The sequence below is a fragment of the Pseudomonas sp. 22490 genome (assembly GCF_052044465.1).
Taxonomy (GTDB): Bacteria; Pseudomonadota; Gammaproteobacteria; order Pseudomonadales; family Pseudomonadaceae; genus Pseudomonas; species Pseudomonas aeruginosa.
In genome coordinates this window covers 284,192-340,513 of sequence record NZ_JBQENS010000001.1, presented here as the reverse complement: position 1 = coordinate 340,513, position 56,322 = coordinate 284,192, and the positions used below count along the sequence as shown (strand labels likewise).

Here is a 56,322-nt window from a genome sequence, read left to right as displayed (position 1 = left end):
GCCAAACGTAGCGCAGCCGCTAATCGCCTCTTCCCGGAAATGCTGCCTTCGGCTCTACTGGCGAATTTGTGCCATCCATACCCGAGACAGCCCCATGACGCTGATCGCCGCCGCCCAGAGCTGCGCCCACCCCGCCGACCTGCCACGCAACCTCGACGACCACCTGCGCCTGATGCGTATCGCCCAGGCACGGGGCGTGCGCCTGCTGGTGTTTCCCGAACTGTCGCTCACCGGCTACGAACCCACCGCTGCCGCCGCCCTCGCCCAGCCGGCGGACACGCCCCTGCTGCAACCGCTGCGCCAGCTCGCCGAGCAGGCACGGATGACCACGGTGGTCGGCCTGCCGCTGCGCTCGCCGAAGCATGCCAAGCCGCTGATCGCCGCCCTGATCCTCGGCGCCGACGGCAGCCTCGGCGTCTATGCCAAGCAGCACCTGCACGCGGGCGAGGAACGCCACTTCTCAGCCGGCGACGGCGGCCCCCTGCTGGAGATCGACGGCCTGCCGATGGCGTTGGCGGTCTGCGCCGACTTCAGCCAACCCAGCCACCCGGCCCACGCCGCCCGTGCCGGCGCTCGCCTCTACATCGCCAGCGCGCTGATCGGAGAAAACGGCTACCCGGCCGACTCGGCCCTACTGGCCGGTTATGCCCGCGAGCACGGAATGGGCGTGCTGCTGGCCAACCATGGCGGGCCGACGGGTGGCTGGAAGGCGGCGGGCAGGAGTGCGTTTTGGAATGAGCGGGGAGCGCTGGTCAGGGAGACGACGGGGACGGGTGAGACGCTGCTTCTGCTGGAACGGACCGAGATAGACGCTTGATCCTGTGAGACACGATGGCCGCCGAAAGCGAGCGGAGAATTGGCGGAAGGCAGTGGGAGTCGAACCCACCCAGGAACGGCTGCCGTCCCCCACCGGATTTGAAGTCCGGCCACGCCACCGGGCGTGATTGCCTTCCTCTTTGATTTGCAAGAGGTTTTCCTCGAGACGGGAGCTTATCAGGCCGGGGTCCGAAGAAGAAATGCCGGATGTCATGGAAAGTCGTTCGCATGGCCGGGCGAGCAGAGCGTAGCCCAGCCTCGGAGCACTTCACAGGCGTTTCAGGCAATGGCAGTAGACGAAGTGCTGGACCCGGCCGGCGGGAGTGACGTGGTGTTCGTCGCGGTGCTCGGTGAGCTGGAAGGCGGAGCCGAACTCGGCGTGCAGTTCGTCGGCGTCGTAGCGCATGACTGGCAGGCCGCTGCATTCGGTCGGGCCGTCGGCGGCGAAGGTGGCGACGATCACGTGGCCGCCGTGGCGGACCGCCTTCATCACCTGGCGCACGTAGGCGCGGCGGGCTTCGGCAGTGGTAAGGAAGTGGAACACGGCGCGGTCATGCCAGACATCGTAGGTGGCTTCCGGCAGGTCGACGCCGGTGATGTCGCCGGCGATCCAGCGCACCTCTTCGCCGCGCGCGCCGAGGCGGTTGCGGGCGACGCGCAGGGCGGCGTCGGAAAGGTCGAGCACCGTCAGGTCGCCGAAGCCTTCGGCGAGCAGGCCGTCGACCAGGGTCGAGGCGCCGCCGCCGACATCGATGATCGCCGCCTCGCGGGGCGCGCCGATGCGTCGGATCAGGTCGAGGGACAGCGTGGCCTCGGCCTGGAACCAGCTCACCGCGTCGGACGGCTTGCTCTCGTATACCCGTTGCCAGTGCTCTCGTTCGGACATGACGACCTTCTCCGTGTTGCGCTGCGACCCATTACCCACCAAGGGCGTTAACGGCACATTAACGCCATAGGCGGTGTTGCGACAGGGCCGCTCCTCAACCGTAGGCACCGCGCAGTGACATCACGCCGCGCCTTCGCGCCGCCTGGCGGATCAGCAGTTCGCCCACGGCCAGGGCCAGCGCCACGCCGCCGACGATCTTGCCGGCGTAGGCCCAGTCCATCGGCGCGCCGGGGGTGACGACGAACAGGCAGATGCCGGCCAGCACATGCAGCGCGACGAACAGCGCCCAGAGACTGGCCAGGCGGTCGCCCAGCGGCATCCGGTAGGGCCGTGGACGCGGGTCGGCGCGGCGCAGGCGGACGAAGGCCAGGCACATCAGCACATAGGGCATCATGAAAACCATGGCGAAGATCGACAGCAGGGTCCAGAACAGTTCCTCGGCAGTGTGCGCCACCAGGCCGTAGAGCAGCAGCAGGACGATGCTCACCGCCGAGGCCAGCACCGCCGAGCCGATCGGCGTGCCGTGGCGCGAATGGACCACGCCGAACAGCGCCGGCAGCTCGCCGGCCTTGGCCGCTTCCACCGCGGCACGGTTGGTGCCCATGCTCCAGGTGACCATGTTGGTGAAGAGGGTGAACAGGACGAAGGCGCCGACCAGGTCGGCGAGCATCCCGCCGGCGCCGTCGTGGCCGTAGATGTTGTAGAGGGTATGGGCGAAGATCCGGGTGACGTCGGTTTCCTCGGCCGGTACCGCGGCCAGCACGCCGAGGGTGCCGAAGATGTTGAAGGCGCCGACGATCAGCCCGGAGATCAGCACCGCGCGCGGGATGTCGCGGCGCGCGTTGCGCATCTCCGCGGCGCTGCAACAGGCCAGCTCGGTCCCCATGATGCCATAGACCATCACTCCCAGCGCGGCCATCTGGCCCGGCGAGGACGGGACGATGGAGTCCAGGCTGAAGTCGTTGGCGAAGCCATGGTTCCAGCCGAAGTGCAGGCCGCCGACGCCCAGGGCGAGCACCGCGAGCAGCTTGAGCAGCGCGCCGAGGTTCGGCAGCCACTTGCCCAGGCGCAGCGCGACCACGTTGAACGCCGCGGTGAGCAGCGCCAGGGCTATGCCGATGGCGATCTTGCCCCAGAGGCTCAGCTCGGGGAAATAGAAGGCGCCGAGCATGCTGCCGAACAGGGTGTAGACCGAAGGCATCCACAGTGCGTTGTTGACCCAGTACATCCATGACACCCGGGCCCCCCAGCGGAAGCCGAAGGCGCTGCGCACCCAGTGGTAGACGCCGCCGTTGGCGGGGAAGGCGGTGCCCAGCTCGGAGGTCATCATGGCCATCGGCAGGAACAGCAGGACCAGCACGTAGAGCCACCAGAACAGGCTCGACGGACCGAGGGAGGAAGCCAGGGCGATCTGGTCCATGAAGAGCATCGCCGAGACCGTGTAGAGCACCACATCGCGCAACCGCAGGACCTTGTTCTTGTTGTCGTCCATTGGGGTTCTCCTGAATGTTCGGGTGGGGCGCCGGCGGCGCCCCGGCGCTTACCGGTGACCGGCGCGGACAAGATCCTCCACGGTTTCCTCGATGCTCTCGCGCAGCACCCGGACCACGGTATCGACCTGTTCGCGGGTGAGGATCAGCGGCGGCGACATCACGTTCAGGTGGACGATCGGACGAACCAGCAGGCCGCGCTTCTGCGCCCGCAGGTGGACCCACTCGCCGATGTTCAGGCTTTCCGGAAACAGCGCCTTGCTCGCCTTGTCGGCGACGAACTCGACACAGGCCATGAAGCGCATCCCGCGCACGTCGCCGACGATGGGCAGGTCGCGGAGACTTTGCAGGCGCTCCTCGAAGTAGCGGCCGACCTCGTCGGCGTGGGCGAGCAAGCCCTCGCGCTCGATGATCTCGATGTTCTTCAGCGCCGCCGCGCAGGCCACCGGGTGGCCGGAGTAGGTGAAACCATGGCTGAAGCAGCGGCCCTTGTCCGGCTCGGCGATCACCTCCCAGATGCGCCGGGAGAAGATGCACGCGCCCAGCGGCTGGTAGCCGGAGGTGAGGCCCTTGGCGGTGAGGATGATGTCCGGCTGTACGCCGAACACCGCCTGGCTGGCGAAGAAGTGGCCGAGGCGGCCGAAGGAGGTCACCACTTCGTCGGAGATGTACAGCACGTCGTAGCGCTGGCACAGATCCCACATCCGCCGGTGGTAGCCCGCGGGCGGGACGATCACGCCGCCGGAGCCGAACACCGGCTCGGAGATGAACGCCCCCACCCGGTCGGCGCCCAGTTCGAGGATCTTGCGTTCGAACTCCGCCACCAGGCCATCGAGGAACTCGGCCTCGCCCACTCCTTCCGGAGCGCGGTAGTAGTAGGGACAGGCAAGGTGGTGGATGCGCTCGTCGAGGAAGTCGAACTCGGCCGGCCGGTCGGCGCTCTTGCCGCCCAGCGACATGCCGAGGAAGGTCGAGCCGTGGTAGGCGTTGATCCGCGTGATGACGTGCTTCTTGGCGCGCTTGCCGCGGCAGTTCTGGTAGTAGTGCATGAGGCGGATCGCGGTGTCCACGGCGGTGGAACCGCCGGTGGTGAGGAACACGTGGTCGAGGTCGCCGGGGGCCAGCTCGGCGAGCTTGCGGCAGAGTTCGATGGCGCGCGGGTTGGCCATGTCGCAGAAGGGATTGGAATAGGCCAGCAGGCGGGTCTGCTCGGCCACGGTGCGAGCCATTTCCTCGCGCCCCAGGCCGATGTTGGTGCACCACATGCCGCCCACCGCGTCGAGGTAGCGGTTGCCGGCGGTGTCGTAGATATAGGCGCCGTCGCCGGCGGCGATGTTCAGCGAGCCGTTGACGCGGTGGTCGTCGAACACGTGGTAGCCGTGCATGTAGTGGGCCTGGTCGGCACGGACCAGGTCGGCGTCGCCGAGGGGGGACGTGGCGTGCAGTCTTGCGTTCATCGGGCTGTCGCTCTTCTCGGATGGATGCTCCGAGGGTGCAAGAGCACCGCGCGGCGGGCCATACCCCATTTTGGGGTAAGCGCTGGGTGCGGCCGACGCGGCTTGCTATCCTGCGGCGACAACGACAAGAACGAGCCATACCGTCCATGCAGGCCATCGCCCCGAACGCGCTCGACCGCTGGCACGAACACCTGGCGCTGGCGATCCGGCGCCTGCGCCAACCCGACTTCCTCGCCGCGCTGGTCGACGCCATCCACCAACTGGTGCCGATCGAGTCGAGCATGATCAGCCTGGAACGCAAGGGCCACGCGCCCACCCTGCTCTACGAGCGCGGCATCGCCGAGCGCTTCCGCGAGGCGATCATCCGCCGCTACTTCTCCCGCGGCTACCTGCTCGACCCTTTCTGCCTGGCGGTGGAGGAAGGCCTTCCGGAAGGCTTCTACACCCTCGGCGAGATCGCCCCCGACGACTTCTTCCAGAGCGCCTACTACCAGACCTACTACCTCGGCGCCGGAGCGGTGGAGGACGTCTACTACATCCTCGACCTCGGCCCTACCGAGAAGCTCTCGATCTGTCTCTACAACGGCCTTTCGGCGAGCCGCTACAGCGACGCCCAGGTCGCCGCCCTCGCCGGCCTGGCGCCGCCGGTGCTGGAGCTGGCCCGGCAGTTCTGCGCCGGGCGCGCCGACCTCTCGCCGAACCCGCAGGCCGACCTCGCCCCGCGCCTTCAGGAAGTGCTGCGCGGCTTCGGTCGCGACGTGCTCACCGACCGCGAACGCGAGGCCTGCCACCTGCTGCTCAGCGGCCACTCGGCGAAATCCAGCGCGCGGCTGATGGACATCTCCCCGGAGACCGTGCGCATGCACCGGAAGAATCTCTACACCAAGCTGGAAGTCGGCTCGCAGTCGGAACTGTTCGCGCTGTTCATCGAGTGCCTGAGCCAGGGGCAGCGCGTCGGCCCCTGAGACTCAGGGCGAGACGCCGCCGAGCAACTGTTCGGCCAGCGCCGAACCCTCGCGCAGGCGACGGTCGTTGCCGATGCGGCGGGTCAGGCCGATGCGGTCGAAGTGCTCGAGGATCTGGATGCTGCGCTTGCGGCCGATGCCCAGGCGGTCGCGGAATTCCGCCGGGCGGATCAGCCCGGCGGGATCGCGCACCTGCACGGCGATCTCGGCCAATTGACGCAGGGTGGCTTCCGGGTAGAACAGGTCGCGCACCACCTGCTGCAACTGGCCCAGGCGTGCCAGCTTGCGCAGCAGGTTGCGCATGACGGCTTCATCCTGGCGCAGCTCGCGGGCCAGGTCGCGGACCCAGGGCGGGTCGTAACGGCCGGCTTCGAGCAGCGGCCAGAGGCGCGCGCGCAGTTGCTCCTCGCTATCGCTCAGGCGCACTTCGTGGCCGGGCAGGTGCAGCCAGGGCCCGCTGCTGTGCACATCGCCGCCGGCCAGGGCGGCGTCGAGCAGGGCGATGAACACCGGCCGCTCCAGCTGCGGCAGGGCGTAGCGACGCAGGCGGTCGCGGTCGGGACCGAGTTCGTCCGGTAGCTCTTCGTGGAAGCGCCGCAGGCCGGCGAGCAGTTGCTCGACCAGGGCGAACCAGCGCTCCCCGGCGAACAACCGGGGGCCGAGGCGGGTCTGCACCTCGACCACCTCTTCCGGCAGCCGCCAGTGCTCGCGCGGGCGGTTGAAGGATTGCACCAGGCGTTGCGGGTCGAGGCCGTTCTCGGCCGCGCCGAGCAAGGTCGGCAGCGCCTCCTCCAGGCTTTCCTGGCGCAGCGCCTGAAGCTGTGCCAGACGTGCCGGCGTTCGTCGGTTGCGCGCCGGCGCGGCGCCGTCGAGCACCCGCCCGCCGCCAAGGGTGCGCTGCGCCGACTGGTCGCGCAGCACCAGGCGGTCGCCATGCAGGGCCTGGATCGGCGCGTTCAGCACCAGTTGGGCGAAGGCGCGGTGGCCAGGCTCCAGTTGTTCGCCTTCGAGCAGGGCCAGGCGCCCGGTGACGTCCTGGGTGCCCAGGTGCAGGTGCACCGGGGTCCAGTGGGTGAAGTCGCGGAGTTCGTCGGGCAACAGGCGGAAGTCGATGTCGACCCGCGTGGTCGGCGCGTGCAGCGCGGCCTGCAGCAGCCAGTCGCCGCGCTGGATCTGTTCCAGCGCGAGGCGCTCGCCGGCGATGTTCAGGGCCACGCGCTGGCCGGCCCAGGCCTGTTGCGCGGGCCGGTTCTGCGCGTGCAGGCCGCGCACCCGCACCGGCCGTCCGGCGTTGCCGAGGAGCAGTTCGTCGCCCACCGCGACCTGTCCGGAGAAGGCCGTACCGGTGACCACGATGCCGCTGCCGGCGACGCTGAAGGCCCGGTCCACCGCCAGGCGGAAGTATCCCTCGCGGCTACGCTCGCGGACTTCGCCGGCGAGCCCGCCGAGTGCTTCGCGCAACGCCTCGACGCCCTCCCCGGTGCTGCTGGAGAGCGGGAAGATCGGCGAGCGCGCCAGCGGGCCGGAGGCCAGCAGGTGTTCGACCTGGGTCCGCACCTGCTGCACCCGCTGCGGCTCGACCCGGTCGATCTTGGTCAGCGCCACCAGCGCCCGGCGGATACCGAGCAGTTCGACGATCGCCAGGTGCTCGCGGGTCTGCGGCATCAAGCCGTCGTCGGCGGCCACCACCAGCAGCACGCAATCGATGCCGCTGGCGCCGGCCAGCATGTTGTGGACGAAGCGCTCGTGGCCGGGCACGTCGATGAAGCCGGTGGGGCTGCCGTCGCCAAGGTCGGCGTAGAGATAGCCCAGGTCGATGGTGATCCCGCGTTGGCGCTCGGCCGGGCGGCGGTCGCCCTCGATGCCGGTGAGGGCGCGCAGCAGCGAGGTCTTGCCGTGGTCGATGTGCCCGGCGGTGCCGACGATCACGACAGCTCGCTCCGCAGTCGCGGCAACTGGGCGAGGAACGCCGGCTCGTCGTCGAGCTGGCGCAGATCGAGCCAGAGGGCGTCGTCGTCGAGCCGACCGATCACCGGCAGCGGCAGCCCGCGCAGGGCTTCCTCGAGGTTGCGCAGGGCGCGTCCGCGCAGGCGCCTGGGCTGCCGCGGACGCAGGCACAGCGCGGCGCTGGCCAGCCGCGCCACCGGCTGCGCGCCGCTGCCGATCATGCCCAGGGCGTCGACCACAGCGACCTCCCAGCCCTCGCCGAGCGCCTCGCCCAGCGCCGGCGCCAGACGCTCGGCCTGGGCGCGGATCTCCGCCGCCGGGCGGCTGAGCAGGCGCAGGGTGGTCAGGCGTTCGGCGAGGCGGTCCGGATCGCGGTACAGGCCGAGCACCGCCTCGAGGGCGGCGAGGGTCAGCTTGTCGACGCGCAGGGCGCGCTTGAGCGGGTTCTTCTTGATCCGCCCGATCAGTTCTCGGTTGCCGAGGATCAGCCCGGCCTGGGGCCCGCCGAGCAATTTGTCGCCGCTGAAGGTAACGATGTCGGCGCCGTCGGCCAGGGCTTCCTGCACCGTCGGTTCCTTGGGCAAGCCCCAGCGGGTCAGGTCCACCAGGGTGCCGCTGCCGAGGTCTTCCAGCAGCGGCAGGCCATGGCCATGGGCGATGGCCGCCAGTTGCGCGGTGGGCACGCTGGCGGTGAAGCCCTGGACGCTGTAGTTGCTGGTATGCACGCGCATCAGCAGGCCGCTGCGCGGGCCGATGGCGGCTTCGTAGTCCCTGGCGTGGGTGCGGTTGGTGGTGCCCACCTCGTGCAAGCGCACGCCGGCGCGGGCCATGATGTCGGGAATGCGGAAGGCACCGCCGATCTCGATCAGCTCGCCGCGCGAGATGATCCCTTCCTTGCGCGCCCCCAGGCTGTTCAGCGCCAGCAGCACCGCCGCCGCGTTGTTGTTGACCACGGTGACTGCCTCGGCGCCGGTGAGTTCGCGGATCAGCCCGGCGATCAGGTCGTCGCGGTCGCCGCGCTTGCCGCTGGCCAGGTCGAACTCCAGGTTCAGCGGGTAGCGCGCGGCCAGGGTGATCGCCTCGACGGCCTCGTCCGGCAGCAGGGCGCGGCCGAGGTTGGTATGCAACACCGTGCCGGTCAGGTTGAACACCCGCCGCACGCGGCTGGCATGCTGCGCGGCGAGGCGTTCGCCGGCGCGCCCGGCGAGCACCGCCTCGCTCAGTTCGATCTCGGCGAGGGCACCGCGTCGGGCCGGCTCGCGCAGTTCGTCGAGCAGGTCGCGGAGGGTCGCCAGCAACGCCTCGCGGCCGTAGCGCTGGTGCAGGGGAGCGGCCGCCGCGCTGCGCAGCAGGCGGTCGACCGAAGGCAAGCGAACGGAACTCATGGAGAAACCTTATCCACAGGGTAGGGTCACCGACACGCCCATCATAGACGCGTCGGCGCATGCCCGCAGCGTCTTCGGCTATTCGCCGCCGGGGGCCAGCAACAGGTTCGGCGAACGCCGCAGGTAGCCGTCCTCGGCCAGGCGCATGTCCAGCGCCAGGCTGGCCAGGTCGTCGGCAAGGGCATCGGCGTGGCGGTCGAACTCCAGGTAGAACTGCTTCAGGTAGCCCTGGCAACTGGGGCAGGTCTCGGCGCGCAGCACGGCTTTTTCCGCCGGCTGCCCGTCATGCTCCAGGGACAGGTAGGCCAGGTGCTTGCTTTCCTCGCAGTGGCTGCACTTGATCCGCACGTAGTGCCATTCGCAGGCGCACAGCGAGCAGCTCAGGTAGCGCAGACCGGTTTCCTTGCCGCCCTGGCGGATCATCCCGGCCATCGGCGGCGAGCCGCAGGCGGGGCACAGGGTCCGGCTCTCGGTCTCGACCACCGCGCCCTCCTCCAGTCCCAGCAGCCAATGGCTCCAGGCTACCTGCAGGGCGGCGCCGAGGAACGGCACCAGGGCCGCCGGCAGGAGGTCGAACTGACCGCTGAGCAAGGCGATGGCCCAGGCCTTGCGCTGGCCTTCATCGGCTTCGCGCAATTGTTCGAGTGCCGCGCCGACGGCGGCGTTGGCCGGTGCCGGGTAGCCCGCGAGCAGTGCATCCAGCCAGGGCAGCCAGGCGCCTTCGCGCACCAGCAGGTCGTAGGCCAGCGGCGGCATGCCGTGCTCGCGGCTCTTGCGCAGGCGCTCGGGGTCGAGCGGGGCCAGGGCCGGCGGGTTGTCCAGCAGCGCCTGCTGGAGCCGGCAGAGACCGGCGACCAGCCGCAGGTAGTCGCCCATCGGGTGCCCCTCGGCCAGTTGCAGCAGACGCTCGCCGCGGCGGGCGAACAGGTCGCGCGACGGCTGGTGCAGGTGCGGGGGAATGTTGGCGGCGGCTTCGATCTGCCCCGGCTGAAGAATGGTGCGTGACACGGGAACTCCTCGGGTCTGCGCCGGCGGGCCGGTGGGCCGCGCCGCAACGATCGGGCGCCCGGTGGGGCGCGGAATGAATGCAAAGGCCCCATCGCTGGGGCCTCCGGTCGGGCGATGGCGACACTATACGCGTCAGTGCTCCTCGCCCTTGCCGACTTCCTTCAGCCAGCCGTTATGGTGCTTGCGCGCCCAGGCGCGGCTGACCTTGCCGTAGAGCATCGCGCCCATCGAGCCCTTGACCCAGATGCCGGCGTAGATATGCACGATGATGCTGGCGATCAGGACGAAGGCGGCGAAGGCGTGCAGGAGCGCCGACAGGCGGATCGCCTCGATGCCGAACCAGGCGCTGAAGTACTGGCGCCAGATCACGATGCCGGTGACCAGCAGGGTCAGCATGCTCAGCAGCAGCACCCAGAACAACAGCTTCTGCCCGGCGTTGTAGCGGCCGACTTCCGGGAGGTTCTCCTCGCGGTTGCTGACCACGTCGCGCCACTGCTTGAGCCACTGGATATCGCTCTTCTGCACCCGGTTGTGGTGGGCGAAGCGCACCACCAGGCCGAGGAAGAAGACGAACATCGCCAGCCCCAGGAAGGGGTGCAGGATACGCGTCCAGGGACCGCCGCCGAACAGGTTGGTCAGCCAGAACAGCGCCGGGTGGAACAGCGCCAGCCCGGACAACCCGGCCATGAAGAACAGGATCGCCACGGCCCAGTGGTTGCTGCGCTCGTTGGCGTTGTAGCGCTGGATTTCATTTTTCATTTCCGACTCCTCGAGAGCGCCGCCGCTGCCGCCGGGTCGCGGAGGACCGGCGGCAACGCCCGCGCGCAGGCTCAACGACGCTCGTGCGGGTCAAAGGTGTGTACCGACGGATCGACCTGGTGCACCGGTGCCTCGGCTTGCCCGTGGTCTTCCTCGTCGTCCGCGCGGTTGGGACCGACGCGCACATAGTGGAAGAACCCGGCGAGCACCGTGGCGCCCATGGCCAGCAGCGCCAGCGGCTTGGTCACGCCCTTCCACAGGCTGACCAGCGGGCTGACGCTCGGCTGGTCGGCCAGGCCGGCATAGAGCGACGGCTTGTCGGCGTGGTGCAGCACGTACATCACGTGGGTGCCGCCCACCCCTTCGGGGTCGTACAGGCCGGCGTTCTCGTAACCGCGGCTCTTCAGGTCGACGATGCGTTCGGCGGCGTGTTCCTTCATGTCCTCCTTGCTGCCGAAGACGATGGCGCCGGTCGGGCAGGTCTTCACGCAGGCCGGCTCCATGCCCACCGAGACGCGGTCGGAACACAGGCTGCACTTGTAGGCCTTGTGGTCCTTCTGCGAGATCCGTGGGATGTCGAACGGGCAACCGGTGATGCAGTAGCCGCAACCGATGCACTTGTCCTGGTTGAAGTCGACGATGCCGTTGGCGTACTTCACGATCGCCCCCGGGCTCGGGCAGGCCTTCAGGCAGCCCGGCTCGGCGCAGTGCATGCAGCCATCCTTGCGGATCAGCCACTCGAGGTTGCCGGCCTCGTTCTCGTGCTCGGTGAAACGCATCACCGTCCACGAGTCGGCCGTCAGGTCCATGGGGTTGTCGTAGGTGCCGTGGTTGTGGCCGACCTCGTCGCGCAGCTCGTTCCATTCCGAGCAGGCGACCTGGCAGGCCTTGCAACCGATGCACTTGGACACGTCGATCAGTTTCGCCACTTCCTCCTGGTTCCGCACCGAGGGCATCGGCGTGGTGGTCGCGGAGCGGGCGTGGATGTCCTGACTACTCATGTTTCACCTCACGCCTTTTCCACGTTGACCAGGAACGACTTGAACTCCGGCGTCTGGGTATTCCCGTCGCCCACGAAGGGGGTCAGGGTGTTGGCCAGGAAGCCGTTGCGCGCCATGCCGGCGAAGCCCCAGTGGATCGGGATGCCGACGTGGTGCACGGTCTTGCCGTCCACCTGCAGCGGGCGGATGCGCTTGGTCACCACCGCCACCGCCTTGATGTAGCCGCGGTTGGAGGAGACCTTGACCTTGTCGCCGGCATTGATGCCCAGCTCCTTGGCCAGCGCCTCGCCGATCTCGACGAACTGCTCGGGCTGGGTGATCGCATTCAGCCGGCAGTGCTTGGTCCAGTAGTGGAAGTGCTCGGTGAGCCGGTAGGTGGTCGCCGCGTAGGGGAACTCGTCGGCCGTGCCGAACAGTTCCATGTCGTTCTTGAACACCCGTGCCGCCGGGTTGCTGATCGCCTTGCGGTTGCCGCGGTGCAAGGGGTTCACCCCGATCGGCGTCTCGAACGGCTCGTAGTGCTCGGGGAACGGGCCTTCGGCCATCTTGTCGACGGCGAACAGGCGAGCCACCCCTTCGGGGTTCATGATGAACGGGTTCATCCCGGCTTCCGGCGGTACGTCGGCCTTGTAGTCGGGCACGTCGGTGCCGCCCCAGGACTTGCCGTTCCACCACACCAGGCGCTTCTTCTCCGGGTCCCACGGCTTGCCGCTGACGTCGGCCGAGGCGCGGTTGTAGAGAATCCGCCGGTTCGCCGGCCAGGCCCAGGCCCAGCCGAGGGTCTGGCCCATGCCGTAGGGGTCGCTGTTGTCGCGGCGGCCCATCTGGTTGCCCTGCTGGGTCCAGGAGCCGGCGAAGATCCAGCAGCCGCTCGCCGTGCTGCCGTCGTCGCGCAGCAGGGCGAAGCCCGGCAACTGCTCGCCGGCCTTGGCCAGGATCATGCCGTTGGCCGGGTCGACCAGGTCGCTCAGGGCCTTGCCGTTGAACTCCCGGGCCAGTTCGTCCGGGCCCGGTTCGTCGGGCTTGAGGTAGGACCAGTCGAGGCCGAGGATCGGGTCGGGGAAGGCCCCGCCGTCCTTGCGGTACATCTCGCGCAGGCGGTGGAACAGCCCGGCCATGATGGCGATGTCCGGACGCGCCTGGCCCGGCGGCTCGGCGCCCTTCCAGTGCCACTGCAACCAGCGGCCGCTGTTGACGATCGAGCCGTCTTCCTCGGCGAAGCAGGAGGTGGGCAGGCGGAACACCGTGGTCTTGATGCTGGCGGTGTCGACGTCGTTGTACTCGCCGACGTTGCGCCAGAACTCCGAGGTCTCGGTCACCAGCGGGTCCATCACCACCATCCACTTCAGGCGCGCCAGCGCGGCGCCGACCTTGGCCTTGTTGGGGAACGAGGCGATGGGGTTGAAGCCCTGGCAGAAGTAACCGTTGACCTTGCCCTGGTACATCATGTCGAAGTAGCGCAGCACGTCGTAGCCGGCGCCCGGCATGTCGAGCTTGGGCAGCCAGTCGTAGCACCAGTTGTTTTCCTTGGTCGCCGACTTGCCGAACCAGGCCTTCATCAGGCTGACGTGGAACTTGCCGTAGTTCTGCCAGTAGGACAGCTGTCCCGGGCGCAGCGGCTTGGCCGTGCGCTTGGCGATGTAGGCGTCGTAGTCCTGCTCGGCGTCCATCGCCAGGGTCAGGTAGCCCGGCAGCGAGTTGGACAGCAGGCCGAGGTCGGTCAGGCCCTGGATGTTGGAGTGGCCGCGCAGGGCGTTCATGCCGCCGCCGGGCATGCCGATGTTGCCCAGCAGCAGCTGGACCATCGCGCCGGTGCGGATCATCTGCGCGCCTACCGAGTGCTGGGTCCAGCCCAGGGCGTACATGATGGTCATGACCTTGCCCGGCTTGGAGGTCTCGGCGATTTCCGCCCAGACCTTGAGCATCATGTCCTTCGGCGTACCGCAGATGTTGCTCACCACGTCCGGGGTGTAGCGGCTGTAGTGCTGCTTGAGCAGGTTGAACACGCAGCGCGGGTGGGTCAGGGTCGGGTCGACCTTGGCATAGCCGTCCTCACCGATCTCGTAGCCCCAGGAGGACTTGTCCGGGTAGGTCCGCTTCTCGGCATCGTAGCCGTTGAACAGGCCGTCCTCGAAGCTGAAGCCTTCCTTCACGATGAACGAGACATCGGTGTAGTTGCGCACGTATTCGTGCTGGATCTTGTCGTTTTCCAGCAGGTAGTTGATCAGGCCGCCGAGGAAGGCGATGTCGGTGCCGGTCCGGATCGGCGCGTAGTAGTCGGCGACCGAGGCGGAACGGGTGAAACGCGGATCGACCACCAGCAGCCGCGCCTTGTTGTGCGCCTTGGCTTCGGTGACCCATTTGAATCCGCACGGGTGGGCTTCGGCGGCGTTGCCGCCCATGATCAGCACCAGATCGGCATTCTTGATGTCGGTCCAGTGGTTGGTCATGGCTCCACGGCCAAACGTCGGGGCAAGACTTGCCACCGTCGGGCCGTGTCAGACACGCGCCTGGTTGTCGAATCCCAGGATGCCGAGGGAGCGCATCACCTTGTGGGTGATGTAGCCGGCCTCGTTGGACGAGGCGGACGCGGCGAGGAAGCCGGTGGTCAACCAGCGGTTGACGGTCTGGCCCTGCTCGTTCTTCTCGACGAAGTTGGCGTCGCGGTCTTCCTTCATCAGCTTGGCGATGCGCTCGAGGGCTTCGTCCCACTCGATGCGCTTCCACTCGCTGGAGCCGGCCTCGCGCACTTCCGGATACTTCAGGCGGTTCGGGCTGTGGATGTAGTCCAGCAGGCCGGCGCCTTTCGGGCAGAGGGTGCCGCGGTTGACCGGATGGTCGGCGTCGCCCTCGATATGGATGATGTTCTGCGCGACGTTCTTGGCGCCGTCGCCCTGGCTGTACATGATCAGGCCGCAACCGACCGAACAGTAGGTACAGGTGTTGCGGGTCTCGACCGTGTGCGCCAGCTTGAAGTGGCGGACCTGGTCGGCGAAGGCCTCCGTGGGGGCCATCCCGAGCGCCGCAAGGCTCGATCCTCCAAGGCCTATACCGCAGACCTTGAAGAATTGCCGACGGTTCATATCCATCGTGCATCTCCTGCATCAGGCAAAGGACACCCGGGACATGGCCGGATGTCTCTGGTTAAAAGATAGCCAGCCTGGCGCGGTACGCCAGCCGGGCATGGCTACGGGGCAGCGAACCCTACACGAACGCTGGGTTTTTCTGCCTTGACCGGAGTCATTACACGGCGGCGCAAACCTTGTCCAGCAAGGTGCGCGGAATCGGGACAGGTCCGAACGCCGCGAGGCGCGCGAACAGGAGGTGATATCCAGGTGCCATTAGACCAAAGACTAATGCCGGGTCGCCTAGGGCTGCGGCGACCCGGCGAGCGGATCAGAGTCCGACGTTCCTGAGGCGATTGGCATGCTGCCGATAGACCTGGGTCGGGTCGCTCTCGAACAGGCTGACCAGGCCGAGCAACTGGTTGACTTCGTCCAGATGGTCCATCCGGTAGTTGTCCTTCACCACGCTGCCCAGGTGGCTGGAGCATTGGCCGACCAGACCGTCGTTGGCCTCGCCGAACAGCAGCCCGGTCACCGCCAGGCCGGCGGAGCTCGGGTCGAGCGCATTGGTCAGGGAGCCGGTGCCGCTCATCGAGTAGTAGCGCACCCCGGCTACCGTCTCCGCGCCCTGGCCACAGGCGCTGGCCGGGATCGCCTGCGGGAAGCGCTGGTTGAACCGCGCGGTGCCGGGAGTGTTGAGACTGTTCAGGGCAGCCAGCGCGTCGCCCTTGACCCACTCGCCGCCGTCGACGATGTCGACCACCGAGAACAGCGCCTCCACCGCCGAGGCGATCACCTCGGTGCCGATCGGCCCGAGGAACTCGCTGAAGCCGGTCACCGCGTCGGCTACCGGCGTGCCCTTGTGCGGCGTGCCCATGGTGGTGACCGAGGCCACCAGTTGCGGCGCCACCCCGGCGACGTAGCGCACGGTCATGCCGCCCTGGCTGTGGCCGATCAGGTTGACTTTCTCCGCGCCGGTCAGGGCCAGGACTTCCTCCACCTGCGCCAGTAGCTGTTCGCCGCGCACCTCGTTGCTGTTCACCGGCGACTGCGAGGTGGCGAAGACCTTCGCGCCGTCCTTCTCCAGGGCCGGCACGATAGCGTGCCAGTAGTCCACCGGGCCGACGCTCTTGAAGCCGAACAGACCGTGGGACAGCACGATGGGATAGCGCGTGCGGGTGTAGTCGGTCGCAGCGTGCACGGGAAGGCTGGCGGCCAGCGCTACCAGCGCCGCCGCGAGGAACGTCTTGTTCTTGTTCATCGTCGAGACTCCGTTCGGATTGGACAGGCAGTTGGCAAGGCACGTGCTGGGCGGGCCGGAACCCCAGCCTGACAGCGCCGCCAAAGGCGTCGAGCCGTGCTTAAGTTGGGCTCCCGGCGCACGCCATTACCCCGGGTAACAGCGCCGCCGTTCCCATTCCGCCCGCCGCGCCGCAAGTGCTGTCGGAGAGCTTTCGATGCCTGTCACCCGGGGCCACAGCGGTGCAGCGCAGCGAGCACCTATCCGATCAGCCAGTCCGCCGGCTTGACCGAAATGCCTGGCGGTTCCGGCAAGCGGGCCGCATTCGGCGGCGGCGCAACTTCCTATGGTGAAGCGTCCCTGGCTACCGGAACCGCGCCATGCGCAACCCCTACCCGCCGCTCGCCGCCGCTCCCTATCCGCACCTGCTGGCCCCGCTGGACCTGGGCTTCACCCGTCTGCGCAACCGCGTGGTGATGGGTTCGATGCACACCGGGCTGGAGGATCGTCTGTGGGACTTCGGCAAGCTCGCTGCCTACTACCGCGAGCGTGCCCGGGGCGGCGTCGGGCTGATCGTCACCGGCGGCTTCGCGCCCTGCCGCGAAGGTTGGCTGCTGCCCTTCGGCAGCAGCCTCACCAGCGCCCTGGAGGTGCCCGCCCATCGTCGCCTGACCCAGGCGGTGCATGCCGAGGGCGGCAAGATCCTGCTGCAGATCCTCCACGCCGGGCGCTATGGCTACCACCCGATGGCGGTGTCCGCCTCGCCGTTGAAGTCGCCGATCAGTTGGTTCACCCCGCACGAGCTCTCCGAGCGCGGCATCCGCAAGACCATCCGCGCCTTCGTCCGTTGCGCGCGGCTGGCCAAGGCCGCCGCCTACGACGGCGTGGAGGTGATGGGCAGCGAAGGCTACCTGCTCAACCAGTTCCTCTGCCCGCGCACCAATCGCCGCGACGACCAGTGGGGCGGCCCGCTGGAAAACCGCATGCGCCTGGCGCTGGAGATCGTCCGCGGCATCCGGCGGATCGTCGGCCAACGCTTCATCCTCTGCTATCGCCTGTCGCTGCTCGACCTGGTCGAGGGCGGCAATACCTGGGACGAGGTGCGGCGCATCGCCCTGGCCCTGGAGGAAGCCGGAATCACCCTGCTCAACACCGGCATCGGCTGGCACGAGTCGCGCGTGCCGACCATCGTCACCTCGGTGCCGCGCGCGGCCTTCGCCGAGGTCAGCGCACGGCTGCGCCACGAGTTGAAGGTGCCGGTGATCGCCAGTAACCGGATCAACACCCCCGAGGTCGCCGAATCCCTGCTCGCCACCGACAAGGCCGACCTGGTGTCGATGGCCCGGCCGCTGCTGGCCGACCCGCAGTTCGTGGCCAAGGCCGGCGCCGGCCGGGCCGAGGAGATCAACACCTGCATCGCCTGCAACCAGGCCTGCCTCGATCATGCCTTCGCCAACCGCCGCGCCACCTGCCTGGTCAACCCGCGGGCGGCCTTCGAGACCGAATTGCGCTACCGCAAGGCGCGCACGCAGAAGCGCATCGCGGTGATCGGCGCCGGCCCCGCCGGGCTCTCCGCCGCCTGCGTGGCCGCCGAGCGCGGGCATCGGGTCAGCCTGTTCGAGGCGAGCGGGGAAATCGGCGGGCAGTTCAACCTGGCCAAGCGGATTCCCGGCAAGGAGGAGTTCCGCGAAACCCTGCGCTACTTCCGCGTGCGTCTGGAACGCCTCGGCGTCGACCTGCGCCTCGGCCACCGGGTGCGCCAGGGCGAGCTGGACGGTCAGTTCGACGACGTGGTGGTGGCCACCGGCATCCAGCCACGCCGGCCAAGGATCGACGGCATCGGCGGACCGACCGTACTCAGCTACGTGGACGTGCTGCGCGGCGCGCCGGTGGGCGCGCGGGTCGCCATCGTCGGCGCCGGCGGCATCGGCTTCGACGTCGCCGCCTTCCTCGTCGCCGCGCCCAGCGACGGCCAGCCGCGGGCGCTCGGCGAATGGCTCGCGGAATGGGGCGTGGACCTCGACAACAGCCAGCCCGGCGGTCTCCGCGAACCCGCTCCGACGCGGCCGGCGCGCCAGGTCTGGCTGCTCCAGCGCAAGCCCGGCGCTCCCGGCGCGCGGCTCGGCAAGACCAGCGGCTGGGTACACCGCGCGCACCTCAGGCACAACGCCGTACGGATGCTCGGCGGGGTGGAGTACCTGAAGATCGACGAACGCGGCCTGTTGATCCGCGTCGACGGCGAGGAACGCTGGCTGGAGGTGGACAACGTGGTGATCTGCGCCGGCCAGGAGCCGCTGCGCGAGTTGCAGATCAGCCAGGCGGCGGAAAGCCTGCGCTTCCACCTGATCGGTGGGGCGCGGGTGGCAGGGGAACTGGATGCCAAGCGGGCGATTCGCGAGGGGGCCATGCTGGCGGCGCGCTTGTAGGGGGATAACGCCGCTGGCGGTATGGCTGCCGTAGAGCGAACAACCGCTCGCGGTTACCCGCCGGGCGGAATCCGAGGGCGTGCGATGGGGTCTCGCGTTTTCCTCCTCCGCCCCCGCCTGGTGCATACTGTGCGACTCCCCGTACCACTCCGGCCCGTCCCTCGCCATGCGCGGGGCGCGCTCGCCGTCATCGTTCCAGGAGTCTTGCATGCCCACTCCACCCTGGTGGCTGTTCGTCCTGCCCCTGCTCGCCGGCGCCTGCCTGCCGCTGCAGGCAGGGATCAACGGCCAGTTGGCCAAGCAGGTGTCCAGCGTCCTCGCCGCGGCACTGATCTCGTTCTTCGTCGGCACCCTCGGGTTGCTCGCCCTGACCCTCTCGCAGCGCGAGTTTCCCGGCCTGGCGGCATTGCGCGGGCTGAGCTGGTGGCACTGGTGCGGCGGTTTCCTCGGCATGTTCTTCATCTTCATCGCCGCCTTCGCCGCACCGCGCATCGGCGCGCTGATGTTCATGGTGCTGGTGCTTGCCGGCCAGCTGGGCATGGCCATGAGCCTCGACCACTTCGGTTGGGCCGGCTTCCGCGAGGCACCGATCAGCGCGCTGAAGCTGGGCGGGTTGGCACTGATCGGCGCCGGCATCTGGATGATCCGCAAGGGCTGAGTGCGTCTTGCCGCGGACGCGTCGGCCGGCCTATAGTCGGCCTCGGCGTTCTCCACGCCTCCCGTCCGCGGAAAGGGCAGCGCCCAGGCGATCCACCCCACGCATCGCGCATGCGACTCCAGGCCTGATGGCGGACAAGGCTGCAGAGGAGATCGTATGTCCTTTTCCCGCATTCTCGGCGACGGCCGGATCAATCTCGAACAGCAACGCAAGCGCGCCAAGGAGCTGTTGCGCCAGTGGCGCCGCGACCCGGCCAGCCGTACAGGGCTTCCGGGGCAGGCGCCGCGCCTGGCCGACGCCCAGTGGCAGGTGGCGCGCGAACTGGGCTTCGCCAGTTGGCCGCGACTCAAGGCGCATGTCGACGCCATCGCCTTCGCCAGCCGCCACCCCGATCTGGTCGGCGGCGATGAGGCCGCGACCCTGCACCTGCGCTGCGGCAACGACATCGCCCACGGCCTGAAGCTCGCCGGCTTTCGCGGCGGCTTCCGGATGTTCGCCGACCCGCTGACCATGGGACCGGTGCCGAACCTGCCGTTGCCCGAGTTCCTCGCCCTGCGCAGCGACTACCTGAGCCGCGCCTTCGACCTCGACCCGGCCGACGCCCAGGCCCGCCAGCGCCAGGAATACGCCGGGCTCGAGCGGCTCGGCGAATACTCGCGGGTGGCGCTCTGGTGCGAGGCGGATGCCTACGACCAGTTGTTCCTGGTCCGGGTGCTGGCAGGAATGCAGACGCCGCCGGAGCACCTGGAACTGATCGAGATCGACCGCGTGCCAGGCGTCGAGCGCTTCGTCGGCATCGGCCAACTGGCGCCTGAGCTGCTCGCCTGGCTATGGACCCGGCGTCGCCCGCTGGACGCCGAAGCCCTGGCGCTGGCCCGCGCGGCCTGGGACGCCTACCGCGATCCGGCGCCACTGCGCTGGGCGCAACTGGCCGCCGCGCCGACCCCGGCGCTACCGTTGCTGGGGCCGGCGCTGCGTCGGCAACTGCATGAACTGCCGGCCCTGCGCGACGGCCTGTCGCTGAGCGAACGGCTGACCCTGGAGATCGTCCGCGACAGCGAGCGGCCGAGCGCCGGCCAGGTCTTCGCCGAGCTGACCGCACGGCGCGAGCCGCTGCCCTATCTCGGCGACCTGATGTTCCGCGTCCTGCTCCGCGCGCTGCTGGAAGAGCCCGGCGCGCTGCTGCGCACGCCGGCGCCGGAACTGCCCTGGGAACGCCAGCCGCTGGCCCTGACCGCTGCGGGCCGCGAGGTCCTGGCCGGGCGGCGCTACCGCCTCGACCTCGGCGCCCCCGAACGCTGGGTCGGCGGCGTATGCCTGCGCGCCGGCACCGCGCACTGGGCGCTGGACGAGCAGGACCGGCCGGTATGGCGGGAGGACCCACGGCACTGACGCTCATCGCCCGGACGAGCGCAACGGGCGCGCAGCCACTATCATTGCGCGCCCGTTTTCCCCGCACCCGCCCGCCGATGAAGAAAATCCCGCTCGCCGCCGCCGACCCCGACCGCCTGGATACCTGGGTGAAATACCGCGAAGGCCTGTGCGGCGAGTGCAACGCGACCTGCTGCACGCTGCCGGTGGAAGTGCGCATCGACGACCTGATCCGCATGCGACTGGTCGACGAGTTCGAGCGCGAGGAGCCGGCCAAGCGAATCGCCAAGCGACTGGAAAAGGATGGCGTGATCGAGCACTTCAACCACAAGCGCGAGATCTTCACCCTCACCCGCATGGCCAACGGCGACTGCCTGTACCTCGACCGCAAGACCCGCCTGTGCACCATCTATGCCCGCCGCCCGGACACCTGCCGCAACCACCCGCGCATCGGCCCGCGTCCCGGCTACTGCGCCTACCGGCCGAGGTAGTCTCAGCCAGGCGGCGCCACGCCCTGGCATAGCTGGTACTGTCCCACCGGCGGCCGGCAGCGCAAGCGCTGGCGCACCTCGTCGGGCAAGGCGCCGAACGAACGCGAGCGGATCGCCAGCAGGGCGTCGCGACGCAACCAGCCGGCCAGCTCGCTGTCCTCCGCCCGTTGCGCCCGCCCGCCGCTGTAGAACACTGCCGAGTACGGCCGCTTCGGCCAGAACACCAGCGGCCGCTCGCGCCAGCCGGCGTCGCTGGCCAGCAGCGCGGCGGTGGACTTCTGCTCGGCGCGCGAGCCCAGCAGCAGGGAGCCGAGGAACAGCGCGAACAGCAATGGGGTCAGTGCCAGGCAAGCCAACCCACCACGCCGCAGCCAGGCGCTGCGCGCCAGCGGCGCGCGCAGCAGGTCGGCGGCGAGCAACGCCAGGGCCGGCAGGCCGGGCAGCACGTAGGTCCAGAGGACGTTGCCGGCGAAGGTGAAGAACAGGCACGGCGCCAGTCCCCAGAACAGCCAGTAGCGCCTGCGCGAGGCGACGCCATCGACCACCTCCCCGCGCTGGCGCCAGCCCAGCCAGAGCAGCAGCGGCAGCCAGAGGCTCCAGGGAAACGCGGCGGCCAGCAGGAACAGCCAGACGCTGCCGTAGGGATAGGCGTGGGCATTGCCGTAGCGGTCGCCGTCCCAGCCGGCGGTGACGAAGCGCTGCCAATGCTCGCCGAGCAGGAAGTACTCGAGGAAGCCCGGCGTCTTCAACTCCGCCAGCAGGTACCAGGGCGCGGCCACCAGGAGCATCAGCAGGCTTCCGCGGATCCATGGCAGGCCCCGCCAGAGCGCGCGCCAGCGCCACTCCAGCAAGGCCCACAGGCCGATCGGCAGTCCGGCGAGGATCAGCGTCAGCGGCCCCTTCGCCAGCAGCCCGAGGCCGAGGCCGAGGAACATCAGCCAGCCCTCGCGGCGCCGGATTCCCTCCGCGCCATGCAGGCCCAGCCAGAAGCCGCGCATGGCCAGGACCAGCGCCAGGGCCAGGGCCATGTCGGTCATTACCGCCCCGGAGGCGACGAAGAACAGCGCCGAACTGCCCAGCAGGACGCAGGCGATCCGCGCCTGCCGACGATCTTCGCGAGCCTGCCAGTCCCATACCAGCCACAGCACCAGCACGCCCAGCAACCAGTGCGGCAGGCGGCTGGCGAACTCGTTGGCGCCGAGCAGAAGCTGGCCGCCGGCGCTGAGCCAGAAGGCCAGCGGCGGCTTGCCCCAGAACGGCACGCCGACGTCGTACCAGGGCGTGATCCAGTCGCCCAGTTCGGCCATCTTCCGCGCCACCTCGCCATAGCGGGCCTCGGTGGTGTCCATCAGCGGATAGCTGCCCAGGCTCAGCAGGCGGATGGCGAAGGCCAGGGCGAGCAGGAACCAGGCCAGCGGCCAGCCGCGCAGCGCCCTCACGGATTGGCCCCGCCGACCTGAGCCGGCAGGTAGCGGTCGATCAGGTAGAGCGGGCGGCGCCGCGCTTCCATGGTCATCCGCCCGAGGTATTCGCTGCACACGCCGATGGCCAGCAGTTGCAGGCCGCCGATCAGGAACAGCGCGGCGATCACCGGCCAGTGTTCGTGGATCTCCTGCTGGCCGAAGATCCCGGCGAGCAGGGTCGCCAGGGCCGCCAACAGGCTGAGCAGGCCGAGGTAGCCGGCGACCTTCAGCGGCGCGGTGGAAAACCCGGTGATGCCTTCCAGGGCGAAGTTCCACAGCCGCCAGTAGCGCCACTTGCTGTGGCCGGCGACGCGGGCGGCGCGGCTATAGGCGATATCGACCTGGCGGAAACCGACCCAGGCGAACAGTCCCTTCATGAAGCGATTGCCTTCCGGCAGCTCGCAAAGGGCATCGACCACCCGCCGGTCGAGCAGGCGGAAGTCGCCGACGTCGCGCGGGATCGGCACCTCGCTGAGGCGGTTGATCAGCCGGTAGAAGGCGCTCGCCGAGGCGCGCTTCAGCCAGCTTTCGCCGGCCCGGCTGCGGCGGCGCATGTTGACCATTTCGGCGCCGCCGATCCAGGCGTCGAGCATCTGCGGGATCAGTTCCGGGGGATCCTGCAGGTCGGCATCGATGACGATCACCGCGGCGCCGCGCGACAGCTTGAGCCCGGCGCTCATCGCCTGTTCCTTGCCGAAGTTGCGGGTGAAGCGGGCCACGCCCACCCGGCGGTCGGCGGCCTGTAGCTGGGCGAGGATCGCCGCGCTGCGGTCGGTGCTGCCGTCGTCGACATAGAGCACCTCGCAATCGTCGCCAAGGTCGCCGAGCACGGCGCCCAGGCGCTGGTGGAAGGCCGGCAGCACCGCCTCCTCGTTGAACACCGGCACTACCACGCTGAGCAGGCAGGGGGCCTCGAGCTTCGACGCCAGGGAAGGTTCGATCATCATGAGAAGGTCCAGAGTCGATGAAGGTGATAGGTCGCCAACAGCAGTGCGCCGGTCGCGGCGAGCTGGGCCAGGCGGTAGTCGAGTCCGGCGAGGTCGCCGAGCAGCAACACCAGGACGGCGTTGCCGAGTACGCAAAGCAGGCTGACGGCGAAGAAGCGCGGCAGCGAACGGAACACCGGGCCACGGTGGCGGAAAGTCTTCCAGCGATGCCCCAGGTAGGCAGCCAGAGCCCCGCAGCCTGCTCCCGTCGCGGCGGCCACGGCGGCGCCGACGGCGAAGCCCTCGACCAGGAGGGTCAGCACCAGGTAATGAACGGCGGTGGCACCGGCGCCGACCGAGACGAAACGCCCCAGGAGCATGCATGGCTTCCTCTGGAAACAACCGACGCCGGCATTCTAGGAAGGTGCGCAAAGCCCCGCGGTTAGCGCTGCGCAAGCTTCCTGACAGGTTTTCGCAGGGTTCCCCGCGGCAGGCCTGGAAGCCGCGTCGGACAAGGAATACACGGCAGGCAGAGGTCTGTTACCGGATATGAAAAACGGGTTTTCCGCAGGCCTCGCCGCCGTCGCTATACTGCCCGGCCGATCCGGAGGACCCCATGAGCCTGTTGCGCGATGCCTGGCGCCACGCCCCGACCCACCACAGGGTCTGGGCGCTGGCCGGGCCGATGATTCTGTCGAACGTTTCCGTTCCCCTGGTGCACCTGGTGGACAGCACGGTGGTCGGCCACCTGCCGCACGCCTACCAGCTCGGCGCGGTAGCCGTGGGCGGCAGCCTGTACACCCTGATGGTCGGCGTGCTCGGCTTCCTGCGCATGGGCACCACCGGCTTCGCCGCCCAGGCCGCCGGCCGCGACGATGGCGGCGCGCTGCGCCTGATCCTCGCCCAGGGCCTGGGCATGGCGCTGCTCCTGGCCCTGCTGCTCGGCGCGCTGGCCCTGCCCCTGAGCGGCTGGGCCCTGCAACTGATGCAACCTTCGGCGGAACTGACCGGCGAGGCCCGCGCCTTCTTCCATACCCGCCTGCTCGGCCTGCCGGCGGCCCTGGCCAGCTACGCACTGGTCGGCTGGTTCCTCGGCACGCAGAACGCACGGGCGCCATTGGCGATCCTGTTGACCACCAACCTGAGCAACATCGCCCTGGTGCTCTGGTTCGTCCACGGCCTCGACTGGGGCGTGCAAGGCGCGGCCCGCGCCTCGGTGCTGGCGGAATGGAGCGGCGCCCTGCTCGGCCTGGCCCTGACCCGCCGCGACCTGGCCCGGCGCCCCGGGCGGGCGCAGTGGCAACGCCTGCGCCACTGGCTGTCCTGGCTGCCGCTGCTGATGGTCAACCGGGATATCTTCATCCGCAGCCTGGCCCTGCAACTGGTGTTTTTCCTGCTCACCGTACAGGGCACCCGCCTCGGCGACGCCACGGTAGCCGCCAACGCCCTGCTGCTCAACGGCCTGCTCCTGACGTCCTACGCCCTCGACGGTCTCGCCCACGCGGTGGAGGCGCTCTGCGGCCACGCCATCGGCGCCCGCGACCGAGCCGCCCTGCGCCGCGCGCTGGTGGTAGCCGGTGGTTGGTCGCTGCTGGCAAGCCTGGCGTTCGCCGCGCTGTTCGCCTTGTTCGGCCACCTGTTCATCGACCTGCAGAGCGACATCGCCGGCGTCCGCGAAGTCGCCTACGCCTATCTGCCGTACCTGGCCTGCCTGCCGCTGCTGGGGATGTGGAGCTATCTGCTCGACGGCCTGTTCATCGGCGCCACCCGCGCCCGCGAGATGCGTAACGCGATGCTCCTCGCGGTGGCCGCCAGCCTGCCCCTCGGCTGGCTGTTGCAGGGGCTGGGCAACCACGGGCTATGGCTGGCGTTCCTCGCCTTCATGCTGCTGCGCGGGCTGGTCCTGGCCGCCTACGGCTGGCGCCTGACCCGCCGCGATGGCTGGTTCGCCGCTCAGGGCGCCGACAGCGGACGATAGGCGAGCATCAGCGGGACGTCGGCAGCGTGCGCGACCTGTACCAGTTCGCTGGCCAGGCGCCCACCGGGAAACACCAGCACCAGGTCCGGCGCGGCCTCGCCGAGGACGCCCTCGCCATACTCGCGCAGGGCGTTGTCGCTGCCACTGCGCTCCGGATAATCGTAGGCGCGCGAATCCGCGCCACGCTCGCGGCACCAGCGCTCGGCCTCGTCCGGCAGGCCGCTGCCGGCATGCAGCAGGTGGCCGAGCAGCGCCACCGGTTGCAGGCCGTGGCACTGGTCGAGCGCCAGGCGCAGGCGTTCGGCGTCCTTGAAATGGCGTCCGGCGCAGATCAGGAGGCGCATGCCGATCCCTCCCCTTGCCCTGGCTCGTCCGGCCGCTTCGCCATCGGATCGATGCCGCTGCGTTCGAGCAGCGGATAGGCCAGGGCGGTGACATGATGGTGGATGCGTCGGTAGTCGCGGAGAATGCGCTGGAACACGTCACCGGACTCCACCCAGGCACCACGATCGTCGCGCAGGCGACGGAAGCGCTCGCGACTGGCATCGGCCTCCAGTCGCTGCAGCAACTTCTTGCGCGCCACCAGGCGCAGCGCGGCGTCCAGGTCTTCGCGAAGGAACGCGCTGATCGCCAGGTGCAGGCTCTCCTCGATCGCCGCCTGCAACGGCAGCATGCGGCCCAGCTCGAACTCGCTGCCGGCGCGGCTGCGCCCGGCCCAGCGCATCGCCAGGGGCAGCAGGCTGTTGGCGACGAGATCGCCGATGTGCTCGATGTTGATGGCGAACAGAAGGATTTCCTGGGCACGATCGGCGTCGCTGTCGCCGAGGCCGTCCTGGCCGAGGTCTGCCAGGTAGGCGCGGATCGCCGCACTCAACTGGTCGAGGGCCTGGTCCTGGCGACGGATTTCCGCCGCCACCTTCGCCTCCGGTCGCTGCAACAGGCCGCTGGTGGCGCGCAGCATCAGACTGGCCATGTCGGCCAGCCGCAGGACTTCGCGAGTAGCGTTGGCCAGGCCGATGTTGGCCACCTCCAGCCCGGCTTCGTCGAGGTAGCGCGGCATGCCCGGGTCGTCGGACTGTGCCTCTTCCGGCAACAGGCGCGCGAGCAGCGCCGCAAGGGGTCCGGTGAAGCCGATCGCCAGCAGTGCCAGGGCCAGGTTGAAAGCACTGTGGAACCAGACCGCCGCCGCACCGCCGAGTGCGTTGGCCGGCTGCGCCAGCGCCGTCAGCCAGGGCAGCACCAGCAGGCAACCGAGCAGGCGCACCAGCAGGTTGCCCAACGGCAGGCGCCGCGCCACCCGGCTACCGGCCACCCCCAACGCCGGCAAGGCGCCGCCGAGGTTGGCACCGAGCACCAGGGCCAGAGCGATGGGCAGCGAGACCAGTCCGGCCTGGGCCAGGGACGCCACCAGCAGTACCACCGCGACACTGGAATGGCAGGCCCAGGTCAGCAGCGCGGCGAGCAGCAGGGCGATCAGCGGATCGCCTTCGAGGCCGTGGATCACCGCGACAAAGGTTGGCGAGGCCTCGATCTGCTGCAGGGAATGGCCGAGCAACGCCAGCGCCAGAAGCATCAGGCCGAGTCCGATCAGGCACTGGCCAAGGCTCTCCAGGCGTGGACCGTCGCCCAGGCGGAACAGCAGCAGGCCGGACAGCAGGGCCAGCGGCGCCAGCAACGAGGTGTCGAAACTGAGCAGTTGCACCACCAGGGTGGTGCCGACGTTGGCGCCGAGCATCACTGCCAGCGCCGGCGCCAGGCCCAGGGTGCCACTGGCAGTGAAGGACGCTGCCATCAGGCTGGTGGCGGTGCTGCTCTGCAGCAGGCCGGTGATGCCGAGCCCGGCGAGCAGGGCCAGCCAGCGGTTGCCCAGGTGGCGGCCGAGCCAGTTGCGCAGCACAGTGCCGAAACCGCGCAGCACGCCGCTGGAGACCATGTGCGTGCCCCACAACAGGAGGGCCACGGCACCGGCCAGGTTGATCAGGAGGATGGTTCCCAGCATGGCGGAACTCCCGGTTCGGAATGGATCGTGAAGGGAACGGGCTCATTGACCCATGGCCAGCCTGAGCGATGCACGGTTGAGCGCGCTCGAGCAGTCCAGCAGGTATTTCACTTCGACCTGGCTCAGGCGGCCGCTGGCGTATGCGCGCACGCTGACCACCATCAGCAGGTGCGCGGCCTTCGCCAGCAGCCGTGCTGCCAGGCCACAGAGCGCGCGGCGAGACGCGCCCAGGCATTTGCGTACGACGTTCATGGCTGCTTCCTCGGTGGAGGAGCGCGCCGCAGCGCGGCACGCCCTTGGGCTCAGAAACGCAAGGTCGCTCCCGAGACCAGCCATCGCTCGCGCTCGCCGCGCAGGTGGCCGCCGACCAGCAGATCGAGGTCCAGCCGTTCGCCCAGGTGCAGCCGCGGTCCGGCCTGCCAGCCGCTGTCGCCGGCCGACTCGCCGAAGCGTTCGGCGATCAGGGTCAACGGCTGGCCGACCCGGTATTCCATGCCCACGCCCCAGTTCCAGCGATGCCGGCGCTCGCCCTCGGCGTAGGCATGCCCCAGGCCGACCCCGGCGTTCAGGCGCAGGGCCTCGGACGGCTGGTAGCTCAGCGGCAGGTTGAAGCCGGCGCCTTCGAAGGCGTGCCGGCGGTCCAGGTAGAGATCCGCCGAGAGCGCGAAGGCCAACGCCAGGCCGAGGTCGTCGCGGGCCAGCAGCGGTGTCTTCAGCTCGGGGCTGAGGCGGCTGTGCCGATCGCCTGCGTCGCCCTCGCGCACCAGCGCCGCGCCGAGCTGCACCGATGGTAGGGCGGAGAAGGTGCAGGCTGGCGACAGCACCGACTGGTAGCGGTTGCCGTGGTGGCGTTCGCGCTGGTGCCAGGCGTCCAGGTTGCATTCGCCGACGGGATCGATCTCGCCGTCGTCGACCCGGTAGGCGCCGCCCGCGGCGCGAGCCTCGGACAGCAGCGCCAGCAGCAGGACGCAGGCTAGCGCGGCGGCGACGAAGCCCAGGCGCCAGGACAGGGCGCGTCGCAGCGCGGCCGGCAGCGGTTGGAAAAGGGGCGCCCGCGGGCGCCGGTCGTGCAGGGTCATGATGCGTCTCTCCATGCGTGGGTCCGGTGTGCGTTGCGCGGCGCGGCGAGGCTTGCCGACGCGCCGGGAAAGGCCGGGACGAAGCCCGGCCGATCGCTCAGAACCACTGGCCGAAGCGGCGGATGTAGAGGGTCTTCATGGTCTGCGCGGTGACGCAGTAGCAGAGCAGCGTGCCCACCAGCCAGGGGAAGTACTCCCACGGCAGCGGCTGCAGGCCGACCATCGCCCCCAGCGGCGAGAACGGCACGTAGATGCCCAGCGCCATCACCAGCCCGGTCATCAGCATCACCGGCAGCGCCGCGGTGCTCTGGATGAAGGGAATCTTCTGGGTACGCAGCATGTGCACCACCAGGGTCTGCGAGAGCAGGCCCTCGATGAACCAGCCGGACTGGAACAGCGACTGCATTTCCGGGCTGTTGGCGGCGAACACGAACCACATCAGCGCGTAGGTGGTGATGTCGAAGATCGACGAGGTCGGGCCGATCCAGACCATGAAGCGGCCGATGTTCTTCGAGTCCCACTTGCGCGGCTTGGCGAGGAACTCCTTGTCCATCTTGTCCCACGGCAGCGACAGCTGGGAGATGTCGTACATCAGATTCTGCAGCAGCAGGTGGATCGCCAGCATCGGCAGGAAGGGGATGAAGGCGCTGGCCACCAGTACCGAGAACACGTTGCCGAAGTTGGAGCTGGCAGTCATGTTCAGGTACTTCATGATGTTGCCGAAGGTCTCGCGGCCCTTGATAACGCCCTCCTCCAGGACCATCAGGCTTTTTTCCAGGAGGATGATGTCGGCCGATTCCTTGGCGATGTCGGTGCCGCTGTCCACCGAGATGCCGACATCGGCATCTCGCAGCGCGGGGGCGTCGTTGATGCCGTCGCCGAGGAAGCCGACGGTGTGTCCGTTGCCCTGCAGGGCCTTGAGCACCCGCGACTTCTGCAGCGGCGTCAGCTTGGCGAACACCGTGCGCTCCTCGGCCAGGCGTTGCAGGGTGGCATCGTCCATCAGGTCGATGTCGCGACCGAGCAGCGGCTCGCCGACGTCCAGGCCGACCTCGCGGCAGATCTTCGCGCTGACCACCGGGTTGTCGCCGGTGAGCACCTTCACCGCCACGCCGTTCTCGCGCAACGCGGCGATGGCCGGGCCGGCGGTTTCCTTCGGCGGATCGAGGAAGGTCAGCAGGCCGGCGATCACCAGGTCGCGCTCGTCGCTGGCGCCGTACTGGGCCTGGGACTCCGTGCGCGAGAGGCTGCGGGTGCCGAGCAGGAGCACGCGGAAGCCGTCGCGGTTGTATTGCTCGGCCAGCGCCAGCAGGGCCCGGCGGCGTTCCTCGTCGAGCGGCAGGTCGACACCGTCCTGGTGCACGCGGGTGGCGATCTCGAGCATTTCCTCGACCGCGCCCTTGCACACCAGCAGGTGTTCGCCGTCCTTGCCCTCGAGGATCACCGAGAGACGCCGACGGACGAAATCGAAGGGCAGTTCGTCGACCTTGCGCCAGGCATCCGACGGCGTGATGCGCGGGTTCTGTTCGACGAAGGCGACCACCGCGCGGTCCATCAGGTTCTTCATCCCGGACTGGTGGAAGCTGTTCAGCCAGGCCATTTGCAGGACCCGGTCGCAGCGCCGGCCGGCAACGTCGACGTGATGCTCGAGGATGATCCGGTCCTGGGTCAGGGTACCGGTCTTGTCGGTGCAGAGCACGTCCATGGCGCCGAAGTTCTGGATCGCGTTGAGGCGCTTGACCACCACCTTGCGCCGCGACATCGCCACCGCGCCCTTGGCCAGGTTGGCGCTGACGATCATCGGCAGCATTTTCGGGGTCAGGCCGACCGCCACGGCGAGAGCGAACATGAACGCCTCGGTCCAGTCGCCCTTGGTGAAACCGTTGATCAGCAGCACGATCGGCACCATCACCAGCATGAAGCGGATCAGCAGCCAACTGACGCTGTTCACCCCACGGTCGAAGGCGGTCTGCGCCCGCGAACCGACGATGGAACGGGCCAGCGAACCGAAATAGGTGCGCGCACCGGTGGCGACCACCACCGCGGTGGCCGTGCCGCTGACCACGTTGGTGCCCATGAAGCAGATGTTCGGCAGTTCGAGCAGGTCCTGCTGGTCGGCGGCGATCCGCTTGGCGGACTTCTCGCGGACCGCGCCGAGGGTGTCGTATTTCTCCACCGGCAGCGCCTCGCCGGTGAGTACGGCCTGGCTGATGAACAGGTCGCGCGATTCGATCAGGCGGATGTCGGCGGGGATCATGTCGCCGGCGGACAGGCGCACGATGTCGCCGACCACCAGTTCGCCCATGGGGATTTCCCGCAGCTCGCCGCGCATCCCGCGCTCGTCGCGGCGCAGCACGGTGGCGGTGTTCCGCACCATGGCCTTGAGCGCCTCGGCGGCCTTGCCCGAACGGTATTCCTGCCAGAAGCGCATCAGGCCGCTGACCAGGACCATGCAGAGGACGATGATGACGCCGGTGAGATCGGTTTCCTCACCGTCCTGCAGGGGCAGCCAGAAGTCGGTGAAGAAGCTGATCGCAGAGAGCGTCATCAGCACGTAGATGAAGGGGTTGTTGAACGCCTGCAGCAGTTGCACCAGGACGTGTGGCGGACGGTCGTGGGCCACTTCGTTGGGGCCGTCGGCGTGCAGCCGGGCGGCGGCCTCGGCCTGGTCGAGGCCGTCCTGGCGACCGCGGACATTGGTGAGGGTGGTTTCCAGGCTGTTCTGCGCTTCGCGGGCGGCGCGCATGGACAGTCGGTCGTTGCGGCGCTCGGTATCGAGCTGGGTATTGCGTTGGGTCGCTACGCTCATGACTCGGTCTCCTGTCGCGAGCTGCGCGACGGCGACACGAGTCGGTTGCCGGTCAGGTGACAGGCAAAGGCGTGCCGGGTCGCGATGTTCGCGATCGGTGGGAAGAATGTTCGGCTTGTCCGGGTGAGGCCCACTGCGCGCGGCCGCTCAGGCGGCACGCAGCAGGCCGACTTGGTGGTTCGTCCATGGCAGGCTCCTTGTGCGAAGGGTTAGGCAGGAGAAAGGGTCAGCCGCGCATCGGGCGGCGACCGCTCTCAGGGTTCTCTTCGACCTGCGTCTCCAGGCGGCGATACTCCAGGCGACCGCCGGCCGGGTCGACACGCCAGGCGAGGCTCGCAGGATGGCCGTGGCCGGGAAGGATCGCGCCGGGGGACTGCGCGGCGCGCACGCGCATCTTCGCCACGAAGGCGGATACGCCGGGGGATACCGAATTCTCGAAGTTCATGACTCACCTGTACCCGGCGTGCCGGACACGGGTGAGAAGCAGTGGGTCAGCCCAGGATGCCGCTCAACCGACCGACCCGTTGCGGGTTCCGTCGTGCGTTGGTTTGGGTCATCGCACCAGCCGGCATCTGCTGGGCCGGGCGACGACTACTGGGCATACTGTCCATGGCTCTCTTCGTAGGGGGAAAGAAAGTGCCCGGCTCTGCGGGCGGGGGTTTTATAGACCTCTTGCCAGACGAGGTCAACCGAAAAAGCCGTTTCGTTCAGGCTTCTATGGAACATCGGAAAATTCCCGCAGGAGTCCGGCGAAAAGACACCGGCCAAAAGCGCTCAGGCGGAGATCAGTCCCGCCAGCCGTCGCGCCAGCGCCGGCACTTCGGAGGCCGGGTCGAGGCGCAGGCGAAAACGGGTCTGCAGGATGTCCAGCAGTTCCTCGACGTCGCGCAGTTGGCGCTGCAGCGTCTCGCCGTTGCCGGCGCGCTGGCCGAACAGCCCGTCGGCCAGGGTCAGGCGCAGGTCGCCCTCGGTTATGGCGGCCTTCAGGCCCTGGCGGAATACGCTGTGCGGGTGGGTCGAGGTGTACCAGTTGCGCGGGATGTAATCGATCCACAACTGCGGGCGCAGGTCGAAGCGGTACAGCGGCAGCCAGCCGCTGCGACCGCGCACGGCGCTTTCGTAGAGACCGGCGTGCGGGTCGACCAGGCGCACGCAATGCACCTGTCCGGCGTCCGCCTCGTCGCCCGGCAAAGGCAGTGCTCGCGGCGGATTGGCCGAGCCGAAGCCGACATCCACCAGGAACTCGCCCTCCGCCAGGTACAGACGCAGCATCAGATGCGATTGCTGGGTCAGCGGCGCGTCGTCCGGGAGTCCCCAGCGTACCCGTGCCACCAGCAGTTCCAGCTCGTAGCCGAGGGCCAGCAGCAGGCGGGCGAACAGCGAGTTGAGTTCGAAGCAATAACCGCCGCGGCTGCCCTCGACGACCTTGGCGAAAACCTTGTCGGCGTCGATCTCGATGGGACGGTCGAGCAGCACGTCGAGGTTCTCGAAGGCGACCCGGCGCAGATGCGCGTCGATCAGTCGGTCGAGATTCGCCAGACTCGGCGGACCGGGATCGTCGATGCCGATATGGTGCAGGTAGGCATGGGTCTGCTCGGGCGTCAGCGGGGTCATGGCGGGCTCCGGAAAATGGCCAGCTCGATTCTAGACGCATTCTCGGGGAATACCGGAAGCGCCGTCAGGCACATTGGCCCGGGGTCTGCTTGACTGTGCCCATCCCACCCCGAGGAGCGCCGCCATGGCCCAGGCAATCGTCGCCTACCTGCACTACCTGTCGATCTTCCTGCTGTTCGCCCTGCTGGTGTTGCAGCACCGCCTGCTGCGCCTGCCGCTGGACCTGGAGCGCGCCCGCAGCCTGGCGGCGATCGACCGCGGCTACGGCCTCTGCGCCCTGGCGGTACTGGCCAGCGGGTTGGCGCGGGTGCTGTGGTACGGCAAGGGCGTCGACTATTACCTGCACAATGGTCTGTTCCACGCCAAGGTCGGGCTATTCGTCCTCGCTGCCCTGGTCTCGCTGTTGCCGACCGTTACCTTCCTTGGCTGGCGCGGCGCCCTCAAGGCCGGCGAAGTGCCGGCGGTGACGCCGGCCCGGGGCCGGCGGGTGGTCATGGCGGTGCGCCTGCAACTGCTCCTGCTGCTGGTCATTCCGTTGCTGGCTACGCTGATGGCGCGCGGCTTCGGCATGCGCGGCTGAGCCCTCAGTTCTGCATGGCCCGGCCATGCACGTCCATCGCCGCCTGGCGCAGCGCCTCGGAGCGGGTCGGATGCGGATGGCAGGTCAGCGCGAGGTCCTCCGCCGAGGCGCTGAACTCCATGGCCACGCAGGCTTCGCCGATCATCTCGCTGACGCCCGGCCCGATCATGTGCACGCCGAGCACCTGGTCGCTGCGGGCATCGGAGAGGATCTTGATGAAGCCTTCGCTCTCGTGGTTGATCTTCGCCCGGCTGTTGGCGCTGAACGGGAAGCGTCCGACCTTGTACTCGCGCCTCGCCGCCTGCAGCTGCTCCTCGCCGAGGCCGACGCTGGCCACTTCCGGCTGGGTGTAGATGACCGACGGAATCACCTCGGCGTTCATCTCCGCCGCATGCCCGGCGATCCGCTCGATGCAGACGATCGCCTCTTCCTCGGCCTTGTGCGCCAGCATCGGTCCCGAGGTCACGTCGCCGATCACCCAGACGCCCGGCGCCGCGCTGCGCTGTCCCTGGTTCTCCAGCATGCCGCGACGATCGCTGGCCAGGCCGACCGTCTCCAGCCCCAGTCCTTCGGTATAGGGGCGCCGGCCGATGGCCACCAGCACGTAGTCCGCCTGCAGCGATTCCGTAGCGCCGCCGGCGGCCGGTTGCAGGTCGAGTTCGACGCCCTGCTCGCCACTGCGCGCGGCGACCACGCGGGTGCCGAGGCGAAACCGCATGCCCTGGCGGGTCAGGGCGCGCTGCAGGGTCCTTGCGGTTTCCCCATCCAGCCCCGGGCAGATCCGCTCGAGGTACTCCAGCACCGTGACCTGTGCGCCCAGCCGGCGCCAGACCGAACCAAGCTCCAGGCCGATCACGCCGGCGCCGATCACCACCAGGTGGCGAGGCACTTCGACCAACTCCAGGGCGCCGGTGGAGTCGAGGATGCGCTGGTTGTCCACAGGCACGCCGGGCAGCGGCGCCGGTTCCGAACCGGTGGCGATAACGATGTCGCGCGCCTCCAGTTGCGCGTGGCCGCCGTCGGCAAGGGCCACGCCGACCCGGCCCTCGCCTTGCAAGCGCGCCCAGCCCTTGATCCACTGCACCTTGTGCTTGCGGAAGAGGAATTCGACGCCACGGGTCAGGGCGGCGACGCTCTCGTCCTTCTGCTTCATCATCTGCGCCAGGTCCAGTTCCGGGCTGACCCGGATGCCGAGCCGGGCGAACTCGCCGCCGCTCGCCGCGGCGTATAGCTCCGAGGCGTGCAACAGGGCCTTGGACGGCATGCAGCCGACGTTCAGGCAAGTCCCGCCAAGGGTTTCGCGACCCTCCACGCAGGCCACCTTCAGGCCCAGCTGGCCGGCGCGAATGGCAGCGTTGTAGCCCCCCGGACCGGCGCCGATCACGATCACGTCATAGCTTTCCATCATCCTGCTCCTCGGTTGTCCCGCCACGGCCCCCTCAGCGTAGGCGACGCCGGCGCAAATAGAGGAAACGCCGCGTAGAGGGACCGAAAGCGATTGTATTTCGCTCGTCATGCAAAGCTTATATGATGACCGTAATTTTCCTGCAACCCTTTCCCACCACGACAGGAGCACTACCATGGAACAGCCCGGCCGCGAAGATCGCCTGAACGCCTGGATCGCCACCGAACGGGCCGCCCGCGCCCGCCTCGGCGCCAGCGGAACCCTGGAGCTGGCGCAAGTCGCCGCGCTCTCCCCGCAGGAGTTCTTCGACCGCATCGGCAGCGGCCAACTGCCCTGTCCGCCCTACGGCGAACTGGTCGACTTCGTTCCCATCGAGTGGTCCGAAGGGCGCTTCCTGTTCCAGGGCACCCCGGACCGCCGCCACTACAATCCGCTGGGTAGCGTGCACGGCGGCTACGCCGCGTCGCTGCTGGACTCCTGCATGGGCTGCGCGATCCATACCCGGCTCCAGGCCGGCCAGGGCTATACCACCACCGACCTGCGGATCAGCTACCTGCGCGCGCTGACCGACAAGGTCGGCCCGGTGCGCGCCGAAGGCCGGGTGGTGCACCTCGGCCGCTCGACGGCGGTCGCCGAGGGCCGGTTGTACGATGTCGACGACCGTCTCTACGCCGTCGGCTCGACCACCTGCCTGGTCCTGCACATGGCCGGATGAACGCGGCTTCGCCAGGGAAGGCCGCCAGGCGTTAAGATGACGACCTGCATTCCAAGGTATCGAAGCCATGCGTTATCCCGAAGACCACAAGCAGAAGACCCGCCGGCGTATCGTCGAGGAGGCTGCCCGGCTGTTCCGCCAGGACGGCGTCGGCGCCACCGGGCTGCAACCGCTGATGAAGGCCCTGGGCCTGACCCATGGCGGCTTCTACGCGCACTTCAAGTCCAAGGACGACCTGGTGGAAACCGCGTTGCGGCATGCCGCGGCGCAACTCGACGAAATCACCGCGCCCCTGGCGGAGGCGGAACGACCGCTGGCGCTGCTGATAGAGCAGTACCTGTCGCCGCGTCACCGCGATAACCCCGGCGCCGGCTGCCCGTTGCCGACCCTGTCGGCGGAACTCGGCCAGCGCGGCACGCCGAGCCCGACCACCGACAGCATCGTGCGCAAGCGCCTGGCGATGATCGAAGCGGCCCTGGAGGGCGAGGACGCAGGCGAGCGCGCCGTGCTGCTGCTCGCTTCGCTGGTCGGCGCGCTGCAACTGTCGCGCAGCGTGCAGGATGAGGCGCTGTCGCAACGGATACTGGAAGCGACGCGCAAGAAGCTGCTGGAGCAGATGGAGCGCTAGGGCCTCAGCCGAGGTAGCGCTCGGCCGGCCGCTGCCGCGACAGATTGGGCGCGAGCCTGGCCCGCGCCGTCATCAGCGCCTGCCAATCGGCCGCATCCGGCAACGACGGGATGGTCACCGCTTCACGCCGATCGAAACCGACCAGCGCCGCCTCCACCAAGTCCTCGACCTCCATCACCATCTCCGCGGGAATCCCGGCGATTCCGGTGCCGCTGCGCTCCCAGATCTCGGTACGGGTGACGCCGGGCAGCACCGCCTGGACGTAAACGCCGCTGCCGGCCAGCTCGTGCTGCAGCGACTGGCTCAGGCTCAGCACGTAGGCCTTGGTCGCGCTATAGACGGCATTGAACAACTCCGGCGCCAGCGCCACCACCGAACCAAGGTTGACGATGGCGCCGCCGCCACGCCGGCGGAACCCCTCCGCCGCGCCGGCAGCCAGGCGGGTCAGGGCCACCACGTTGAGGGCGATCATCCGCTCCGCCCGGTCCATGTCGGCATCGGCCAGCGGACCGTTCATCGCCACGCCGGCGTTGTTCACCAGCAACGCGATCGAGGCGTCGTCGCGCAACCGTCGCTCGACCCGCAACCTATCGTCGCGCTCGGACAGGTCGGCGCGCAGGATCTCCACCCTGACCCCGTGGGCTTGGCGAAGTCGATCCGCCAGGGCTTCCAGGCGTTGCCGGTCGCGCGCCACCAGCAACAGGTCGTGGCCACGGCGGGCCAAGTGCTCGGCGTAGGTCGCGCCGATTCCGGAAGAGGCGCCGGTGACCAGGGCGACGCCATTGCCAATCTGTTCGTTCATGTGGGTTCTCGCTGGAAAAAAGCCTGACCGCTGACAGCGGCTGTTTATATTACACACTTAATATTATGACCATAATTAAAACCGTCAAGCCTTTATCCGTTCCAACGAGCAGGGAGGGATGAGGAAAACCTTCATGCAACCGTCACGGAAAACGCCAATAAAAGGTCAGGACCCACACCACCCCGACATGCCCTACCATGGCGTTGTCTATCGCGGGAGGATCATGCGTCATGTATCACGGTGAAAGACTCAATGCCTGGACCCACCTGATCGGTGCGGTCGCCGCCTGTACCGGCGCCGTCTGGCTGACGGTCCAGGCGAGCCTCAACGGCAGTCCGTGGAAGATCGTCGGGGTCGGCGTCTACGGCGTCACCCTGACGCTGCTCTACAGCATCTCGACCGCCTACCACAGCGTGCGCGGGCGAGCGAAGGTGGTGATGCGCAAGCTCGACCACCTGTCCATCTACCTGCTGATCGCCGGCAGCTACACGCCTTTCTGCCTGGTCACGCTGCGCGGTCCCTGGGGCTGGACGCTGTTCGGCATCGTCTGGGGCCTGGCGGTACTCGGCATGCTCCAGGAGATCAAGCCACGCTCCGAGGCGCGAGTGCTGTCGGTGGTGATCTACGCGGTGATGGGCTGGATCGTGCTGATCGCGGTGAAACCGCTGCTCGCCGCCCTCGGCAGCGCCGGCTTCACCTGGCTGGCGGCCGGCGGCGTGCTCTATACCGTAGGGATCGTCTTCTATGCCTATGACCACCGCTTCCGCCACTGGCATGGCATCTGGCACCTGTTCGTGATCGCCGGCAGCCTCCTCCACTTCGTGGCGATCTGGCGCTACGTACTCTAGGCGCGGTCCGGCGCGAAGCAGCGGGAGCTGGTCGCGCCGGAGGCTCAGCCCTTCTTCGTCCGCGACAGCGCGATGCACGCCACCACGATCAGCACGCCGCCGGCGATGGTCAGCGCGTCCGGCACCTCGCTCCAGAACAGCCAGCCCCAGCCGGCGTTGAAGACGATGCCGATATAGCGGGTCACCGCAACGATGGTCGCGCTCTCGTGACTGAAGGCGCGGGTTAGGAACACCTGGCCGAGTAGCGATACGACCCCGATGGCCAGCAGCAGCCCCCACTCGCGCAGCGTCGCCGGCACCACGAAGTCGTTCCACATCAGCGGGATGGCCACCAGGGTGGCCACCGCCAGGAAGTAGAAGACGATCTCGTAGGTATGGTGCCGCGCGCTCAGTTGGCGGATCGCCACCGAGGCACCGGCGGCGAACACCGCACTGAGCAAGCCGACCACGGCGTATACCGAGTAGCTGGAATAGCTGAACGGCTTGACGATCATCAGCGCGCCGAGCACCACCACCAGCAACAGCCAATAGACCACCCGGGGAATCCGCTCGCCGAGGAACAGCGCGGAGAAGAGGATGACGAAGAACGGCGACATGTGCGCCAGGATGCTCGCGTCCGCCAGCGGGATATGGGCGATGGCGTAGAAATAGCAGACCAGGTACAGCGCCCCCATCACCCCGCGCACCAGCAGCATCGGCACGCCCTGGCGCGACAGGGCGACACCGGCCTGGCGCATCAGCAGATAGATCAGCAGGGTACCGATGGCGCTGCGGAAGAACACGATCTCGGCAGCCGGCAGGGTGGCGCTGGCTTCCTTGACCAGGGCGTTCATCACGCTGAAGGTGAAGGACGCCAGCACCGCCAGCAGCACCCCGCTCTTCAGCAGGTCGAGCACCATTGGCGATAGATGGCGTCCGCCTCCGGACGGCTGTCGATCGGATACAGGCTTGGATGGCACTGGCTCGCTCCTTGGCAATCGATGAATCGGGACACGGCGTTCTCGTAGCTCGCCAACAGGCTGCGCGCCTGCGGCATGGCCAGGTCGAAGTGGGCGGCCAGCGCGACGATCAGCGCCAGCTTGCGATAGTCCTCCAGCGGCACCCGCGGGAGCCGCCAGAGTCCGTCTTCGTCGCGACTGACGCGGCGGAACGGCACGGCGGAAAAGTCGAAGTGGCGACCCTGCTCGTCGGCCGGAGAGAACGGATCGACCAGCAACGCCGCGTAGCGCACGAACAGCAGGTATTCCTGGCGCTCGGCGCCGGCCTCGGCGAAGCCGTCGATGGCCGCGCGCGGCAGCATCGTCTCGTGCACCGGGTAGTTGTCGTCGTTGAGGAACCGCAGCAGGTTCAACGGCTCGGCGCCCATCCGCCGCAACAGTTCGCTCAGCTCGCACCACAGCCGCCGCATGGCGCCAATGGCCCCGGGGGTGATAGGTCCCTCCGGGTAGAGCTTGTACATGAAACCGGGCGGCCCCTGCTCGGAAAGTATCCGGGCGAGGGCGAACTCGCCGAGAAAGAACGGACTGTGCACGTAGGTGGTGACGTTGCGGCCCTCCGCCGCTTCCGGCGTCGCCAGGGGTACCACCTCCACCCCGCTGCCGGCCAGGACTCGCCGCCAGGTCTCCCGCGCCGGGCAGTCCGGCCGGCTGGAACCCAGGTAGACCCTGCGCTTGACCGCCTTGGTCAGGGCCCGCAGCGGTTGTGTCTCGTCGATCACCTTGGTCGCCGCGTAGTAGCTGGACAGGCTCAGCACGGTCGCCTGGCACCCCGCCGGCAGGGCGCTGCGCACCAGCAGGTTGGCGCCGATGAAGGCGGACACCAGCAGCAGCGTGCGCACCCCGCCGAGTTGCTCCCAGGGCAACCCGCGGACCACGTCCAGGTAGCTGTCGGCCGGCACGCAGAGCACCAGGGTCTGCCAATCGTCGCGAAGCTCAGCGGGGTCCTGGTGGAAGACGTCCAGCGCGGCGTTGCCGGACAGCCAGCGATGCTGCCCCTGCCCTTCCAGCTGCAGGCAGGCGCCGCGCGCCAGGGCCTCGGCGATCCGCTGGCTGCGCCGGCCGGGATGGTTCAGCGCGCCGAGGCGACCGGCACCGTGGCGGCGCAGGTCCAGCGCGACCTGGATCGCCACCGCGCCCAGACCGACCAGCAGGACGTTGCCCAGGCTCTCATCAGCGGCATTCATCGACCGGCCTTCTCCAGGATCAGGGTGTCGTACAGCGGCTGGCTGACCCGCTCCGAGCAAACCCGCCAGCCCTCCAGTTCGGCCGGTTCCACCGGGTAGTTGAACAGTCCCTTGATGCCGCTGCCGTGACGCAGCAGGACCTTGGCGTCGGCGCGCATGACCTGGCGGATCTGCGCCAGCACCGCGCTTTTCTGCTGCACCAGCGAAGCGATCAGGAAATGCGTGGCATCGCGGGAAAACGCCAGTTCCGCCGGCGGCAGCGAGGAAAACTGCATGCGCGCCTCCAGCCCCTGGCAGCGGGCGATCTCGCGGGCACAGCCCAGGGCCTCCTCGTCGATGTCCAGGCAGCACAAATGTGCGCCGACCTCCCGCGCCAGCACCAGGGCCGAGGTCGGCAGGGCACCGGAGCCGACGAACAGGACCCGTGCATCGGCATCTATCCCGGCGCTGTCGAGTTCGCCGCGGATGGATTCCAGCAGGCTACCCAGGTAGCGGCCCATCTCGCCGGGTTCATGCAGCACGCCCTGGCAAAGGTGCTTCTCCAGTTCGCAGAGGGCCTGCACCGCCGCGTCGCGCAGGCGCAGGCCGAGCGCCTGCAACGCAGGATCGTCCGAATCGGCCTGCCACTGCGCCCGGCTGCAATCCTCCCCGATCAGTCCGCTCAGACGGTCGAGCTTGCGCCTGAGGATCTCGTAGCAGCCGCAACACTCGCGGGCATAGACGGTGAGCAGGCGAATCTCGCATTCCAGTTCGCGGAGGGTTTCCAGCAGCGGTGTGCGTCCTTGCATGGCATGGCTTCCTGGCGGCGGTAGAGGGCTCAGTAGTTCAGGGTCAGGCTCATGGTCAGGTTGCGCGGCTCGCCGGGGGCGACCCAGACGTTGTTATAGGAACGCTCGTAGTAGCGACGATCGAAGAGGTTGTTGACGTTCACCCCGAGGGTGGCATTGCTCGCCAGCGGATAGCGCGCGAGCAGGTCGACGGTGGTGTAGGCCGGCAGTTCGAAGCCGCTGTCGCTGCTGTCGCCGGCGCGCTCGCCGACATAGTTGACCGCCGCGCCGGCATCGGCGCCGTGCAGCCAGCCTTCGCGGAACTCGTAGACGCCCATCAGGCTGCCGCTGTGCTTCGGCACGTTGAGCAGGCGGCTGCCGCGAGCGATGTTCTCATCCTTGGTCACTTCGGCGTCGATATAGGCGTAGGCGCCGATCAGCCGCAACTGCTCGGTGAGCTGGCCGCTGAACTGCAGGTCGAAGCCCTGGCTGCGCGCCTCGCCGGCGGTCTGCTGGTAACCGGGATTGCTCGGGTCGGCGGTGAGCACGTTCTTCTTTTTCAGGTGGAACGCGGCGAGGGTCATGCCCAGCCGGCCATCGAGCAGGTCGAGCTTCACCCCCGCCTCGTAGCCGCGCCCCTCCTCCGGGTCGAAGGCCTTGCCGGCCATGTCGGTACCGCCATTGGGCTTGAAGGATTTCGAGGCGTTGGCGAACAGGCCGACCTCCGGGGTCGCCTGGTACAGCACGCCGATGCGCGGGGTGGCGGCACGCTGGGTCTGCTGCGAGCTGGTGTCGCGGAAGCGGCCATTGTTCAGGCGCGTGGCGTTCATGTCCTGGCGGTAGCGGTCGAAGCGCACGCCGAGCAGGCCGCGCCATTTCTCGCTGAACTCGATCTGGTCCTGCAGGTTGAGGGCCATCGCGTCGACTTCCTCGTGGTTGCGGTCGTCGCGTCCGAAGGGTGGTTTCGGCTGGCCGTAGACCGGCCGGCGGATGTCGATGGCATAGGGGTTGCGCGACGGGATGCTACGCAGGATCAGTTCGTCGTTGTGGTAGCGCTCGTACTCGAGGCCCATCAGCAACTGGTGGCGGATCGAGCCGGTATGGAGGTCGCCGAGCAGGTCGAGCTGGGTGATGCTGTCGTGCCACTCGAAGTCGCGGTAGCGGTACTCCCGGCGCAGGCTGTAGCCGTCGGCGGCGAGGCTGGAGTTCTCCGAGGCGTAGCCGTCCAGGTGGCCATGCTTGTAGTGGCTGGCCAGGCGCAGGCTCCACTGCTCGTTGAAGTGATGGCGCAGGGTGGCCTGGAGGGTTTCGTTGTTGTTGTCGATCTTGCCGTCGTCCGGTTCGCCGAAGAACCGCGAGCGCGGCAGGCTGCCCAGGTGGTTGTGCGGCGCCACGGTGCCGCGGTCGAAGACCTGGCGGTTGCGCACCACCTCGGCTTCCACCAGCAACGAGGTGTCCGGGTCCAGTTGCCAGCTGAACGATGGCGCCACCAGCAGGCGCTGGCCGTCGGCGTAGTCGCGGAAGCCCTTGCTGTCCTCCACCGCCAGGTTCATCCGGTAGAGCAGGTCGCCCTCTTCGTCCAGCGGCGTGTTCAGGTCCAGGGTCGAGCGGTAGCGGTCCCAACTGCCGGCGCTGGCATGCAGGCGGGCGAAGCGCTCGGCCTGGGGCTTCTTGGTCACCAGGTTCACCGTGCCGCCGGGATCGCCGCGCCCGTACAGGCTGGAGGCCGGTCCCTTGAGGATTTCCACGCGCTCGATGGTGGCGCTGTCCGGGGCGTTCATATAGCCGCGGTTGGCGCTGAAGCCGTCGCGGTAGAACTCCGAAGTGGTGAAGCCACGGACGTTGTACTCGAACATCGTCAGGCCGCCGAAGTTGTTCTGCCGCGAGACCCCGCCGGCGAAGTCCAGCGCCCGTTCGATACGAGCGCTGTCAAGGTCGTCGAGCACCTGGCGCGGCACCACGCTGATGGCTTGCGGGATGTCCTCGATACGGGTGTCGGTGCGCGTCGCGCTGGCCGTCCGATTGGCCCGGTAGCCCTGCACCGGGCCCTCCGCGCGCTCCGCTTCGGCGGTGACAGTGAGGACCTCCAGCTCCGCGGGACTTTCCGTTTCCGCCCAGAGCGCCGGACTGCTGCAACCGAGGCCGACACCGAGGACAAGCGACACACTGACTCTCATGGGAAATCGCACCAGAAAAGAAATGATATACTATAACGCTACCAGTTCGATTCCGGCCTCGCAATACAATGCCCGGCTCTATCTCGCTTCTCGCCGCCAGGCTGTGATACTCATCCCTCTTTTCCGACGACCAGCCCAGCCATGCCCAACTCCGTCTCCAATTCCTCCCGCCTGCACAGCATCGACGCCCTGCGCGGCCTGGAGATGCTGTTCATGCTGCTCGACCATGTCCGCGAGACCTTTTTCCTGCACCGCCAGGTCGGCGACCCGATGGACGTCGCCAGCACCGAGCCGGCGCTGTTCCTCAGCCGCACCCTGGCGCACCTGTGCGCGCCGGTGTTCGTCTTCCTCACCGGCCTGTCGGCATTCCTCTACGGCGAGAAGCACCAGGGACGCCGGGCGGTCTCGGCGTTCCTGTTCAAGCGCGGGTTGTTCCTGGTGGCGCTGGAACTGACCCTGGTGAACTTCGCCTGGACCTTCCAGTTGCCGCCGACGGTGATCTACCTCCAGGTGATCTGGGCGATCGGCCTGAGCATGCTCGCCCTGGCCGCCCTGCTCTGGTTGCCGCGCCCTCTGCTCGCGGCGCTCGGCGTGCTGCTGGTGGCCGGCCACAACCTGCTCGATCCGCTGCATTTCGCTCCCGGCTCGGCCTGGCACCTGCCGTGGGCGGTGCTCCACGACCGCGGCTGGATCGAAGCGGGCGACGCCCTGCGCCTGCGCACCTCCTACCCCCTGCTGCCGTGGATCGGTGTGATCGCCCTGGGCTATGCCGCAGGCAACTGGTTCAGCGGCGCCACGCCGGCAACCACGCGCCGACGCTACCTCCTGGCGGGCGGTGGCGGGCTGCTGCTCGGCTTCATCCTGCTGCGCCTGCTCAACGGCTATGGCGAGAAACCCTGGGCCTTCGGCGAGACGCCGGCGATCACCCTGATGGGCTTCTTCAACGTCACCAAGTATCCGCCGTCGCTGCTGTTCCTCGCCCTCACCCTGGGAATCGGCCTGCTGCTCCTGGCCTGGTTCGAACGCCTGGACTGGAGCGGTCGCGGCAAGGCCCTGGTGGCGTTCGGCGGAGCGCCGATGTTCTTCTACCTGCTGCATCTCTACCTACTGAAGCTGCTGTACCTGCTGGCGCTGGCGATCTGGGGCGCCAACCGGGGCGACTACTTCGGTTTCTCCTCGGTGCCGGCGCTATGGCTGTGCAGCATCCTGCTGGCCGTGGCGCTGTACCCGGCGGTGCACTGGTTCGCCGGTTTCAAGGCGCGGCGGCGGGATATCGCCTGGTTGAAATACTTCTGAGGCGCGGAGCATCCAGGAGCCGCTGGAAACGTCCGGCCCTTCCCCCCCACGGGTAGGACGAATGATGCGAAGCGTTATCCGCCGGACACAGCAGGCAACCACGCCGACGTCCACCGCCGGCAGGGAAGTAGAAATGAAGGGTTGCGCGGAACTCCCAGACAACGGAAACGAAACGGCCGGCGGGCGCCTCGCGCCCGCCGGCCATTGCCTGGTTCGCTTCCCGTCGCCGACGGGCTAGCCAGTCAGGACAGGTACGCCGAGCGGGTCAGCCCCAGGCGCAGCGCATCCAGGTACTGGTTGCGCTCGCGGGCGGTGAGCTTGGCCCCGGCGACCTTGTCGCGGTAGAGGGTCATCAGTTCCTCCGGCGACAGGTGCACGTAGCGCAGCATGTCCTCGATGGTGTCGTGGGTCTCAATGCCGGCGTGATAGATGCCGCCGTCTGCGCGCTGGTAGACGTTCACCGAGTCGGTGTCGCCGAACAGGTTGTGCATGTCGCCGAGGATCTCCTGGTAGGCGCCGACCAGGAATACCCCGATCAGGTAGTCCTCGCCCTCCTTCACCTCGTGCACCGGCAGGCTGGTCTCGATGCTCTGCTCGTCGACGTACTGGGTGATCTTGCCGTCGGAGTCGCAGGTCAGGTCCTGCAGTACCGCGCGCCGATCCGGCTCCTCGCCCAGGCGGTGCAGCGGCAGGATCGGCAGCACCTGGCCGATGGCCCAGGTATCCGGCAGGCTCTGGAACACCGAGAAGTTGCAGATGTACTTGTCGGCGAGCTTGTCGTTGAGTTCGTCGAGGACCTGCCGGTGGGAGCGCTGGCGGGCCTTGAGCTGGTTGTGCAGGCGCCGGCAGATAGCGAAGTAGCACTGCTCGGCGAGGGCTTTCTGCGCCAGGCTGATCTTGCCGTCGGCATACTGCGCGGCGGCGTCGCCGATGTAGTGGGTGGCGCGCCAGTAGGTCTCGGTGACCATCTCGGCATCGGTCGGGCCGAGCAGTTCGGCCAGCCAGCGAACGATCTCCGGCTGCTCGTCGAGATCGACGATCTTCGGCACGTCGTCGTTGTGCCGCTCGACGTCGGTGACCTGGGTGATCAGCACCGCATGGTGCGCGGTCAGCGCCCGGCCGCTCTCCGAGAAGATGTGCGGATGCGGCAGGCCCTGGGCGTCGCAGAACTCCTTGAGCATGCCGACCACCACGCCGGCATAGTCATCGATGTCGTAGTTGATCGAGCTGGCGTTGCGCGAATGGGTGCCGTCGTAGTCGACGCCGAGGCCGCCGCCAACGTCGATGTGATCCACCGGCAGGCCGAGCGCGCGCAGCTCGCCGTAGTAGCGGATGGCTTCCTTGAAGCCGTGCTGGTAGTCGGCCAGGTTGGCGATCTGCGAGCCCATGTGGAAATGCAGCAGGCGCACGCCCTGGTCGAGACCGGCCTGGCGGAAGCGCTCGACCACCGACAGGAGCTGGGCGGCGGAAAGGCCGAACTTGGCCTTCTCGCCACCGGTGTCTGCCCACTTCGACGAAGCCAGCGAGGACAGCCGCACGCGCAGGCCGACCTGGGGCTGCACGCCGACGTTGGCGGCCTCCTCGATCACCAGCTGCACCTCGGATTCCTTCTCGATCACGATGAACACGTTGTGCCCGAGCTTCTGCCCCATCAGCGCCAGCTTGATGAACTCGCGGTCCTTGTAGCCGTTGCAGACGATGGTGCCGCCCTTCGGGGCCAGCGCCAGCACCGCCATGAGTTCCGGCTTGGAGCCTGCCTCCAGGCCGATGGAGACGTTCTCGGTGGCGATGATGTTCTCCACCACCGCTTCCTGCTGGTTGACCTTGATCGGATACAGCGCGGTATAGCGGTTCTGGTATTCGAGGCGCTCGATGTTCGCGTCGAAGGCGCCGGTGAGCTTGCGCACGCGGTCCTGCAGGATATCCGGGAAGCGCACCAGCAGCGGCAGGCTCAGGCCCGCCTCGCGCAGTTGGCCGACCAGCTCGTAGAGATCGATGGGCGTCGAGTCGGCACCCTGCGGACGCACTTCGACATTGCCGCCATCGTTGATGGCGAAATAACCCGCACCCCAGTGGCGGATGCCGTATACGCCGCGGCTGTCGGCCACGGTCCAGTTGCTGCCATCGTCTTTGCGAGTCCGTCGAGCGGCCATGCGCGGTGATCTCCTCAATGTTCGGGGTCGGGCGGGCGCCGGGATCTCCGGATGGCCCTGGGCCGGCACGCCTGTGGTGGAGGCTAGCCGGAGGATGTGACGTTGCCGTGTTGACCGCCACACTGGGCGGTAGTTTAGGAAAGCCGAGGAAATCCGCTCATGCGGGTATCCGCAGTCTCCCATCTAGGGAAAGGGCTGGCGCGGCCTCGCGGTGCCGGACCTGCCCGCTCTCTGCAGGGGAGAACGCGGTCAGCCGCCGGACTTCTTCGCCTTGAAACCGCGCTTGAGGAGTTCGTCGATCAGCAGTTCGACATGCTCGCCCTGGATCTCCACCACGCCGTCCTTGAGACTGCCGCCGGTGCCGCAGCGCCGCTTCAGCGCGCTGGCCAGCTCCTTGAGCGCATCGCCGGCGAGCGGCAGGCCACTGATGGTGGTCACCGTCTTGCCGCCGCGGCCCTTGGTCTCGCGGCGCACGCGCGCGATCCCGTCGCCGACAGGCGCTACGGCCTGCCCGCAGATGCAGGCGTCTTTGGGTTGCTGGCAGTCCGGGCAATGCCGGCCGCCATCCGTGGAATACACCAGCCCGCCGAGGGCGGACAGGGACGAAGCTTTTTTGACCACCGGGCGTTTCCCCCAGAATGGCCTCGACGGGCCAGGTCAACAACGATGGCCGGCGGGAGCCGACCGCGACGCCCCACTCAGGCAGGGGCTGCGCAGGGGCGGCATGGGGACCGCCCGAAAAGGTCGCGCAATTTAGCAGCATTGCGAGCAAATGCTAAGAGCGAAAATGCGCCATTGATCGGTGAAATGGCGACATCCGCGGCTCAGGCGTCCAGGTACAGGCGCAACGCCTGCAGGGAATCGGGGCAGTATGGCAAGCTGCGAGCCTCCTCCAGCGCCAGTTCGGGACGGATGAAGCGGGCCTCGGAGATTTCCTCCGCCTGCAGGCGCAAGGGCGCATCGGAGACGGCGGAAAACACCGCGCACCAGAGCCGGTTGCCCGGTTCGTCGAAGAAGAAGCGACCATGTTCGCGCAGGACCGCGTCGCGGATTCCCAGCTCTTCCTCCAGTTCGCGGGCGGCGGAGTCGGCGTAGGGCTCGCCGGCCTGGACCATGCCGCCGGCGGCGAGGTCCCAGTACCCGGGATAGACCGCCTTGCTCAGGGTCCGGCGCTGCACGCACAGCTCGCCGGCGGAGTTGAACAGCAGGATGAAGGTGCCGCGACCGATCAGCCCGCGCTCGCGCAGCTCCGCGCGCGGCAGGCTACCGAGCGGGCGGTCCTGCTCGTCGACCCAGGCGATGAGTTCGGCGTCGGAGGCGGCCCGGTGGGCCACCTCTTCGGCGCTGATCGGCGCGGCCATGGGTCAGCCCTGGGAAAGCAGCTGGCGCAGGTCGATCACCGCGGCGTTGGCGCGGGAAATGTAGTTGGCCATCACCAGCGAGTGGTTGGCCAGGATGCCGTAGCCGCTGCCGTTCAGCACCATCGGGCTCCACAACGGCTCCTGCGCGGCCTCCAGTTCGCGGATGATCTGCCGCACGCTGACCGTGGCGTTCTTCTTCGCCAGCACGTCGGCGAAGTCGACCTCGATGGCGCGCAGCAGGTGCGACAGCGCCCAGGCCTGGCCCCGGGCCTCGTAGAAGACGTTGTCGATCTGCAGCCAGGGGGTTTCCTGGACCACTTCCTCGACCTTGGGCGCCTCGCCCGGCTGTACCTCTTCGGGGTTCTTGATGTTGGTGTTCAGCTTGACCCGGCCGACGCTCGCCGACAGGCGCTGGGACAGCGAGCCCAGGCGGGTGGCGACGTCGCCCAGCCAGTTGTTCAGGTTGTCGGCGCGGGCATAGAACTGCGCGTTGGGCTGGTTCGGGTCGGACAGACGGGCCAGGTAGCGATCCAGCGACTTGATGCCTTCCTGGTACTCCGACTCGGACGCCGGCAGCGCCCAGCTCTTGTTGTCGAAGTTGAAACGCGGCTCGGCGCGAGCCAGGTCGGCGTCCTCGGTGGACTGCGACTGCGAACGGGCGAAATCCTTGCGCAGCGCCCGGCTGATGTCGCGCACCTGGACCAGCACGCCATACTCCCAGCTGGGCATGTTGTCCATCCAGATGCCCGGCGGGAAGATGTCGTTGGAGATGTAGCCGCCCGGCTTGGTCAGCAGGGTATCGACTACTTCCTTGAGGGTCTCCACCGTGGTGTAGCCGGTGACCATCTGCCGCCCGGCGCGCTCGGCGGCGGCCTGGGCGTCCTGCTGCACGGGGAACAGGTCGGGTTCCTGGCTCCAGTACCAGCCGACCAGCATCGCCACCAGCAGGTAGATGCCCAGCAGGCCTCCCACCACGCGCACCAGCCAGGGGCCGCCGAAGTAGGTACGCACATCATCCACGGAATTGTCCACGCGATCGCGCATGGTCCCACGACGCTTCTTCCAGTCCAGCATGGCAAGGGTCCTTAAAACAGCTCGATAGATGGGGGATTGGACCATGGCGAACGCGTTCCGTGCCAAGCGCCAACCCTTCCAGGACGCCGAAAACCTCGGCATCGTCGGCTTTCAGCGTAGTGGAAGCCGGTTTTGTGCCGGAATGCTCAGTGAGAATTTTCCGAAACAGGCATAAGCATGCCGTAGTCCGTCGCACAAAGGCACCCACCAACAGGTGGGGATGACATTTGGAAAAGAAAAGGCTCCTCTCGTCAGCCGCCCAACGGCCGCTGGCTTTCATGGCGATAGGTGATAGCATAGAGCCATCATTCGCGGCGACGCTCTGCCGCGAAGACCACGAAAGAAGCGCGTCATGATGACCGAGCACGATGACCCGACCCTGGACCGCCTGAAGCACCACTTCGCCCAGCGAGTGGTCAACCAGGCGCGCCAGGTTCTGGAGGTCTGGCAACGCCTGACCCGCGCGGAGTGGAACAGCGACGGCATGGAAGAACTGGCCGACGCCACCCTGCGCCTGCAGCGCTACGCCGAACGCTTCGAGCAAGCCGAGCATGCCCAGCTGGCCGGTGCCATCGACCGTACCCTGGACGTCGTCGAGGCCAACCGCGGCCGGCTTTCCAGCGAGTCGATCAGCGAACTCAACCAGTTGATGCAGCGCCTGTCGCGCACCGGCCTGCGGCATGGCGACCAGCTCGAGCACACCGTCCTGCCGCCGTTGCGCAAACCGGTCTACCTGGCACTGAAGGACCGCGAACGCGCCGAGCGCCTGGCCCAGCAACTGGAATTCTTCGGTCTGCAGGCGCTGAGCTGCGAGACCGCCGACGCCTTCCGCGCCAGCATGCGCGAACGCTACCCGGCGGCGATCGTCATGGAAGTCGATTTCGCCGGCCCCGACATGGGCCTGCGACTGGCCAGCGAGGCCCAGGCCGGCCTCGAACACAAGCTGCCGGTGCTGTTCTTCAGCGACAGCGAGACCGACACACCGACCCGCCTGGCCGCGGCCCGTGCCGGCGGCCAGGAATTCTTCACCGGCACCCTGGACGCCTCCAGCGTGCTGGAAAAGATCGAGACCCTCAGCCGCCTGAGCTTCTACGAGCCCTACCGGGTACTGATCGTCGACGACTCCCGGGCCCAGGCGCTGCACACCGAGATGGTCCTCAACAGCGCCGGGATCATCACCCGCGCACTCACCGAGCCACTGTCGGTGATGGCCGAGCTGAGCGACTTCCAGCCCGACCTGATCATCCTCGACATGTACATGCCCGAGTGCCTGGGCACCGAATTGGCCAAGGTGATCCGCCAGCACGAGCGCCACGTCAGCGTGCCGATCATCTACCTGTCCGCCGAGGACGACCTGGACAAGCAGCTGGACGCCATGAGCGAAGGCGGCGACGACTTCCTCACCAAGCCGATCCGCCCGCGCCACCTGATCGCCACCGTGCGCACCCGCGCCAGCCGCGCGCGCAGCCTGAAGGCGCGGATGGTGCGCGACAGCCTGACCGGCCTGTACAACCACACCCATACCCTGCAACTGCTCGAGGACGCCCGTCTGCGCGCACGTCGCGATGGCCGTCCGCTGAGCTTCGCGATGCTCGACATCGACCACTTCAAGCAGGTCAACGACCGTTTCGGCCACCCCATGGGCGACCGGGTGATCAAGGGCCTGGCGCTGTTCCTCAAGCAACGCCTGCGCAAGACCGACCACATCGGCCGCTATGGCGGCGAAGAGTTCGCCGTGGTCCTTCCGGACACCGACCTGGACGCCGCGCGCCTGGTGCTCGACGAGATTCGCCAGCGCTTCGCCGAGATCCACTACCCGGCGCAACCGACCGACCTGCGCTGCACCTTCAGTTGCGGCATCGCCGAGCTGACCCCGGACCTCGATATCAAGAGCATGGCCAAGCAGGCCGACGAAGCGCTGTACCGGGCCAAGCACGGCGGGCGCAACCGGATCGAGGTATATCGTCCCGACGCTCGATAATGGCCTTTTGTCATCAGCCGGTAACCGAACGGAAATAACCTGCGGTCTCGCCGTTCCGTAGTCGGACGAGACTCGCCATGCGCCTCAAGCAACTCACCAACCTCAACACCCTGCTCCTGCTCACCGTCTGCCTCGCCCTGGGAATCACCCTGTGGTGGTCGCAACGCGCCATGGAGCGGCCCTTCCAGTTGCTCGACCAGTACCTGGAGCTGTCGCAGCGCTTCGACGAACAGGTCGCGCGCAACATCCGCCAGTACCTCGGCAGCGGCGACGCCGTGCGCCAGCAGGCCGCGCTGCAAGCCCTGGAAAGCCTCGCCGAGGCCTTGCCGGAGCTACCGCCGGACCTCGCCCGGACCCTCGCGCCAAGCCTCGCGGAGTTGCGCGAATTCAGCGCCGGCGACCTGCTCGCCGCCGGCAAGCTCGCCGGCGACCCGCAGGGCCTGCTGCTACAGGCCGAGCGCGACCTCACCGGCAACCTGGAACAATGGTCCGCCTACCTGGACGCCGCGGCGGGGCAGCCCCAGGCCGGCGTCTACCGCACCCCGCTGCTGCTCGCCAGCCTGCACCTGACCCGCCTCAGCCTGGCCCGCGCCAAGCTGGTGGAAAGCGCCAACCCGGCCCTGGCCGGCGACGTCGAGCGCGAATTGGCCAACCTGCGCGAGCAGGCCGGGCGGATCGAGGCCTTGCCGCTGCTCGGCGTGCTCGACGAGCAACGCTCGGCCAGCGACGACTTCGCCGCCATGATGGGGCTGGCCGGCGACGCCGAGGCTGGCGCCGGCAATGCCGAAGACCGCGGCGTGGCGCTGCGGCGCGAACTCGCCAGCCTGCTGCAACGCTATCCGGACGAGTTGCGCCGCACCCGCGACCTGATCGAGCGTCGCCAGCAACTGTCCGCCGACACCGGCGCCAGACTGGACGCGGTGCGCCAGGCCCTGGCTACCCTGGAACCGCAGGTGCGCGGCGAACGCCAGCGCCTGCAAGGCCAGGTACGCCTGATCCAGGGTGGGATGATCGCCCTGATCCTGCTCATCGCCCTCGCCATCGACAGCCTGCAAAGACGCCTGGCGCGGGTCCTCGGGCAACTGGTGCCGGCGCTCTCGGCCTGGGCCGACGGCGACTTCTCGCGCCCCATATCCCTGCGTACCCGCACCGAGGACCTGCGCAACCTGGAAGATTCGCTGAACCGCCTGCGCAGCTTCCTCGCCGAGCTGGTCGGCGCGATCCACCGCCGCGCCGAACAGGTCGCCGGCAGCAGCCAGACCCTGGCCGAGGTCAGCAGCGGCCTGCACGCCGGGGTCGAGCGCCAGGCCGGCGATACCGGGCAGATCCGCGACGCCCTCGGCGACATGGAAGCGGCGATCCAGCAGGTCGCCGGAGACGCCAGCCAGACCGCCGACGCCAGTCGCAGCGCAGGCCAGGCAGTGGAGCATGGCCAGCGGGTGATCGGCGAGAGCCTGGGCGGCCTGCGCGAGCTGGTCGACGAGGTGCAAGGCAACGCCCAGTCGATCGAGCGCCTGGCCGAGGAGTCGGCGACCATCGGCAGCGTGCTGACGGTGATCCGCTCGATCGCCGAACAGACCAACCTGCTCGCCCTCAATGCCGCCATCGAGGCCGCCCGCGCCGGCGACCAGGGCCGCGGCTTCGCCGTGGTCGCCGAGGAAGTCCGCTCGCTGGCCCAGCGCACCGCCGGCGCCACCGAGGAGATCCAGCAGCTCATCGGCCGCCTGCAACAGGCCGCGCGGCAATCGGTGGAGGCCATGCGCAGCCAGGTCGAGCATGCCGAACGCACCGCCGAACAGGCCGGCGCGGCGGAAGGCGCGCTGGACGAAGTGGTCGCCGCGATCCATACCATCGGCGTGATGGCCGAACGCATCGCCGAAGGCTCGACCCAGCAGAGCCAGGCGGTCGGCGAGATTCGCTCGCACAGCGAACGCATCCACGCCCTGGGCGGGGAAAACCTGCGGCTGATCGGCCATAGCCGCGAACAGGGCGAGCAACTGCGGCAACTGGGCGGCGACCTGCGCACCACGGTGCAGGCCTTCCGCCTGTGACCCTGCGGCGACGTGCCGCAAGGCGCCAGAGGAACCGTCTGGCTTCGGACCGGTCGGATACCGCTCAGCGGAACCGGGGCAGGACCTGATCAGCCGCACGGGGCTCGATCGGGCCCGGCTTTCCGCTATCATTCCGGCTTTTGATCCGACGAGATATCCATGCGCCGCCTGCTGACCCTGATCCTCCTGCTGGTCGCCCTGCCCGCCGGCGCGGGCCTGTTCGACAGCCGTCCCGGCGCCTCCCTCGGCGGCGGCCTCGATGGCGGCGGCTTCCTCAAGGTCGACCAGGCGTTCAAGCCCAGCGTCGAGCGCAGCGACGCGCAGCACGTGCTGCTGCGCTTCGTCAACGCCGAGGGCTACTACCTCTACCGCCACCGCTTCCAGTTCAAGGTCGAGCCAGCCCAGGTCAGCCTCGGCCAGGTGCAGCTGCCGGCTGGCAAGCAGCACCACGATGAGTACTTCGGCGATACCGAGGTCTACTACAACATCGTCGACCTGAAGATTCCCCTGAACAACCCGGCCCGGCAGCCCTATACCCTGGTGGTGACGTACCAGGGCTGCGCCGACAAGGGCCTCTGCTACCCCCCGGAAACCAGGCGCTTCGACATCGACGGCGGTGCCGCGACGCCAGCCGCGAGCGACGCGGCCGGCAAGGGCCCGCTCGAGCACAAGGGCAAGCGCAGCCTGCTGTTCTTCTTCCTCGCCGGCCTGACCCTGACCTTCACCCCCTGCGTGCTGCCGATGCTGCCGATCCTCTCCGGAGTGGTCCTGCGCGGCCGGCCGGGCGGTGGTCGCGGCTTCGTCCTGTCGCTCGCCTACGTGCTGCCGATGGCGCTCTGCTTCGCCCTGCTCGGCGCGCTGATGGGCATGTTCGGCGCCAGCCTCAATCTCCAGGCGCAATTGCAGTCGCCCTGGGTACTGGTGCCATTCGCGGCGTTCTTCGCGCTGTTCGCCGTGGCCATGTTCGGCTTCTTCGAGCTGCGCCTGCCCGGCTTCATCCGCGAACCGCTCGACCGTCTGGCCGGCGATGCGCGCGGCGGCTCGATCCTCGGCGCGGCCACCCTCGGCGTGCTTTCCAGCCTGCTGGTCTCGCCCTGCGTCTCCGCCCCGCTGGCCGCCTCGCTGCTCTATATCAGCGCCAGCGGCGATGCCTGGGGGGGCGGCCTGCAACTGTTCGCCCTCGGCCTGGGCATGGGTACGCCGCTGGTGGTGTTCGGCGCCGGCGGCGGCGCCCTGCTGCCCAAGAGCGGAGCCTGGATGAATGGCGTGCGCAACGCCTTCGGCGTGCTGTTGCTGGCGGTCGCCGTGTGGCTGCTGGAGCGGGTGGTGTCCGGCCCGGTGGCGCTGATGCTCTGGGGCATGCTCGCCGGCGGCGCCGGCCTGGCCCTGGGCGCCCTCGAATTCACCCCGAAGAGCGCCGCACGCCGCCTGCTGCAACTGCTTGGCCTGATGTTCCTGACCTACGCGGTGGCCGCCTGGATCGGCGCCCTGCAGGGCGAGTCGGACCCGATCCATCCGCTGGGCCGCTCGGTGCCGTCGATCCACGCCGGGCCACCGAGCACGCCCGGCGAATGGCAGAACCTGACCACCCCGGCGCAGCTGGACGCCGCCCTGGCCGAGGCACGTCTGGCCGGCAAGCCGGTGCTGCTGGACTGGTATGCGGACTGGTGCATCAGTTGCAAGGTCATCGAGCGCCAGGTCCTCACCGATCCCACGGTGCAGGCACGACTGCCGGCCTACCGCCTGCTGCGCTTCGACATCACCGATAGCAACCCGGCCCAGCGCGGCCTGCTGGACCGCTACAACCTGTTCGGTCCGCCGGCGATCCTGTTCTTCGCCCCGGGCGGTGACGAATGGAGCGACTTGCGCGTCATCGGAGAGATCGACGCCGCCGGGCTCGCCGAACGACTGCGCCGGGCCGCTACCCGGCAGTGACATGCGCTGACATACTTCTGCCGCAATTGCCGGTCAACATGCGGCGATCTACTGCAATCTAACAGTGACTGGACAGTCATACGGAAATTCCGGCATAGTGCCCGCTTGCCGTTTGCAGCCTGTACAGGACAATCAACAAGACAATGGCGACCCTCCTCGTATTGCACGGGCCGAATCTGAACCTGCTGGGCACCCGCGAGCCCGGCACCTACGGTTCGACCACCCTCGGGCAGATCAACCAGGACCTCGAGCGCCGCGCCCGCGAAGCCGGCCACCACCTGCTGCATCTGCAAAGCAACGCCGAATACGAACTGATCGACCGGATCCATGCCGCGCGCGACGAAGGCGTGGACTTCATCATCATCAATCCGGCGGCATTCACCCATACCAGCGTCGCGTTACGTGACGCGCTGCTTGCGGTGAGCATCCCATTCATCGAAGTGCACCTGTCGAACGTGCACAAACGTGAACCTTTCCGGCATCACTCCTACTTCTCCGACGTGGCGGTAGGGGTGATCTGCGGTCTCGGCGCCACAGGCTACCGCCTGGCCCTGGAATCCGCCCTTGAACAACTTCAACGCCCCTGACCTCACTGGGAGTGCTAGCGCTAATGGACATTCGTAAAGTCAAGAAACTGATCGAGCTGCTGGAAGAGTCCGGTATCGACGAGCTGGAAATCCGCGAAGGCGAAGAGTCGGTACGCATCAGCCGCCACAGCAAGACCGCCGCCCAGCCGGTGTACGCACAGGCTCCGGCCTTCGCCGCTCCGGTCGCCGCGCCGGCGCCGGCAGCCGCCGCTCCGGCCGCCGCTGCCGCGGAAAGCGCCCCGGCCGCTCCGAAGCTGAACGGCAACGTGGTTCGCTCGCCGATGGTCGGCACCTTCTACCGCGCCGCCTCGCCGACCTCGGCCAACTTCGTCGAAGTCGGCCAGAGCGTGAAGAAAGGCGACATCCTGTGCATCGTCGAAGCCATGAAGATGATGAACCACATCGAAGCCGAAGTTAGCGGCACCATCGAGTCGATCCTGGTGGAGAACGGCCAGCCGGTTGAGTTCGACCAGCCGCTGTTCACCATCGTCTAAGCCGCGGGGAACCTGCGATGTTGGAAAAAGTGCTGATCGCCAACCGCGGCGAAATCGCCTTGCGCATCCTTCGCGCATGCAAGGAGCTGGGGATCAAGACGGTGGCGGTACACTCCACCGCCGACCGCGAGTTGATGCACCTGTCGCTCGCCGACGAATCGGTGTGCATCGGTCCGGCCCCGGCCACCCAGTCGTACCTGCAGATCCCGGCGATCATCGCCGCGGCCGAGGTCACCGGCGCCACCGCGATCCACCCCGGCTACGGCTTCCTCGCCGAGAACGCCGACTTCGCCGAGCAGATCGAACGCTCCGGCTTCACCTTCGTCGGCCCGACCGCCGAGGTGATCCGCCTGATGGGCGACAAGGTCTCGGCCAAGGACGCCATGAAGCGCGCCGGCGTCCCCACCGTGCCGGGCTCCGACGGCCCGCTGCCGGAAGATGAAGAAACCGCCC

At 68.3% G+C, this 56,322-nt stretch carries 48 protein-coding genes and 1 tRNA gene (1 of these 49 running past the window's edge); 18 read left to right on the top strand and 31 right to left on the bottom strand.

All coding sequences use genetic code 11. The annotated features are described in order from the left end of the window. Positions 1-94 precede the first annotated feature (94 nt). Positions 95-817: a carbon-nitrogen hydrolase family protein gene (locus ACTJJX_RS01460; protein ID WP_003095301.1), complete on the top strand. Its 723-nt coding sequence runs from the start codon at positions 95-97 to the stop codon at positions 815-817. A 40-nt stretch (positions 818-857) separates the two neighbouring features. On the opposite strand, the gene ACTJJX_RS01455 is transcribed toward ACTJJX_RS01460, so the two are convergent. From ACTJJX_RS01455 to ACTJJX_RS01440, 4 genes are all read right to left on the bottom strand, one after another. Next, positions 858-953, bottom strand: a tRNA-Sec gene (locus tag ACTJJX_RS01455). A gap of 131 nt (positions 954-1,084) precedes the next feature. Beyond that, positions 1,085-1,702 (bottom strand): class I SAM-dependent methyltransferase, encoded by a 618-nt coding sequence (locus ACTJJX_RS01450; RefSeq protein WP_003095305.1) that lies wholly within the window; start codon positions 1,700-1,702, stop codon positions 1,085-1,087. Positions 1,703-1,796: 94 nt separating this feature from the next. After that, positions 1,797-3,194, bottom strand: a complete 1,398-nt coding sequence (locus ACTJJX_RS01445) for an APC family permease (protein WP_003102289.1) — start codon at positions 3,192-3,194, stop codon at positions 1,797-1,799. Positions 3,195-3,242: 48 nt separating this feature from the next. After that, positions 3,243-4,649, bottom strand: coding sequence for an aminotransferase (locus tag ACTJJX_RS01440; protein WP_003158735.1), 1,407 nt, complete (start codon positions 4,647-4,649; stop codon positions 3,243-3,245). 281 nt (positions 4,650-4,930) lie between these two features. On the opposite strand from ACTJJX_RS01440, the gene ACTJJX_RS01435 reads away from it, so the two are divergent. After that, positions 4,931-5,614, top strand: coding sequence for a helix-turn-helix transcriptional regulator (locus ACTJJX_RS01435; RefSeq protein WP_003123516.1), 684 nt, complete (start codon positions 4,931-4,933; stop codon positions 5,612-5,614). Between the two features lie 3 nt (positions 5,615-5,617). On the opposite strand, the gene selB is transcribed toward ACTJJX_RS01435, so the two are convergent. The 7 genes from selB to lipC form a co-directional block, all read right to left on the bottom strand. Beyond that, positions 5,618-7,543: a selenocysteine-specific translation elongation factor gene (gene selB / locus ACTJJX_RS01430; protein ID WP_003102294.1), complete on the bottom strand. Its 1,926-nt coding sequence runs from the start codon at positions 7,541-7,543 to the stop codon at positions 5,618-5,620. After that, positions 7,540-8,946 carry an L-seryl-tRNA(Sec) selenium transferase gene (gene selA / locus ACTJJX_RS01425; RefSeq protein ID WP_010793731.1) on the bottom strand — a complete coding sequence of 469 codons (1,407 nt, stop codon included), beginning with the start codon at positions 8,944-8,946 and terminating at the stop codon, positions 7,540-7,542. Before selA ends, selB begins: the two co-directional genes overlap by 4 nt. Positions 8,947-9,024: 78 nt before the next feature. Beyond that, positions 9,025-9,954 carry a formate dehydrogenase accessory protein FdhE gene (gene fdhE, locus ACTJJX_RS01420; protein WP_003116089.1) on the bottom strand — a complete coding sequence of 310 codons (930 nt, stop codon included), beginning with the start codon at positions 9,952-9,954 and terminating at the stop codon, positions 9,025-9,027. Between the two features lie 132 nt (positions 9,955-10,086). Continuing rightward, a complete protein-coding gene (locus ACTJJX_RS01415) occupies positions 10,087-10,713 on the bottom strand; it encodes a formate dehydrogenase subunit gamma (protein ID WP_003095316.1) in 627 nt (208 codons plus the stop codon). A gap of 71 nt (positions 10,714-10,784) precedes the next feature. Continuing rightward, a complete protein-coding gene (fdxH, locus tag ACTJJX_RS01410; protein WP_003106793.1) occupies positions 10,785-11,714 on the bottom strand; it encodes a formate dehydrogenase subunit beta in 930 nt (309 codons plus the stop codon). A gap of 8 nt (positions 11,715-11,722) precedes the next feature. Then, entirely contained in the window at positions 11,723-14,803 is a 3,081-nt protein-coding gene (fdnG, locus tag ACTJJX_RS01405; RefSeq protein ID WP_078463466.1) for a formate dehydrogenase-N subunit alpha, read from the bottom strand. Positions 14,804-15,110: 307 nt separating this feature from the next. Then, complete coding sequence (gene lipC / locus ACTJJX_RS01400) at positions 15,111-16,040, bottom strand: lipase LipC (RefSeq protein ID WP_003095318.1); 930 nt, start codon at positions 16,038-16,040, stop codon at positions 15,111-15,113. Between the two features lie 359 nt (positions 16,041-16,399). Between lipC and ACTJJX_RS01395 the strand changes: the two genes are divergently transcribed. The 4 genes from ACTJJX_RS01395 to ACTJJX_RS01380 all read left to right on the top strand — a co-directional run bounded on the left by ACTJJX_RS01395 (position 16,400) and on the right by ACTJJX_RS01380 (position 20,965). Continuing rightward, positions 16,400-18,445, top strand: coding sequence for an NADPH-dependent 2,4-dienoyl-CoA reductase (locus ACTJJX_RS01395; protein WP_016852172.1), 2,046 nt, complete (start codon positions 16,400-16,402; stop codon positions 18,443-18,445). A gap of 208 nt (positions 18,446-18,653) precedes the next feature. Continuing rightward, the gene (locus ACTJJX_RS01390; RefSeq protein WP_003095321.1) at positions 18,654-19,103 is read left to right on the top strand and encodes a DMT family transporter; all 450 of its coding nucleotides are present in this window, start codon (positions 18,654-18,656) and stop codon (positions 19,101-19,103) included. Between the two features lie 156 nt (positions 19,104-19,259). Continuing rightward, on the top strand, positions 19,260-20,495 hold the full coding sequence (locus tag ACTJJX_RS01385) for a DUF1835 domain-containing protein (RefSeq protein ID WP_003116093.1): 1,236 nt from the start codon (positions 19,260-19,262) through the stop codon (positions 20,493-20,495). After that, positions 20,471-20,965 (top strand): YkgJ family cysteine cluster protein, encoded by a 495-nt coding sequence (locus ACTJJX_RS01380; RefSeq protein ID WP_016852173.1) that lies wholly within the window; start codon positions 20,471-20,473, stop codon positions 20,963-20,965. The genes ACTJJX_RS01385 and ACTJJX_RS01380 overlap by 25 nt, the downstream gene beginning before the upstream one ends. A gap of 2 nt (positions 20,966-20,967) precedes the next feature. On the opposite strand, the gene ACTJJX_RS01375 is transcribed toward ACTJJX_RS01380, so the two are convergent. The 3 genes from ACTJJX_RS01375 to ACTJJX_RS01365 are packed head-to-tail and all read right to left on the bottom strand — an operon-like array spanning position 20,968 to position 23,734. Continuing rightward, complete coding sequence (locus ACTJJX_RS01375; RefSeq protein ID WP_003095324.1) at positions 20,968-22,404, bottom strand: ArnT family glycosyltransferase; 1,437 nt, start codon at positions 22,402-22,404, stop codon at positions 20,968-20,970. Then, complete coding sequence (locus ACTJJX_RS01370; RefSeq protein ID WP_003116094.1) at positions 22,401-23,375, bottom strand: glycosyltransferase family 2 protein; 975 nt, start codon at positions 23,373-23,375, stop codon at positions 22,401-22,403. Before ACTJJX_RS01370 ends, ACTJJX_RS01375 begins: the two co-directional genes overlap by 4 nt. Continuing rightward, entirely contained in the window at positions 23,372-23,734 is a 363-nt protein-coding gene (locus ACTJJX_RS01365) for a GtrA family protein (RefSeq protein WP_003116095.1), read from the bottom strand. Before ACTJJX_RS01365 ends, ACTJJX_RS01370 begins: the two co-directional genes overlap by 4 nt. Before the next feature lie 236 nt (positions 23,735-23,970). Between ACTJJX_RS01365 and ACTJJX_RS01360 the strand changes: the two genes are divergently transcribed. Further along, a complete protein-coding gene (locus tag ACTJJX_RS01360; RefSeq protein WP_003116096.1) occupies positions 23,971-25,332 on the top strand; it encodes an MATE family efflux transporter in 1,362 nt (453 codons plus the stop codon). Here ACTJJX_RS01360 and ACTJJX_RS01355 read toward each other — a convergent pair. From ACTJJX_RS01355 to ACTJJX_RS01325, 7 genes are all read right to left on the bottom strand, one after another. After that, entirely contained in the window at positions 25,308-25,676 is a 369-nt protein-coding gene (locus ACTJJX_RS01355; protein ID WP_003104321.1) for an SLOG family protein, read from the bottom strand. The genes ACTJJX_RS01360 and ACTJJX_RS01355 overlap by 25 nt on opposite strands. Continuing rightward, positions 25,664-27,331 (bottom strand): Na/Pi cotransporter family protein, encoded by a 1,668-nt coding sequence (locus tag ACTJJX_RS01350; RefSeq protein WP_016852174.1) that lies wholly within the window; start codon positions 27,329-27,331, stop codon positions 25,664-25,666. Before ACTJJX_RS01350 ends, ACTJJX_RS01355 begins: the two co-directional genes overlap by 13 nt. Positions 27,332-27,373: 42 nt before the next feature. Then, positions 27,374-27,583: a hypothetical protein gene (locus tag ACTJJX_RS01345; protein WP_003104324.1), complete on the bottom strand. Its 210-nt coding sequence runs from the start codon at positions 27,581-27,583 to the stop codon at positions 27,374-27,376. 50 nt (positions 27,584-27,633) lie between these two features. Further along, positions 27,634-28,410 carry a hypothetical protein gene (locus tag ACTJJX_RS01340; protein WP_003116098.1) on the bottom strand — a complete coding sequence of 259 codons (777 nt, stop codon included), beginning with the start codon at positions 28,408-28,410 and terminating at the stop codon, positions 27,634-27,636. 97 nt (positions 28,411-28,507) lie between these two features. After that, a complete protein-coding gene (mgtA, locus tag ACTJJX_RS01335) occupies positions 28,508-31,219 on the bottom strand; it encodes a magnesium-translocating P-type ATPase (RefSeq protein ID WP_023082428.1) in 2,712 nt (903 codons plus the stop codon). Positions 31,220-31,445: 226 nt separating this feature from the next. Then, the gene (locus ACTJJX_RS01330; RefSeq protein ID WP_003095337.1) at positions 31,446-31,664 is read right to left on the bottom strand and encodes a hypothetical protein; all 219 of its coding nucleotides are present in this window, start codon (positions 31,662-31,664) and stop codon (positions 31,446-31,448) included. Positions 31,665-31,993: 329 nt separating this feature from the next. Next, positions 31,994-32,833 carry an arylamine N-acetyltransferase family protein gene (locus ACTJJX_RS01325; protein ID WP_003112337.1) on the bottom strand — a complete coding sequence of 280 codons (840 nt, stop codon included), beginning with the start codon at positions 32,831-32,833 and terminating at the stop codon, positions 31,994-31,996. A 124-nt stretch (positions 32,834-32,957) separates the two neighbouring features. Here ACTJJX_RS01325 and ACTJJX_RS01320 point away from each other — a divergent pair, with 124 nt between their 5' ends. Then, complete coding sequence (locus ACTJJX_RS01320; protein WP_003112336.1) at positions 32,958-33,413, top strand: DUF2214 family protein; 456 nt, start codon at positions 32,958-32,960, stop codon at positions 33,411-33,413. A 4-nt stretch (positions 33,414-33,417) separates the two neighbouring features. Here the strand turns inward: ACTJJX_RS01320 and lpdA are convergent, their stop codons facing one another. Then, positions 33,418-34,821, bottom strand: a complete 1,404-nt coding sequence (lpdA, locus tag ACTJJX_RS01315; protein ID WP_003095344.1) for a dihydrolipoyl dehydrogenase — start codon at positions 34,819-34,821, stop codon at positions 33,418-33,420. A gap of 172 nt (positions 34,822-34,993) precedes the next feature. On the opposite strand from lpdA, the gene ACTJJX_RS01310 reads away from it, so the two are divergent. Both ACTJJX_RS01310 and ACTJJX_RS01305 read left to right on the top strand, forming a co-directional pair. Then, positions 34,994-35,533: a PaaI family thioesterase gene (locus tag ACTJJX_RS01310; protein WP_003095346.1), complete on the top strand. Its 540-nt coding sequence runs from the start codon at positions 34,994-34,996 to the stop codon at positions 35,531-35,533. 67 nt (positions 35,534-35,600) lie between these two features. Further along, the gene (locus ACTJJX_RS01305) at positions 35,601-36,161 is read left to right on the top strand and encodes a TetR/AcrR family transcriptional regulator (RefSeq protein WP_003112334.1); all 561 of its coding nucleotides are present in this window, start codon (positions 35,601-35,603) and stop codon (positions 36,159-36,161) included. Between the two features lie 4 nt (positions 36,162-36,165). On the opposite strand, the gene ACTJJX_RS01300 is transcribed toward ACTJJX_RS01305, so the two are convergent. Then, positions 36,166-36,963: an SDR family NAD(P)-dependent oxidoreductase gene (locus ACTJJX_RS01300; protein ID WP_003095350.1), complete on the bottom strand. Its 798-nt coding sequence runs from the start codon at positions 36,961-36,963 to the stop codon at positions 36,166-36,168. A gap of 230 nt (positions 36,964-37,193) precedes the next feature. Here ACTJJX_RS01300 and trhA point away from each other — a divergent pair, with 230 nt between their 5' ends. Beyond that, positions 37,194-37,811 (top strand): PAQR family membrane homeostasis protein TrhA, encoded by a 618-nt coding sequence (gene trhA, locus ACTJJX_RS01295; RefSeq protein ID WP_003095352.1) that lies wholly within the window; start codon positions 37,194-37,196, stop codon positions 37,809-37,811. Between the two features lie 44 nt (positions 37,812-37,855). On the opposite strand, the gene cntI is transcribed toward trhA, so the two are convergent. The 4 genes from cntI to cntO are packed head-to-tail and all read right to left on the bottom strand — an operon-like array spanning position 37,856 to position 42,937. Continuing rightward, positions 37,856-38,710, bottom strand: a complete 855-nt coding sequence (gene cntI / locus ACTJJX_RS01290) for a pseudopaline transport inner membrane protein CntI (protein ID WP_016852176.1) — start codon at positions 38,708-38,710, stop codon at positions 37,856-37,858. Beyond that, entirely contained in the window at positions 38,692-39,993 is a 1,302-nt protein-coding gene (cntM, locus tag ACTJJX_RS01285) for a pseudopaline biosynthesis dehydrogenase CntM (RefSeq protein ID WP_016852177.1), read from the bottom strand. The genes cntI and cntM overlap by 19 nt, the downstream gene beginning before the upstream one ends. Further along, positions 39,990-40,781: a pseudopaline biosynthesis protein CntL gene (cntL, locus tag ACTJJX_RS01280; RefSeq protein ID WP_016852178.1), complete on the bottom strand. Its 792-nt coding sequence runs from the start codon at positions 40,779-40,781 to the stop codon at positions 39,990-39,992. The genes cntM and cntL overlap by 4 nt, the downstream gene beginning before the upstream one ends. 29 nt (positions 40,782-40,810) lie before the next feature. Next, on the bottom strand, positions 40,811-42,937 hold the full coding sequence (gene cntO / locus ACTJJX_RS01275) for a pseudopaline transport outer membrane protein CntO (protein ID WP_004347776.1): 2,127 nt from the start codon (positions 42,935-42,937) through the stop codon (positions 40,811-40,813). A 141-nt stretch (positions 42,938-43,078) separates the two neighbouring features. Between cntO and ACTJJX_RS01270 the strand changes: the two genes are divergently transcribed. Beyond that, positions 43,079-44,233 carry a DUF1624 domain-containing protein gene (locus ACTJJX_RS01270; RefSeq protein WP_320535453.1) on the top strand — a complete coding sequence of 385 codons (1,155 nt, stop codon included), beginning with the start codon at positions 43,079-43,081 and terminating at the stop codon, positions 44,231-44,233. A gap of 242 nt (positions 44,234-44,475) precedes the next feature. Here the strand turns inward: ACTJJX_RS01270 and speA are convergent, their stop codons facing one another. From speA to ACTJJX_RS01250, 4 genes are all read right to left on the bottom strand, one after another. Next, the gene (gene speA, locus ACTJJX_RS01265; RefSeq protein ID WP_003121112.1) at positions 44,476-46,386 is read right to left on the bottom strand and encodes an arginine decarboxylase; all 1,911 of its coding nucleotides are present in this window, start codon (positions 46,384-46,386) and stop codon (positions 44,476-44,478) included. Between the two features lie 249 nt (positions 46,387-46,635). Further along, positions 46,636-47,007, bottom strand: coding sequence for a translation initiation factor Sui1 (locus ACTJJX_RS01260; RefSeq protein ID WP_003106225.1), 372 nt, complete (start codon positions 47,005-47,007; stop codon positions 46,636-46,638). Between the two features lie 203 nt (positions 47,008-47,210). Beyond that, positions 47,211-47,747 (bottom strand): NUDIX hydrolase, encoded by a 537-nt coding sequence (locus ACTJJX_RS01255; RefSeq protein WP_003095369.1) that lies wholly within the window; start codon positions 47,745-47,747, stop codon positions 47,211-47,213. Positions 47,748-47,750: 3 nt separating this feature from the next. Continuing rightward, positions 47,751-48,821 carry a DUF2333 family protein gene (locus tag ACTJJX_RS01250; protein WP_003106226.1) on the bottom strand — a complete coding sequence of 357 codons (1,071 nt, stop codon included), beginning with the start codon at positions 48,819-48,821 and terminating at the stop codon, positions 47,751-47,753. Between the two features lie 352 nt (positions 48,822-49,173). Here ACTJJX_RS01250 and gcbA point away from each other — a divergent pair, with 352 nt between their 5' ends. The 6 genes from gcbA to accC form a co-directional block, all read left to right on the top strand. Next, on the top strand, positions 49,174-50,802 hold the full coding sequence (gene gcbA, locus ACTJJX_RS01245; RefSeq protein WP_016852179.1) for a diguanylate cyclase GcbA: 1,629 nt from the start codon (positions 49,174-49,176) through the stop codon (positions 50,800-50,802). Between the two features lie 77 nt (positions 50,803-50,879). Next, positions 50,880-52,853 carry a methyl-accepting chemotaxis protein CtpL gene (ctpL, locus tag ACTJJX_RS01240; protein ID WP_003106229.1) on the top strand — a complete coding sequence of 658 codons (1,974 nt, stop codon included), beginning with the start codon at positions 50,880-50,882 and terminating at the stop codon, positions 52,851-52,853. A 159-nt stretch (positions 52,854-53,012) separates the two neighbouring features. Next, entirely contained in the window at positions 53,013-54,788 is a 1,776-nt protein-coding gene (gene dsbD, locus ACTJJX_RS01235) for a protein-disulfide reductase DsbD (RefSeq protein WP_016852180.1), read from the top strand. Between the two features lie 143 nt (positions 54,789-54,931). Then, positions 54,932-55,375 carry a type II 3-dehydroquinate dehydratase gene (gene aroQ / locus ACTJJX_RS01230; RefSeq protein ID WP_003095385.1) on the top strand — a complete coding sequence of 148 codons (444 nt, stop codon included), beginning with the start codon at positions 54,932-54,934 and terminating at the stop codon, positions 55,373-55,375. Positions 55,376-55,398: 23 nt separating this feature from the next. Further along, positions 55,399-55,869: an acetyl-CoA carboxylase biotin carboxyl carrier protein gene (gene accB / locus ACTJJX_RS01225; RefSeq protein ID WP_003110495.1), complete on the top strand. Its 471-nt coding sequence runs from the start codon at positions 55,399-55,401 to the stop codon at positions 55,867-55,869. A 17-nt stretch (positions 55,870-55,886) separates the two neighbouring features. Then, on the top strand, positions 55,887-56,322 hold the beginning of the coding sequence (gene accC, locus ACTJJX_RS01220; protein ID WP_003095391.1) for an acetyl-CoA carboxylase biotin carboxylase subunit. Its footprint extends 914 nt past the window's final position; only the first 436 of its 1,350 coding nucleotides appear in the window; its start codon is at positions 55,887-55,889; its stop codon lies beyond the right edge, outside the window.

Excerpts from the sequence above, each read along its gene's own strand:
- ACTJJX_RS01460 (WP_003095301.1), top strand. The coding sequence starts at position 95 with ATGACGCTGATCGCCGCCGCCCAGAGCTGCGCCCACCCCGCCGACCTG.
- ACTJJX_RS01450 (WP_003095305.1), bottom strand. The coding sequence starts at position 1,702 with ATGTCCGAACGAGAGCACTGGCAACGGGTATACGAGAGCAAGCCGTCC.
- ACTJJX_RS01445 (WP_003102289.1), bottom strand. The coding sequence starts at position 3,194 with ATGGACGACAACAAGAACAAGGTCCTGCGGTTGCGCGATGTGGTGCTC.
- ACTJJX_RS01440 (WP_003158735.1), bottom strand. The coding sequence starts at position 4,649 with ATGAACGCAAGACTGCACGCCACGTCCCCCCTCGGCGACGCCGACCTG.
- ACTJJX_RS01435 (WP_003123516.1), top strand. The coding sequence starts at position 4,931 with ATGATCAGCCTGGAACGCAAGGGCCACGCGCCCACCCTGCTCTACGAG.
- selA (WP_010793731.1), bottom strand. The coding sequence starts at position 8,946 with ATGAGTTCCGTTCGCTTGCCTTCGGTCGACCGCCTGCTGCGCAGCGCG.
- ACTJJX_RS01415 (WP_003095316.1), bottom strand. The coding sequence starts at position 10,713 with ATGAAAAATGAAATCCAGCGCTACAACGCCAACGAGCGCAGCAACCAC.
- fdxH (WP_003106793.1), bottom strand. The coding sequence starts at position 11,714 with ATGAGTAGTCAGGACATCCACGCCCGCTCCGCGACCACCACGCCGATG.
- lipC (WP_003095318.1), bottom strand. The coding sequence starts at position 16,040 with ATGAACAAGAACAAGACGTTCCTCGCGGCGGCGCTGGTAGCGCTGGCC.
- ACTJJX_RS01395 (WP_016852172.1), top strand. The coding sequence starts at position 16,400 with ATGCGCAACCCCTACCCGCCGCTCGCCGCCGCTCCCTATCCGCACCTG.
- ACTJJX_RS01390 (WP_003095321.1), top strand. The coding sequence starts at position 18,654 with ATGCCCACTCCACCCTGGTGGCTGTTCGTCCTGCCCCTGCTCGCCGGC.
- ACTJJX_RS01385 (WP_003116093.1), top strand. The coding sequence starts at position 19,260 with ATGTCCTTTTCCCGCATTCTCGGCGACGGCCGGATCAATCTCGAACAG.
- ACTJJX_RS01380 (WP_016852173.1), top strand. The coding sequence starts at position 20,471 with ATGGCGGGAGGACCCACGGCACTGACGCTCATCGCCCGGACGAGCGCA.
- ACTJJX_RS01370 (WP_003116094.1), bottom strand. The coding sequence starts at position 23,375 with ATGATGATCGAACCTTCCCTGGCGTCGAAGCTCGAGGCCCCCTGCCTG.
- ACTJJX_RS01365 (WP_003116095.1), bottom strand. The coding sequence starts at position 23,734 with ATGCTCCTGGGGCGTTTCGTCTCGGTCGGCGCCGGTGCCACCGCCGTT.
- ACTJJX_RS01360 (WP_003116096.1), top strand. The coding sequence starts at position 23,971 with ATGAGCCTGTTGCGCGATGCCTGGCGCCACGCCCCGACCCACCACAGG.
- ACTJJX_RS01355 (WP_003104321.1), bottom strand. The coding sequence starts at position 25,676 with ATGCGCCTCCTGATCTGCGCCGGACGCCATTTCAAGGACGCCGAACGC.
- ACTJJX_RS01350 (WP_016852174.1), bottom strand. The coding sequence starts at position 27,331 with ATGCTGGGAACCATCCTCCTGATCAACCTGGCCGGTGCCGTGGCCCTC.
- ACTJJX_RS01345 (WP_003104324.1), bottom strand. The coding sequence starts at position 27,583 with ATGAACGTCGTACGCAAATGCCTGGGCGCGTCTCGCCGCGCGCTCTGT.
- ACTJJX_RS01340 (WP_003116098.1), bottom strand. The coding sequence starts at position 28,410 with ATGACCCTGCACGACCGGCGCCCGCGGGCGCCCCTTTTCCAACCGCTG.
- mgtA (WP_023082428.1), bottom strand. The coding sequence starts at position 31,219 with ATGAGCGTAGCGACCCAACGCAATACCCAGCTCGATACCGAGCGCCGC.
- ACTJJX_RS01330 (WP_003095337.1), bottom strand. The coding sequence starts at position 31,664 with ATGAACTTCGAGAATTCGGTATCCCCCGGCGTATCCGCCTTCGTGGCG.
- ACTJJX_RS01325 (WP_003112337.1), bottom strand. The coding sequence starts at position 32,833 with ATGACCCCGCTGACGCCCGAGCAGACCCATGCCTACCTGCACCATATC.
- ACTJJX_RS01320 (WP_003112336.1), top strand. The coding sequence starts at position 32,958 with ATGGCCCAGGCAATCGTCGCCTACCTGCACTACCTGTCGATCTTCCTG.
- lpdA (WP_003095344.1), bottom strand. The coding sequence starts at position 34,821 with ATGATGGAAAGCTATGACGTGATCGTGATCGGCGCCGGTCCGGGGGGC.
- ACTJJX_RS01310 (WP_003095346.1), top strand. The coding sequence starts at position 34,994 with ATGGAACAGCCCGGCCGCGAAGATCGCCTGAACGCCTGGATCGCCACC.
- ACTJJX_RS01305 (WP_003112334.1), top strand. The coding sequence starts at position 35,601 with ATGCGTTATCCCGAAGACCACAAGCAGAAGACCCGCCGGCGTATCGTC.
- ACTJJX_RS01300 (WP_003095350.1), bottom strand. The coding sequence starts at position 36,963 with ATGAACGAACAGATTGGCAATGGCGTCGCCCTGGTCACCGGCGCCTCT.
- trhA (WP_003095352.1), top strand. The coding sequence starts at position 37,194 with ATGTATCACGGTGAAAGACTCAATGCCTGGACCCACCTGATCGGTGCG.
- cntI (WP_016852176.1), bottom strand. The coding sequence starts at position 38,710 with ATGGTGCTCGACCTGCTGAAGAGCGGGGTGCTGCTGGCGGTGCTGGCG.
- cntM (WP_016852177.1), bottom strand. The coding sequence starts at position 39,993 with ATGAATGCCGCTGATGAGAGCCTGGGCAACGTCCTGCTGGTCGGTCTG.
- cntL (WP_016852178.1), bottom strand. The coding sequence starts at position 40,781 with ATGCAAGGACGCACACCGCTGCTGGAAACCCTCCGCGAACTGGAATGC.
- cntO (WP_004347776.1), bottom strand. The coding sequence starts at position 42,937 with ATGAGAGTCAGTGTGTCGCTTGTCCTCGGTGTCGGCCTCGGTTGCAGC.
- ACTJJX_RS01270 (WP_320535453.1), top strand. The coding sequence starts at position 43,079 with ATGCCCAACTCCGTCTCCAATTCCTCCCGCCTGCACAGCATCGACGCC.
- speA (WP_003121112.1), bottom strand. The coding sequence starts at position 46,386 with ATGGCCGCTCGACGGACTCGCAAAGACGATGGCAGCAACTGGACCGTG.
- ACTJJX_RS01255 (WP_003095369.1), bottom strand. The coding sequence starts at position 47,747 with ATGGCCGCGCCGATCAGCGCCGAAGAGGTGGCCCACCGGGCCGCCTCC.
- ACTJJX_RS01250 (WP_003106226.1), bottom strand. The coding sequence starts at position 48,821 with ATGCTGGACTGGAAGAAGCGTCGTGGGACCATGCGCGATCGCGTGGAC.
- gcbA (WP_016852179.1), top strand. The coding sequence starts at position 49,174 with ATGATGACCGAGCACGATGACCCGACCCTGGACCGCCTGAAGCACCAC.
- ctpL (WP_003106229.1), top strand. The coding sequence starts at position 50,880 with ATGCGCCTCAAGCAACTCACCAACCTCAACACCCTGCTCCTGCTCACC.
- dsbD (WP_016852180.1), top strand. The coding sequence starts at position 53,013 with ATGCGCCGCCTGCTGACCCTGATCCTCCTGCTGGTCGCCCTGCCCGCC.
- aroQ (WP_003095385.1), top strand. The coding sequence starts at position 54,932 with ATGGCGACCCTCCTCGTATTGCACGGGCCGAATCTGAACCTGCTGGGC.
- accB (WP_003110495.1), top strand. The coding sequence starts at position 55,399 with ATGGACATTCGTAAAGTCAAGAAACTGATCGAGCTGCTGGAAGAGTCC.